This is a genomic window from Trichlorobacter thiogenes (assembly GCF_900167465.1).
GTDB lineage: Bacteria > Desulfobacterota > Desulfuromonadia > Geobacterales > Pseudopelobacteraceae > Trichlorobacter > Trichlorobacter thiogenes.
The window spans coordinates 1-57,671 of record NZ_FUWR01000015.1; the positions used below are offsets into that span (position 1 = coordinate 1).

Sequence of the window (57,671 nt, forward strand, 5' to 3'; positions counted from 1 at the left end):
CCGGTTCTGCGTCCAACATTTCGAGGGGGTCACTTCTGCGGTGACAATTCCGGCAGCACCAACACAGCGTCCAGTATTCCGGGGGTGCCTGTTCTGCGTCGCCTGTTCGCACCTGGCTGATTCTCCGTCCGGTCTGAAGGGTAGCCCCTTTCTCCGTCCGAAAATCAGCCGGGCTTGCTTCTGCGTCCAGGATCGGGACCAGCTCAACACAGCGTCCAGCCCATGGCCGGTCCCGGTTCTGCGTCCAGGTTTTCGAGGTGGTCAACTCAGCGAAGCGCGGACGGCTGGGACCAACACTGCGTCCAGATCCCCCACGAACTATAAAAGCTAATAGTTAATGTTATTATATTGTTCGGGTCCTTCCCGGCATTCCACTCCATGCGGGTAATTCAGCCCTCGACCTTTTCGCGCAATTTGGTTTTTTTAAGTTCCAGAATATCGGAATACAACGGTACTGTGCCAAGTTGTGCCTTGGGTGTAAGTATTGGTCGTGTGTTGTTGCGGAAAAGTCAGTAGATTTTTTATCTTTGCAAACATGGCAAGTTTTGCGGCAAGCAAAAGTTTTTGGGGGCTTTTTAGGGGGCTTTTTTCTGAAAGGCTTTAAAATAAGTAAATGATTTCAGCATTGTGTTGTTCCGGCCTCTGTACCAGCTAACAATCCAGCATCATCCGATGCACCCCTAAAGCCCTTGACAACTCAAGGGCTTTTCTTTTTACTGATTCAACCATTCTATTGTCAGTTCGCTGTATCTGTATATGTGAAGTACCTTGAGGGGCTTGCTTGCATGGAAACCCACTGGACTTTAAATATACAAACATATATATTATCAAATATTTTTTTACGCCTGCTTTTTTCGACTACAGAAATCAGTACCAACAGATAGCTTCTGCTATCTTATTTAACCAAAATTAATCAGTATGTTACGGGTACACCTATATGTCGCCTAAAAAACTGCTGGGAGAAATACTGGTTAATAAAGGCATCCTTTCACCGGTGACGGTTGAGCGCATGAGCAAACTGGCCAGTTCTGAAAAGAAACGTTTTGGCTGGTTCCTTGAGGACAGAGGACTCATTACGGGAAATGAGCTTTCGGAAGCACTGGCTGAACAGTTCAACATTAAACACCTGCCAAATATCGCACAATACAGCTATTCCAAACAGCTTCTTGCCTTGATTACGCCTGAGACAGCACTTGAATTCAACCTGTTTCCGCTACGTCAGGAAGGCAACAACCTTTTAATGGCAGTCACTGACCCCACCGACATGAAGATGGCAAACAATATTGCCAAAAATCAGGGGATGACCATTGTCCCGGCGGTGGTGTCCCGAAAGGAATTTTTTGCCGCATTTTGTAAACATTATCTTGGTCGAGAGGTTCAGCAACCAAAGGAAAAAACCGTCCTCATTGCAGATGATGACAAGCTGACGCGGGAGATGTTAAAGGAGATTTTGACAAGCAACGGTTTTCGGGTACTGCTGGCCGCCGATGGTATGGAGGCATACAAGGAGATCGTTGCCAGCCGCCCTCAAGTTGTGCTTACAGATAAAGTAATGCCCAATTTTGATGGATTCCAATTGATCAAGCTGGTCAAGGCCATTCATGATCTCAGATCAATCCCGATCATACTGATCAGTGATAAAACAACTGACGATGATGAGGCCAGGCTCTTTGAACTTGGATTCTTCGATTTCATGAGTAAACCGATCAAGGCGGTCACCCTGGTATCAAGGGTCAAGCGGGCCATGGGTATATCCGGGGATTCAACAGAATCCACTGTCTAATCCAGAAGCAGGTCCGACACGTTAATTTTTGCTGCAGATCTCGCAGCGGCTGATATCAAGCGTCTGCAGCTCTGCTCCACACACAGCGCAGGCATTCAGCCATTCCGGGTGTCCGGCTGCAACGGCCCGGGCCAGGGCTTCCAGACGCTTCACCTCTGCTTCCATCTCATCGTTGTACTGACATTCAAACATGGCTGGCTATCCTAACTTTGCTTTCACACTGTTGATCTTGTCTTCCATAGTCTGATCACGATCAGTGCGGGTACCCATTTTGATGGTGGTGGTGATACGCGGTGCCCCCATCCCATGCACCACCTCATGGCAACGCTTGATGGCCGCAAAGACCGCATCCCATTCCCCTTCAATGTTGGTGCCGTAGGAATGCAGCGCCGTCTTCAGGCCTGCCTCGGTCAGCACCTTTTCACAGGCAGCAATATAGCTGGAGACGGAAACACCCACCCCCATCGGAACCACGCAGAGATCAACCAAAACCTTCATACTGCCTCCAGACAGGTAAAATAGTTTGCCAAACAGATCTTGTTGATTACTATCAGATCTGATCATCCCATTGCACTGAAAAAATCCCGGCCAGGAGTCTAGCATGCCCCGTTACATAGAACCGGTGTTCCGTCCACCCAGTGAAGCCCGCAGCCTGATCTTCCAGATCACGGTGGGTTGTTCCCAGAACCAGTGCAAATTCTGCGGCATGTACAAGGGCAAGCAGTTTCGCGTTCGCCCTGTGGATGAGATGCTGGCTGAGATTGCCGGAATACCGGCCTCTTACCGGTCGCGGGTTGAGCGGGTTTTTCTGGCTGATGGCGATGCCCTGGTCTACCCATTTGACGGACTGGTCACTATTCTGGATGCCTTGGCCACCGCCTTTCCCGACCTGACACGGATCGGCTCCTATGCCTCACCCAACAGCCTGACCACCAAAACAGTGGAGCAGTTACAGCTACTACGGGAGAAGAAGCTACGGATTCTGTACTTTGGTCTGGAATCCGGTGATGACGAGACCCTGCAACAGATCAACAAGGGCTTTGACAGCAACCGGATGGCTGAACTGGCGTTGATGGCACGCCAGGCCGGCATGAAGCTGTCAGTCACCGCGATCCTCGGTCTGGCCGGGCGAAGCCGCAGCCTGGAACATGCCAGAGCCACGGCTGCCTGGGTCAACCGGGTCAACCCGGAGTATTTCTCGTTGTTAACTCTCTTTCACCGCCACAACGAACCGTTTGTCCGTTCACTTGAACAGTGCAACCACCGTGAACTGTTGCTGGAGGCACGGGAACTGCTCTGTCATCTGGCTCCCCAGCGCACCATCCTGCGCTCCAATCACGTCTCCAACTTTCTGAACCTGGCTGGCAGTTACCCCAAAGACCGGGAGCGGCTGATTGCAGATCTTGACCAAGCAATGATACGGGCTGAGCAGCTGCCGGGCTTTATGGATCTGGTGCCGACCTACGAAGAAGAGTATTACTGATTCCAGCTCAAGGTACTCTCTTCGTTGGCTTGCCTTCGGCTACTTATAGCCTTGAATCAGCCTTTATTTGAAATGAGAAGCTGCCATTACCTGCCAATTTTCTTGAAAAAATATTCATTTTCATATATTTTTACGCATTTGATTTTATTAGCCTATCTACAGGTAGGGAACAGCCCTTGAACCCATTAACCGCACCGCTTGAGGAACAGCTTAGCCGGATTGTGCCAGAACAACTGGGTGACACCAGCTTCTGTCAAGAGCTTGGCATCCGCTACCCGTACCTGGGTGGATCCATGGCCAAGGGGATCAGCTCAGTGCCCCTGGCAATTGCACTTGGCAAGACAGGCATGCTGGGATTCTTTGGCGCTGCCGGACTGCCGCTGGCAGCGGTTGAGGCAGCTGTTGACCAACTGCTGGCTGCCAACATCCCGTTTGGCTGCAATCTGATCCATTCCCCCCAAGAGCCTGATCTTGAGGCAGCTCTGGCAGAACTGTACATCCGCAAAGGGGTGCATCTGGTGGAGGCTTCGGCCTTTCTGGCCCTGACCCTGCCGCTGGTGCGCTACCGTCTGCATGGCATCCATCGCGGTGCTGATGGCAGCATCGTCACCCCCAACCGGATCATTGCCAAGGTCTCCCGCGAGGAGCTGGCTGAAAAATTCTTCTCCCCTGCCCCTGAAAAACTGATCAACAGCCTGCTGCAACAGGGTCAGATCACTGCTGAACAGGCGGAACTGGCCCGTCAGATTCCGATGGCGCAGGATATTACGGCGGAGGCTGATTCCGGCGGCCATACCGATAACCGGCCAGCCCTGACCCTGCTGCCCACCATCCAGTCAGTGGCAGCCCGGATGCAGCAGCAGCACAACTACCCGCTGGCGTTGCGGGTTGGCCTGGGTGGCGGCATCGGCACCCCCCAGTCAGCAGCAGCAGCCTTCAGCATGGGGGCTGCCTGGATTATGGTAGGTTCTGTGCATCAAGCCTGCGTTGAATCCGGCACCTCCGATGCCGTGCGCAGCATGCTGGCTGAGACCCGTCAGGCTGATGTGACCATGGCACCGGCTGCTGATATGTTTGAGATGGGGGTTACGGTACAGGTGTTGAAGCGCGGCACCATGTTTGCCATGCGGGCAGCCAAGCTGTACGAAATTTACCGTAGCCTTGACAGCCTTGAGGCGATCCCGGCTACAGAACGGGAAAAGCTGGAAAAGACCGTCTTTCTTTCACCGCTGGAGCAGATCTGGCAGCAGACCCGCAGCTTCTTTCAGCAGCGTGACCCGCGTCAGGTGGAACGGGCTGAGCGTGAACCGAAACATCGCATGGCGCTGGTGTTCCGCTGGTACCTTGGTCAAGCAGCCCACTGGGCCAAGGATGGCGACCCCAAGCGGACTATTGATTATCAGGTCTGGTGCGGCCCTGCCATGGGGGCCTTTAACGAATGGGTCAAAGGCAGTCCGCTGGAAGCGCCTGCCAACCGCCGGGCAGCCTGTGTGGCCCGCAATATCCTGGAGGGCGCCGCAACCATCAGCCGCGCCAACCTGCATCGCTTTACCGGGAGCAGCAGCAGCTCCCAGATGATGAAACCGGAGATCAAGGAGTTTCTCGCGTGAAACAATCAGAACAGGATCGCACCCTTACCACTGCCGGAGCACCACTGGCCATTATCGGCATCGGTTGCCTCTTTCCCAAATCAGAGGACAAGGCCGCCTACTGGGCCACCATCCGTGAAGGCGTGGATGCCATCACCGAGATCCCTGCATCCCACTGGCGCGTAGATGATCTCTATGATCCCAACCCCAAGACCCCGGACAAGACCTATGGCAAGCGCGGCGGTTTCCTGTCTGAAGTGCCGTTTAACCCGATGGAATACAACATCCCCCCTAACTCCCTTGAGGCGATTGACACCTCGCAGCTGCTGGGTCTGGTTGCTGCCGGTCAGGCGTTGCAGGATGCAGGCTACGGATCAGACAAGCAGTTTGACCGGAGCAAGGTCAGCGTGATTCTGGGAGTCACCGGTGCCCTGGAGATGGTGATTCCGCTGGGTGCCCGCCTGGGCCACCCCCGCTGGCGTGAGGCCTTGCATGATGCCGGTGTAACGCAGGATGTTGCCGAGGATGTAGTACAACGGATCTCCGATTCCTACGTGGGCTGGCAGGAAAACTCCTTCCCCGGCCTGTTGGGCAACGTGGTTGCCGGACGGATCAGCAAACAGTACGACCTGGGCGGCACCAACTGCGTGGTTGATGCTGCCTGCGCTAGCTCCTTCAGTGCCCTGCATCTGGCAGGCATGGAGTTGACCACCGGTGCTGCTGATATGGTGGTAACCGGCGGGGTGGATACCTTTAACGACATCTTCATGTACACCTGTTTCAGCAAGACCCCGGCCCTCTCTGCCTCCGGCAATGCCAAGCCGTTTGATGCCTCGGCTGACGGCACCATCCTGGGCGAAGGTCTGGGGCTGGTGGTATTAAAGCGACTGGCTGATGCAGAACGGGATGGCGACAAGATCTACGCAGTTGTCCGTGGCATCGGCTCTTCCAGTGATGGCAAGGGTGAAGCGATCTATACCCCCAGCGCCTCCGGCCAGAAAAAAGCGATCCTGAACGCCTGCGCCAATGCAGGGGTCACCCTGGACAGCATCGGCCTGCTGGAGGCCCACGGCACCGGCACCAAGGTGGGTGATGCGGTTGAGGTCTCAGCAGCACGGGAGATCTTTGGTGAAGCAGACCACCCCTGGTGCGCCATCAGTTCAGTCAAGTCCCAGATCGGCCATGCCAAGGCAGCGGCCGGATCAGCCGGCCTGATCAAGGCTGCCCTGGCCCTGCACCACCGGGTCATCCCCCCCACCATCAAGGTCACCAAACCACAGGATGAGGTCACTGCTGGCCGCACCCCTTTCTACATCACCACCCGCAAACGGCCCTGGATTACCCGCAACAACAGCCCCCGCCGTGCCGGTGTCAGCGCCTTCGGGTTTGGTGGTTCCAACTTCCACACCATTCTTGAAGAGTACCGCCCCCTGCAGGAGGCTGCAGAATGGGATGGTTCAGTACAGTTGCTGACCTTCAGCGGAGCTGATGCCGCCAGTCTGACCACACAACTTGCCAGCATTTCTGCTGATAGTGCCTGGAACGACCTGCGTGGCAAGGCAGCCGGCCTGCGGGCCGGTTTTGATCCAAAGGCAGCCTGCCGTCTGGCCCTGACTGTTGAACGCAGTGCCAACCTTGGCACCCTGCTGAATACTGCAAAAACCATGCTGGCCAAGCAACCTGCTGCCAACTGGACCACGCCGGATGGTATCTGCTATGCCACCGGCAGTGCTGTTGCTCAACCGGGCCTGTTGTTCCCTGGTCAGGGAGCCCAGTATGTGGGTATGCTGCGGGATCTGGCCTGTGGCTTTCCCCAACTGCTGGACAGCCTCGAGCAGGCAGAAGCCGCAACACCGGGCCTGACCGACCTGATCTACCCTGCTGATCGTTTTGATCAAGGGGCTGCTGAGCAGCAGGAGACTGAACTGCGTGCCACCCAGATCGCCCAGCCAGCCATTGGTGCCGTCAGCCTGGGTGCCCTGCGCCTGCTGGAGGCGTTCGGCCTGAAGGCTGCTGCTGCTGCAGGCCACAGTTATGGTGAGCTGACCGCCTTGTGTGCTGCTGGTCTGCTGGATGAAACCTCCTTCCACAGCCTCTCCCGTTTACGCGGTTCCTTGATGGCTGAGGGGACTGGCGACAAAGGTAGCATGCTGGCAGTTTCAGCACCTCTGGCAGCGGTTGAGCAGATGCTGGCTGAAGAGAAGATCAATCTGGTGATTGCCAACCGCAATGCCCCGACCCAGGCGGTCCTGTCCGGCGCAACCGACCAGATCAAGCTTGCCGAAGCTGCCTGCAAGAGCCGCAAACTAACCTGTAAACAGTTGCCGGTTGCTGCTGCCTTCCACAGCCCGCTGGTGGCAGATGCTGCAGCACCGTTTCTGGCCGGTCTGGCAGATATCCGGTGGGGCAGTGGCAGCATGCCGGTCTATGCCAACAGCAGTGCCGCCCCCTACCCGGCTGACATGGCTGCTGCCAAGGAGCTGCTGGCTGGCCAGCTGGCCCGTCCGGTTGAGTTTGTAGCCCAGATTGAGGCGATGTACGCTGCCGGCATCCGTTGCTTTGTTGAGGTTGGTCCTGGTGCCCGCCTGTCCGGTCTGGTCAAGGCGATCCTAGGGGACAAGGAACATAGCTGCGTGGCCCTAGACAGCTCCAATGGCAAGCGTAACGGACTGGTTGACCTGGGACGCTGCCTTGCGCAACTGAGTGTGCTTGGCCTTGAGATCAACCTGCAGCTCTGGGATGAAGGCTATCACGCCCCTGCAGCGCCTGCCAAAAAGCCACTGCTGGTGGTTCCGCTCTGCGGCGCCAACTATGTCAAATCCAAGCCCAAGCGGCCTGCAGTTGCACCGAAGCCGGTCAGTACTGCACAGCCAGCCGCCAGTAGCATACCGGTTGCACCGGCCCCAATAACTGTTCAGGCAACGGCACCAACTGCATCCCGCGATGCCCTGGCAGAATCGTTGCGGGTGACCCGCGAAGGGATGGCAGTGCTGCAACGGATGCAGGAAGAGACCGCCCAACTGCACCGCCGTTTTCTGGAGGGACAGGAGACCGCCTCCCGCACCATCCAGACCCTGCTTTCCCAGCAGCAACAGGTTCTGCAGGGTGGTATGGCAACCATGCCCACTATGCCGCTTGCACCTGTCACCATCGCTGCGCCGGTCATGTCGGCAGCAGTTGTGCAGCCTCAGCCGGTTCAGCAACAGGTTACCGTCCAACCAGCCCCTGTTGCTGCACAGCCGGTCTCCAATGCAGTCACCGAGACCCTGCTGACAGTGATCAGTGAAAAGACCGGCTACCCGATGGAGATGCTGGAACTGTCCATGAGCATGGATGCTGATCTAGGGATTGACTCCATCAAGCGGGTCGAGATCCTTTCCGCTCTGCAGGAGCGACTTCCCTCTTCACCAGCCATCGGCCCTGACCAACTTGGCGTATTGAACACCCTGGGACAGATTGCTGAGTATCTGGGAGCCGGAGCTGCTGTTGCAACACCAGCTGCAGCGCCTGTGCAGCAGGTATCCAGTGCAGTTACCGAAACCATGCTGGCAGTGGTCAGTGAAAAAACCGGCTATCCCATAGAGATGCTGGAACTTTCCATGAGCATGGATGCGGATCTGGGAATTGACTCCATCAAGCGGGTTGAGATCCTCTCCGCACTGCAGGAACGTCTGCCTTCAGCACCGGTGATCGGCCCTGACCAACTTGGTGTACTGAACACCCTGGGACAGATTGCTGACTATCTGGGGGCTGGTACGGCGGTTGTTGCGCCTGTTGCCGTCAGTGGCAGTCAACCAGCAAGCAGCGCAATTACCGAAACCATGCTGGCCGTGGTCAGTGAAAAGACCGGCTATCCCATAGAGATGCTGGAACTGACCATGAGCATGGATGCTGATCTGGGGATTGACTCCATCAAGCGGGTTGAGATCCTCTCCTGCCTGCAGGAGCGGCTGCCAACAGCACCGGTGATTGGCCCTGATCAGCTGGGTGTGCTGAACACCCTGGGGCAGATTGCAGACTATCTGGGAGCAGGAGCAGCACCTACAGCTGTCAGCACAGTACAACCAGCAGCCTCAAACATTACCGAGACCATGCTGGCGGTGGTCAGCGACAAGACCGGCTATCCCATAGAGATGCTGGAACTGACCATGAGCATGGATGCGGATCTGGGCATAGACTCCATCAAGCGGGTCGAGATCCTTTCCTGCCTGCAGGAGCGGCTGCCAACAGCGCCGGTCATCGGCCCTGACCAGCTTGGTGTGCTGAACACCCTGGGGCAGATTGCCAACTACCTGAGCGCCGGTACCGCACCGGCAGCACCGGCAGCACCGGCTCCATCAGCAACGCCAGTCCAGCCAGCAGCTGCAGCAGCACCCTCTCAAACTGTGCTGAACCGCAGCCGGATTGTGGCAACGCCGGTTGCTGGCGGTTCTGACACCATCTCCCTGGCGCAAAACGGGGTGATCGTGGTGACCGATGATGGTTCCAGCTTCTCTGCTGAGCTGTGCAGTTGTCTGACCAGCCAGGGCCACGGCGTGATCCTGACCAAGGTATTGGACATCCTGGAACTGCTGCCCATGGATCAGGTGGCTGGTCTGGTGCTGATCGCACCGGCAGACGGCACCGACGATGCCTTTCTGAAAAACGGATTCCAGTTACTGAAGCAGATGGCTCCCGGCCTGAAACGGGCCAGCCGCGAAGGTGGCGCCCTGTTTGCCACGGTTTCACGTCTGGATGGCACCTTTGGCTGCGCAGAGGGATCACAACTGATTGACCCGCTCTCAGGCGGTCTGGCAGGCATGAGCAAGACCGCCCGCCATGAATGGCCGGAAGTGGCCTGCAAGGCGATTGATCTGGGGGGATTCCCTGACCAGGCTGGTGCTGCACAGGCAGTTGCCAGCGAGCTGTTCCTGAACGGCCCGATTGAAGTGGGGCTATCAGCAGAGCAACGGATCAGCCTGACACTGCAGGATCTGCCTGAACTGGCAACAGCTGCAACAACACCGGTCCAGCCGGGTGAACTGGTGGTCATCACCGGTGGCGGTCGGGGTGTGACTGCCGGCGCTGCTGTGGCCATGGCAAAGGCCTGGCAACCGCTGCTGGTACTGCTGGGACGCAGCCCCCTGCCGGAACAGGAACCGGACTGGCTGCAGGGCATGACCGATGAAGCCGCTATCAAGCGGGCAATTCTGACCCATTCAAAAGAAAAACTGCATCCCCGTGAAATAGAGGAGCGTTATCAGGCCACAGTTGCCGGTCGTGAACTGCGGGAAACCATGGCACAGATCCAGGCTGTGGGAGGCAGATCGCTCTACTGTTCTGTGGATATCCGTGACAGCCAGGCCGTTACTGACCTGCTGGCCGATCTGCGCAAGGAACATGGCGAGATCCACGGTCTGGTGCATGGCGCCGGTGTGCTGGCTGACCGTCTGATCGTTGATAAGACCAGAGAACAGTTCAACCAGGTCTACAGCACCAAGGTGGCTGGCCTGCGTTCCCTGCTGGATGCCACCCGCAGTGATGACCTGCGCTTTATCGCCCTGTTCGGTTCCACCACCGGCCGTCTGGGACGCTCCGGTCAGGTGGATTATGCCGTGGCCAACGAAGTCTTGAACAAACTGGCCCAGGCCGAAGCGCGTTGTCGGGTAAACTGCCGCTCCATCTGCCTCAACTGGGGTCCCTGGGATGGCGGTATGGTCACCCCGGCCCTGAAAAAGGTCTTTGCTGCTGAAGGGATCGGTCTGATTCCGCTGGAGGCTGGTGCGGATCTGCTGGTGCAGGAGATAGCAGCATCAACAGGACCGGTTGAGGTCACGGTGCTGGCCGGTGTCAAAGGTACAGCCCTGTCCATTGATGCCCCCAAACCTGCTGCACCGCTCAAAGAGGCGCTGCGTCTGACCCTGAACGTGGATGATTTCCCGTTCATCAGCTCCCACGTGATTGACAACAAGGCAGTACTGCCAATGGCCATGATTGTTGAGTGGCTGGCCCACGCTGCCCTGCATGGCAATCCCGGTTTCCGCTTCCACGGCTTCAATGATCTGCGGATCTGCAAAGGGGTCATCATTGACCGCTCCACCCCCTGCAGCCTGCAGTTGATGGCAGGCAAGGCCAAGCGCCAGGATGCCTTCTACACCGTACCGGTGGAACTGATCAGCAGCCTGGGTGAAGGCCGCAGCCAGCTGCATGCCCGAGCAGAGATCGTACTGGCCAACAAACTGCCGGAAGGTATCCGCACCATCAAGGAACTGCCCAGCAGTCCCTACAACCAGAGCAGCGCGGTCTATGACCAGCCCTACCTGTTCCACGGTCCTGACCTGCACGGCATTGAGCAGGTGATCGGCTGTTCTGACAAAGGGATAGCAGCACTGGTCAAGGCAGCGCCCCAGCCTGGCAACTGGATCAAGCAACCGCTGCGCAGTAACTGGCTGACCGATCCGCTGGTGGTTGACAGTGCCTTCCAGATGATGATTCTTTGGAGCTTTGAGCGGTTCGGGGCTGGTTCTCTGCCCTCCTTTGCCGGTCGTTATCGTCAGTTCCATGAGACCTTCCCAAAGGATGGCGCCCAGGTGGTGATCAGGGTCACCTCACAGCAGAGCCACAGTGCAACCGCTGATGTCGAGTTCCTTGAGCGGGCAAACGGCAAGCTGATTGCCCGCCTGGAAGGGTACGAATGCGTGATTGATGCCTCGCTGCAGCAGGCCTTCCAGCGTAATCAGTTGCCACAGGCCGGACAGACGGCTGCCCTGGTAGCAGCCTGATGCAGGATTACAGCAGCACAGTTGCCATAGTCGGGATCGGCGCGCTCTTTCCTGATGCCCCGGATCTTGAACAGTACTGGGAGCTGATCCGCAGCGGCCGCAGTGCTGTCCGTGAGGTACCGCCAGGACGCTGGCAGGTGGCTCCGGAAGAGGTCTTTGATCCGGAGGTGGGCAAGCAGGATCACCTCTACACCACCCGCGGCTGTTTTCTGGACCAGACCCCGCAGCTGCTAGAGCTGGATGGCCTTGATCCCCTGTTTCATGTTCTGGTTAGCGCAGGCAGGAAGGCCTTGAGCGACAGCCAGACCGCTGGCCTTGACCGTTCCAGGGTCGGGGTGATCATCGGCAACCTGGCCCTGCCATCCGAGACTTCTTCTCTGCTGGCCCGCAACTGGCTTGGCCGCAGCTTTGAAGAACAGGTGGTCGGTCAGGCTTCTGATCCAATCCCCACCTCTCCGCTCAACCGCTATCTGGCCGGTCTTCCGGCCGGTATTCTGGCCCAGCAACTGGGTCTGGGCGGCATCACCAACACCCTTGATGCAGCCTGTGCCTCTTCGCTGTATGCCATCAAGCTGGCCATGGATGAGCTGCTTTCAGGACGGGCTGATGCCATGCTGACCGGCGGTCTTTCCCGGCCTGACCCGCTCTACACCCAGATGGGTTTCAGCCAGCTGCGTGCCCTATCAAAGCGCGGGATCTGTTCCCCCTTTGATGCTGCTGGCGATGGCCTCTTAACCGGCGAAGGTGCCGGTATCTTTGTCTTAAAACGGACCAGTGATGCCGTGGCTAGTGGCGACCGGATCTACGGCATCATCCGGGCTGTGGGACTTTCCAATGACGTGGGTGGCAGCCTGCTGGCACCGATGTCAGAAGGGCAGTTGCGAGCCATGCAGGCAGCCTATCAACGGGCTGGCTGGCAACCACAGGATGTTGACCTGATTGAATGCCATGCCACCGGCACCCCGGTTGGTGATGCAGTTGAGGTGGCCAGCCTGAAGGAGCTCTGGCAGGGTAGTGAGACCCGGCAGAGCTGTGTGATCGGCTCGGTCAAGTCCAACATCGGCCATTTGTTGACCGCTGCCGGGGCAGCTGCCCTGACCAAGGTGCTGCTGGCCATGCAGCATACAACCCTGCCCCCCACTGCTAATTTCAGATCCCCGCAACCCGGTATGCAACTGGAGCAAAGCCCGTTCAAGGTGCTGACCCAGGCAGAGCCGTGGCAACGCCGTGGCAACAACATTCCCCGCCGTGCTGCAGTCAGCGCCTTTGGCTTTGGAGGCATCAATGCCCACCTGCTGGTGGAGGAATATATACCTTCTGTAGGGGCGTATGACCATACGCCCCTACAACCACCAACTTCAGAATCAATCGCAATAGTTGGCCTGGATGCCTCCTTTGGTCCCTGGCGGGGGCTGCAGGCAGTGCAGCAACGGTTGCTGGGAGGCAGCAGCAACGCCGTGGCCCCGACCCGTACCAACAAGCGCTGGTGGGGTGTTGAACAACGGACCTGGTTCAAACAACAGGGGCTTGACCAGATACCATTCACCGGCTGGTTCATGGATCAGATCAAGGTCAGCAGCAACCGTTTCCGCATCCCCCCCAAAGAGATGGAAGAGATGCAGCCCCAACAGTTACTGATGCTGCAAACCGCTGCCAATGCCCTGCAGGATGCAGGTCTGGACAAGCAGGACAACCCCAGGACCGGGGTGATGATCGGGATCGCCTTTGACCTGAACAGCACCGGATTTTCCCTGCGCTGGCCCCTGCAACGACAGGCCAAAAGCTGGGCAGTCAAGCTGGAACGGAACCTGACTGAAGTAGAGTTGACAGACTGGACAGCCAGGTTGCGGGACAACATCTCCCCTGCCCTGAACGCCAACCGCACCATGGGCAGCCTGGGCAACATTGTGGCCAGCAGGATTGCGCGTGAATTCAAGATCGGCGGCCCTAGTTTTACCCTTTCCAGTGAAGAGAGTTCCGGCATCCGTGCCCTGGAAACCGCTGTCAGGATGCTGCAGCAGCACGAGCTTGATCAGGCCGTGGTAGGTGCGGTTGATCTGGCCGGTGATCTACGGGCAGTGCTGGGACAACATGCCGTACACCCTTTTTCAGCCACCGGGCAATGTCGCCCCTTTGATCAACAGGCAGATGGCACGGTGATTGGTGAAGGAGCCTGCGCCTTTGTACTGAAACGGCTTTCCGATGCAGAGGCTGATGGTAACCGGATCTATGCCGTGATCCGCGGTATCGGTTCCAGTAACGGTCCCCCCCCCATCCCCCCCCTGAATCAGGGGGGGGCTACCTCTTTATTCTCCCCCACTAATTTAGGGGGGGGGTACGCATCTGCTCTGCAGCGTGCCTACCAGGATAGTGGTATTGCTCCATCAACCGTGAGCCTGCTTGAGGCCGCTGCTGATGCCAGTCCAGAACAGGACCGGCTTGAGGCAGAGGAGCTGACCCGTTTCTTTGCTGACACTGCAGCTGATGCAACCGTGGTCGGCAGTGTTAAAGGGGCCATCGGCCATACCGGTGCTGTATCCGGCCTGGCATCGCTGCTGCGGGGTTGTCTTGCCCTGTATCAAGAGATCATCCCGGCCAGCAGTAGCACTGAAACAGCCTGCCCGGAGCTGACCAATGGACCACTGCAGCTGGTAACCACCCCCCGTTACTGGCTGCGCAATCGGGAAGAGGGGCCACGCCGGGTCGGTGTGTCGGTCTGCGGCATTGATGGTTCCTGCAGCCACGTGGTGCTGGAGGGCTGGGATCAGCAGCCTGCTGCAGATGCTGCCAGACGGCAGGCACCACTGGGGCCATGCCATGAACTGCTGTTCCCGCTGGTTGCCAACAGCTCTGCAGAACTGGCAGCAGAGCTGGACCTGTTGCAGCAGCGCTGCCGCGCCACTGCTGGCAGCAGGCAAGAACTGGCTGGACTGGCATCTGAATATTGCAGCAGAATCACCCTGCAGACTGCACAACCGCAGGGCATGGCACTGGTGGCAGCTGATGCAGAACAGCTTGAGCAGCTGATTGAGCAGGGCAGACAGATCCTGCAACAGGGAACTGACCTTGCAGACCTTCCACCTGCCCTGCGTGACCGGCTGTTCTACAGCAAAGTACCGCTGGCCAGCCAAGGCCGGATCGCCTTTGTCTTCCCCGGCTCCGGCAATCATTACCCTGATATGGCTCGAGATCTGTTCTGCTGCTGGCCCGATATATTACGGCAACAGGACAAGGAAAACCGCTGGCTGAAAGAACAGTTCCAGCCAGAGTTGTTCTGGTCTGGTAACGAGAGTGCCCTGATCAATGACAACCACCGTGCCGTGATTTTTGGTCAGGTGGCAACCGGTTGCGGGGTCAGTGACCTGGTACGCAGTTTCGGCATAAGCCCCGCCAGCGTGATCGGCTACAGCCTGGGTGAGTCAGCCGCCCTGTTCTCCACCCGGACCTGGGTGGATCGTGATCTGATGTACAGCCGGATGCAGGAATCAACCCTGTTTACCCATGACCTGGCTGGCGAATGCCGCGCCGCCCGCATTGCCTGGGGGCTTCCTGATGACCAGCTGGTCAACTGGAGCCTGGGGGTGGTGATGGCCCCGGCCGATCAGGTACGCGCACAGATCAGCGCAATATCGCGGGTCTATCTGCTGATCATCAATACCCCGGATGAATGTGTAGTTGGTGGTGACAGCGCTGCCGTAACCGAGCTGGTCAGCCGTCTGGGCTGCCATTTCTTCCCGCTCTACGGTGTAACCACCGTGCATTGCGAGGTGGCCCAGCCAGTAGCAACCCCGTACCATGACCTGCACCTGTTTACGACCAACCCACCCCAGGGGGTAACCTTCTACAGTGGCGCCAAAGGGGACCGTTTTGAGCCTACCCGTGAAAGCTGTGCTGCAGCAATCCTGGACCAGGCCCTGCACGGGATTGACTATCCAGCCACCATTGAAGCGGCCTACCGCGATGGCGTGCGTCTGTTCCTTGAAATGGGGCCCGGCAACTCCTGTAGTAGGATGATCAGCCGGATTTTGGAGGGACGCCCGCACCTGGCCCGTTCTGCCTGTTACAGTGGTCAGGATCAGGTATTGACCCTGCTGCGTCTGCTGGCCAGCCTGATTGCCGAGCGGGTTCCGCTGGATCTGTCACCACTCTGTATGGCTGAGCCCCTTGCAACTCAGGTCACAAGCAACAGCCCGCAGGTTCAGCTGGTGATTGGCGGCAAGCCGTTTAGAGTGCCGACACTGCCGCCTGCAATAATCCGTGCAGAATCAAACCCCTCTAACCCTCCCCGGCCCTCCCTTGTCAGGGAGGGAGCAAAACCTGTTTCTAGCCCCCCTGACAAGGGGGGATGGGGGGTTGCTTCTTCTAGCCATGACCTGCTGCAGGAGTTCAGTCAGGCCCAGGCAGCCCAGATTGCAGCCCATGAGGCGTTTCTTACCCTCAGCAATAGCCTGACCCAATCCATGGCACAGGCGCTGGCGCTGCAGGCCAACCTGCAACAGGCATTGGGTGATGATACAGAGCCAAATCCACTCCAGCCCACAAACCCCTCCCGACCTCCCCTTGTCAGGGGAGGAGAAAAGCCTTTAAGCCCCCCTGACAAGGGGGGATGGGGGGTTGCCTTTAACCGTGAGATGTGCATGGAGTTTGCCATCGGCTCGGTGGCCAAGATGCTGGGACCGCAATTTGCCGAGGTGGATAGCTTCCCCACCCGGGTACGTCTGCCGGATGAGCCGTTGATGCTGGTGGACCGGATTATCCGGGTTGAGGGTGAGCCGCGCTCCATGACCCATGGCCGGGTAATTACCGAGCATGACATCTTCCCCCATGCTTGGTACCTGGATGGTGGTCGCATTCCCACCTGCATCGCAGTGGAGGCTGGTCAGGCAGACCTGTTCCTGTCCGGCTACCTGGGAATCGACTTCATCACCAAGGGGTTGGCGGTCTATCGCCTGCTGGATGCGGTGGTGACCTTCCACCGTGGCCTGCCCGGCCCTGGTGAGACCATCAACTATGATATCCGGATTGAACGGTTCTTCCGCCAGGGAGACACCTGGCTGTTCCGCTTCTTCTTTGAGGCAACCGTGGCTGGTGAGCCGCTGCTCTCCATGCGGGACGGCTGCGCCGGGTTCTTCTCATCAGCAGCACTTGAGGCTGGCAAAGGGATTGTCAGACCACTGGTTGATCCGCGTCCGACAACCGGCGTGAGGCAGGCTGACTGGCAGGATCTGGTGCCCCTGAAACGGGAAGGGTTCACGGCTGAGCAGCTTGATAAACTGCGCCATGGTGATCTGGCTGGCTGCTTTGGCCCCTTGTTCAGCGGCCTCGGCATCAAGCAGCCCCTGACCATTCCTGGTGGCAGAATGCGCCTGGTACACCGGGTCAATGAGATCATCCCCAGTGGTGGGCGCTACGGCCAGGGGATGATCCGGGCTGAGGCAGACATTCACCCGGATGACTGGTTCATCACCTGCCACTTTGTTGATGACCGGGTCATGCCCGGCACCCTGATGTACGAGTGCTGCATGCATACCCTGCGGATTCTGCTGCTACGGATCGGCTGGGTGGCTGAGGCAAACAGTGCGGTCTGGGAACCGGTACCCGGTGTGGCCAGCAAGCTCTGCTGCCGCGGCCAGGTACTGGAGACAACCAAGGTGGTTACCTATGAGGTTACCATCCGCGAGATCGGCTATCGACCGGAACCGTATGTAATTGTGGATGCCCTGATGTATGCCGATGGCAAGCCGATTGTGGAGATTACCAGCATGTCGGCCCGCCTGACCGGAACCACCAGACAGCAGCTTGAACAGCTCTGGCAGGGGCGCAACAGCAGCCCTGTCAGTTATATCAAGCCAGCTATCTATACGAAGAAACAGATTCTGGCCTACAGCAACGGCAATCCCTCGGAAGGATTCGGCGACCGTTACCAGGTCTTTGATCAGCAGCGCAAGATCGCTCGCCTGCCTGGCCCGCCGTTCCAGTTTATGGACCGGGTAACCTCAGTCACTGGTGAGCCGTGGCAGATGAAGGCCGGAGCCGCAGCCGAGGCCCAGTATGACCTGCCGACCGATGCCTGGTTCTTTGGGGTAGAACGTCAGCCCCTCATGCCGTTCTGCGTGCTTCTGGAGGCAGCCCTGCAGCCCTGCGGCTGGCTGGCAGCCTATGTGGGTTCTGCCCTGACCACCCCCAATGACATCTCGTTCCGCAATCTGGGCGGCAGTGCCATCCAGCACCGCCCCGTAATGCCGGACAGCGGCACCCTGACCTGCAGCGCCACCATGACCAAGGTGGCCACCAGTGGCGGCATGATCATCCAGGAGTTTGATTTCAGCGTAGCTGATAGCGTGGGGCTGATCTACGAAGGCCAGACCATGTTCGGCTTCTTCTCCAAAGAAGCCTTGGCCAACCAGGTCGGTATCCGCGATGCACAGCCCTATCAGCCATCAGAGGCGGAAGCTGCCCGTGGTCGCAGCCTTGCCTATCCAACTGCGGCACCGTTTCCGGACAAACAGTTGCGGATGATCGACCAGATCGAACTGTACGTGCCCGATGGTGGTCCGGCTGGGCTGGGGTATCTGCAGGGGATCAAACAGGTTGATCCTGATGAGTGGTTCTTTAAGGCCCACTTCTATGAAGACCCGGTTACCCCCGGTTCCCTTGGGCTTGAGTCATTCCAGCAGTTGCTCAAGTTTGCAGCTGTTGAACGCTGGGGCTGGCAGGATGGCACGATCATCTCCAGCGTGGCCCTGCAACAGAAGCACCGCTGGCTCTACCGTGGCCAAGTGGTGCCCACAAACCAGCAGGTAACAGTCACTGCCTGGATCACTGCAGTGGATGATCAGCAACAGTTGCTGACTGCCAGCGGCTTCCTGGCCGTGGATGGCAAACTGATTTACCAGATGATTGATTTTACCGTGAGAATGGAACCCATACGATGAAGTATCAGAAGGTTGTGATTGAGGCGTTGGAATACGAACTGGCGCCGGTGGTGGTTTCCAGCAGCGATCTTGAGGCACGACTTGAGCCGCTCTACCGCGAACTGCGGATCGCGCCGGGACAGCTGCAGGCCCTGACCGGTATCCGTGAGCGGCGCTGGTGGGAGCCGGGCTACCCGCTGTCCCATGGCGCCATCATGGCAGCCCGCAAGGCGCTGCTTAGCTCCGGCATTGCTGCCAGCGAGATCGGCGCCCTGGTCTACACCGGTGTCTGCCGCGAACAGTTTGAACCTGCCACCGCCTGCCGGGTGGCCGACGGCCTGGGGATCAGCGGCGATGTGGCGATCTTTGACCTCTCCAACGCCTGTCTGGGGGTCCTGAACGGCATTCTGGATATGGCAAACAGAATAGAACTGGGCCAGATCAAGGCCGGTCTGGTGGTTTCCTGTGAATCAGCCCGCGAGATCAATGAGGTCATGATTGCCAAGATGCTGGAAGAGCGTAACATGCAGCATTTTGCCCATTCCCTGGCCACCCTGACCGGTGGTTCCGGCGCTGTGGCAGTTCTGCTGACCGATGGTTCATTCGGCAGCAGCGCCCCTCACCGCCTGCTGGGCGGCATTACCAAGGCAGCTCCGCAGCACCACAACCTCTGCCTGTGGGGTGTTGGGCCGGACGGCAAGGGTGGTTATCAGCAGTCCATGGCAACCGACGGGGTTAATGTCATGAACCATGGCGTGGAACTGGGCCGTCGCACCTGGGAGGCGTTTCTGCCCCATGTGGGCTGGAAGGCAGAACAGGTTGACCGGGTGATCTGCCACCAGGTTGGTTCAGCCCACCAGAGCATGATCCTGAAAACCCTGGGGGTGCCTGCTGACAAGGACTTTACCACCTATGAATTCCTGGGCAACATGGGCACGGTCTCCCTGCCGCTGACCGCCGCACTGGCGGTTGAACGGGATATCCTGCTAGCGGGGGACAGGGTTGCGTTTCTGGGTATCGGAAGCGGTCTGAACTGCATGATGTTGGGAATCGAGTGGTAATTTAATTCTTTTTCACCACAGAGATCACAGAGGAACACAGAGGAAAAGCCCAAAGGCTATTCAATAAGATTTTGAAGTTTCTCTGAGCCCTCTGAGCCCTCTGTGGTAAATGTTTTTGACTTGTATTTTGAAAGGCTCTGATTCAACTGATGAATCCTGATCTGATAAAACACTACCCCTTTAGCAGCAACTACCTTGACCTGAACGGCCTCAAGTACCACTATCTGGATGAAGGCCAGGGGCCGACCGTGGTAATGCTGCATGGCAACCCATCCTGGTCGTTCTACTATCGTAATCTGGTCAGAGAGCTTTCCAATCGCTTCCGTTGCATTGTGCCGGATCATATCGGCTGCGGCCTTTCTGACAAACCGGGGGACGACCGCTATGACTATACCCTGCCCCAACGGGTGGATGATCTGGAGCAGTTGCTGGATAACCTGCAGCTGAACGAGAAGATCACCTTGGTTGTGCATGACTGGGGCGGCATGATCGGCATGGCCTATGCGGTGCGCCACCCGGAGCGGATCAGCCGCCTAGTGATCCTGAATACCGGTGCCTTTCCGTTGCCCAAGGCCAAGCCATTTCCACTGGGCCTGAGAATCTGCCGTGACACCTGGCTAGGCACCCTGCTGGTGCGAGGCTTCAATGCCTTCAGTCGTGGCGCTGCCTGGGTGGGCTGTAAAGAGCATCCGATGTCAGCGGAGCTGCGGGCGCTTTATGAGCTGCCCTATGACTCCTGGCAGAACCGGATCGCCACCCTGCGCTTTGTGCAGGATATCCCGCTGCAGCCTGGTGACCGTAACTATGACCTGATCTGCGAAGTGGCTGACGGCATCAACCAGTTTGCTGCCCTGCCGATGCTGATCTGCTGGGGTGAGCTTGATTTTGTGTTTGATTGTCACTTCCTGGCAGAATGGAAGCGCCGTTTCCCTGCTGCTGAACTGCATAGCTATCCCAAAGCTGGGCACTATATCCTGGAAGATCGGCAGGATGTGGTGGTGCCGATCATCAGTGAGTTTTTAGACCGAACCGGTCCAGCAACCTGAACAACATGACCATACCCACCTTTGTCAACATCGCCGCCCATCTACCCAGGATGGCGCAGCAACAGCCGGATACCACGGCAATTATATTTCCCAAAGGTAATCAGCGTCTGACCTTTCAGGAGCTAGACCAACTGTCTGACCGGATCTGTCATGGCTTAATCTGCTCCGGCATTACCCGCGGTACCCGTACCGTGCTGATGGTTACCCCTTCTCCGGAGTTTTTTGCCCTGACCTTTGCCCTGTTCAAGGTGGGGGCGATACCGGTGCTGATTGATCCTGGTCTGGGGATCAAAAATCTGAAGTCCTGCCTGGCTGAGGCGCAACCAACCGCCTTTATTGGCATCCCCAAGGCCCAGGTTGCCCGCCTGCTGTTCGGCTGGGCAAAGGACAGCCTTAAAACTATCATCACGGTTGGGCCGCGGCTATTCTGGTGCGGTACAACTCTTGACAATCTGATCAAGCAGAGCCCTGAGCAACCTTTTGAAATAGCAGTTACGGCTGCCGATGATCAGGCAGCCATCCTGTTTACCAGCGGCAGCACCGGCCCTCCCAAAGGTGCAATCTACAGTCATGGCAACTTCAGTGCCCAGATTGCGGCATTAAAACAGGTCTACCTCATTCAGCCCGGCGAGATTGATCTGCCCACCTTTCCGCTGTTTGCCCTATTTGCACCAGCCCTGGGGATGACTGCAGTGATTCCGGAGATGGACTTTACCCGGCCCGGTTCAGTTGATCCGCAAAAGATCATCTCTGCCATCACCACTTATAACGTCACCACCATGTTCGGTTCACCGGCCCTGATCAACCGGGTCAGTCGCTATGGTGCTGAGCAGGGGATCAAACTGCCCACTCTGAAACGGGTAATCTCTGCCGGTGCGCCGGTTCCGGCTGCGGTTCTGGAACGGTTTTCACGGATGCTTGCCGATGGCGTGGAGATCTTTACCCCCTATGGTGCCACCGAGTCTTTGCCGGTCTGCTCCATTGGCAGCCGTGAGATCCTTGGTGAGACGCGCGCTATTACTGAGAACGGCGGCGGGGTCTGCATCGGTAAGCCGGTTGACAGTATCCGGGTTGAGTTGATCAGGATCAGCGATGAACCGATTGCAGCCTGGAGTGATGATCTGCGTGTTGCACCGGGTCAGGTTGGCGAGATTGTGGTGCAGGGTCCACAGGTGACCCGTGGCTATTTCCAACGGCCTGAGGCAGATCAGGTTTCCAAGATCAGCGATCCTGAAGGTGGTTTTTTCCACCGCATGGGCGATCTGGGCAGACAGGATGAGACCGGCAGACTCTGGTTTTGTGGCCGCAAATCCCACCGGGTTGAATCGGCCCTTGGTCCATTGTTCACCATCCCGGTGGAAGCAGTCTTTAATACCCATCCTGCTGTGTTCCGCAGCGCCCTGGTTGGTATCGGCCCCAAAGTCAGCCAGCAACCGGTAATCTGCATTGAACTGGAACAAGGGTTCAGCGCCAGTCAGGAACAGGTACGGTCTGAACTGTTGAGCATTGCCGCCAGCCATCCACATACCAAGGATATCAACACAATCCTGTTCCATCCTGCCTTTCCGGTGGATATCCGCCACAATGCCAAGATCTTCCGTGAGAAACTGGCGGTCTGGGCTGCGGAGCAACTGACATGAAGGCATTAGTTACCGGCGGCGGCGGATTTTTAGGCGGTGTGATCGTTAAAATGCTACGTGAGCGAGGCGATCAGGTGGTCAGCATCTCACGCTCCAGTTACCCTGCACTGACTAGCCTGGGGGTTGCACAGGTGCAGACAGATCTTGCTGACAAAGCCGCAGTGATCAAGGCAGCCGAAGGATGCGACATCATCTTTCACGTGGCAGCCAAGGCCGGTATCTGGGGCAGCTACAACGACTTCTATCAGGCCAATGTAACCGGCACTGAAAACGTACTGGAAGCCTGCAGGCGGCATGGCATTACCAAGCTGGTCTACACCAGCTCCCCCAGCGTGGTGTTTGATGGCACTGATGTCGAGGGTGGCAATGAGTCCCTGCCCTACCCTGACCACTTTGAGGCCTTTTATCCCCAGACCAAGGCACTGGCTGAACAGCTGGTGCTGCAGGCAAACAGCCCACAGCTTGCAACCGTGTCACTACGTCCCCACCTGATCTGGGGGCCGAGTGATAACCATCTGGTACCACGGATCATTGCCAAGGGAAAGAGTGGCAGATTGCGGCGGATCGGCAACCGTCCCTGTCTGGTGGACACTGTCTACGTGGACAATGCCGCCAAGGCGCACCTGCAGGCAGCAGAACAACTTGCACCAGGCAGCCCGGTTGCAGGCAAGGCCTATTTTATCAGTAATGGTGAGCCGCTACCGCTCTGGGAGATGGTTAACCGGATTCTGGCCGCAGGTGGTGTAGCGCCGGTAAAAAGGAGGATCTCACCAAAGGCAGCCTATGCCATTGGAACAATCTGTGAAAAACTTTGGGGATGGTTTAAGTTGGCTGGTGAACCGCCCATGACCCGCTTTGTGGCCAAAGAACTGGCCACGGCCCACTGGTTTGATATCTCGGCAGCAAAAAAAGATTTCGGCTATCAACCAGAGATAACGGTTGATGAAGGGTTAAAACAGTTACAACAATGGCTTGCTACAATCAGACCGTGACATCCTGCGGCTTCTTCTTCCAATTTAACCAGACCAGCAATATACCACCAGCCAGGAAAAGTGGCAGGCTGAGCAGTTGCCCCATTGAGAAGAATCCCCAGTACAGGCCCAACTGGCTATCCGGCTGACGGAACAGTTCAACAATAAACCGGAACAGCCCATACCCACCCAGGAAGGCAGCGATGGCAGTGCCAGGGGCCTGAAAACGACGAGCAAGAAAACGGACCAGAAAGAACAGCACAACCCCTTCCAACAACGCTTCATACAGCTGTGAGGGATGTCGAGGTAATGGCCCTCCATCAGGAAAGATCATCCCCCAGGCTACGGTGGTGGGACGACCGTATAACTCACCATTGATAAAATTGCCGATCCTCCCTAAACCAAGACCAACCGGCGTTGCCAGGGCAACCAGATCAGCCAGCTGTAGGTAGGGCAACTGAAAGCGTCGGGCATACCAGAGGCCTGCTACCGCAACCCCCAGCAGACCACCATGGAAAGACATCCCCCCCTGCCAGATGGCAAAGATCCGTAATGGATTGCTCAGGTAGGAGCCAAGATCGTAGAACAACACGTAGCCCAGACGACCGCCCAGCACTACACCCAAGGCAAGGCAAAAAATAAAGTCAGCCACCGCTTCGTTATCCATGCTCAGTTTTCTGCGTCGGGCTTCATTGCGGATCAGGAAGTAGCTGGCTAAAAAACCGATCACATACATCAGTCCATACCAGCGGAACTGCAACGGACCCAAACGCAGGAAAACAGGATCAATTGCGGGAAAGTGCATATCAAGTTACTCCTAGGCTGTATCTATGAAAGTGTAATAAAAAACGTCCAAAAATTCTGACTGCTATGGTATATAACCAGCTGGAGGGTATCATGAAAGATATTATTTTGTTGCTGATTATTCTGGTTGTCTGGTTTGTGGTGAACAAATACCTGCTCCCAAAAATGGGAGTCCCTACCTGAATGTCAGACAGCTGTACTCCCCCGGTTCGGGAGGAGAAAAAAACCACCGATAACAAGAAGTAGTAATAGAATTCAGCACAGACAAACACAAGGCCGGTTGCTCTCAGCGACCGGCCTTGCTACGTCGTACCGTTGGCTCCTCAAGGGCAATCAGGTAGCCATCAGGATCAAAACACCACATCTCCTTGACGCCATAGGGTTTTTCTTCCAGGTGATAGAGAATCTCCATATCCTCTTCAAGAATGGCATCCCTGATCCCTTCAATATCCTGAACTTCAAAATGCAGTGTCAGGCCAACCCCTTTGGGAAACATACCGAAGCGATGTTCAAGAATCGGGTGAGTCCTGATCACATCCCCCTCCTCGACAAAGATCAGCGAGATCCCTTCCATATCAACAATCAGGTGCTCCGGTGCGCCAGGTGCAGAAAAAGAGCGGCGGATCGGCAGCTCCAGAATACCGGCATAAAAGGCTTCTGTGACCACCAGTTGGGAGACAGCCAGCTGAATTGAATGCTGTGAACGATGCGCCTTGACCATCTTAGTTTTTCATGAACAGCAGATTAACATAACCGGATAATACGGACAGCCAGTTGGTAAAGATCAGGATACCGACAATCATCAGGAAGAATCCGGTAATGATTTCAAAGAGCCGGATATGCTTTTTAAAACGATTAAAGATCGTAATAAAGCGATGCAGGGCAAGCGATGAAAGCAGAAACGGTATCCCCAACCCGATGGAGTAGAGCAGCAACAGCACAATCCCTTGGGCAACCTTTTCCTCGGTTGCTGCAATCATCAGAATCGAGGCCAGGATCGGGCCGATACAGGGGGTCCAACCAGCCGCAAAGGCCAATCCAACCAAGAAGCTGCCCAGAAAACCGGCCGGTTTATGCTTCAGCGAGACCCGTTTTTCTCCCAGTAACCATCTCAGCGGCACCAAACCGGTGACATGAATACCAAAGACAAAAATCAGAATTCCGCCAAGCTTGCGAACCAGCTCCATATGTTGCTGCAGAAAAGAGCCGATATAGGTTGCAGAGGCGCCAAGCAATACAAAAACCACCGTAAAACCAATGACAAAGGCCAGCGAGTGCAGCATGGTCTTTCTGCGCACCACATGGGTTGGATGCTCAGCATCCAGATCACTGAACGAAAGTCCGGTAATATAGGTGATGTACGACGGGATGAGCGGCAGAACACAGGGAGACAGGAAGGAAAGCAGACCTGCCACAAAGGCCCCGATATAGCTTATATGCGGAGTTTCCATAAAATTCCTGACTACTTCATCAATCCTTCAAGAAACGCGATCACTTCTGGGCTGTTCCAATCCAAGCCGCCGATGACCTTCTTCACAATCATGCCGTTTTTATCAATTACAAAGGTCTCTGGCACCCCGGTAATACCGTAGGTCTTGGAAACCTGACCGCTGGGGTCAGTATAGGCAGGCAACGAAAAACCAGAATTTTTGAAGAACTCTTCAATCGCCTTTTTACCACCTTCATCAACCGAGACACAGACCATTTGAAATGGCTTGCCCTTCATAAACGTGTTCAGTTTCATCATGGAAGGGATCTCTTCACGGCAGGGAGGACACCAGGTGGCCCAGAAGTTAAGCAACACAACCTTACCTTTCAGGGATGCAAGGGTCAGCTGTTGATTATCAAGGGAAACAACACTGATCTCGGGTGCCTGGCTTTTTTCAGCCGGGGTTTTACCCGGCGCATTAGACGTGCCCTTGCTGCAACCAGTGGCAAGGGCAACAGCACAGCAGAGCAGTACCAATAACTTTTTCATCTAATAATCCTCCAAAAAATAAAAAGGGATGTAAGCAGAGAGTGATACTAACGGTTTCGTGTTACCACGTACCTGGCCAGATCCAGCAGGGCCTGTTTACAGGTATTGTCAGAAAAACAGGAGAGATGCCGACCACAGTTTTCAACACAGCCACGTGCTTTTTCAACGGTGTACTCAATACCACCATAGGTTTGCACCAGGTCAGAAACAAGGCGGAAGTCTTCAGGGGTCAGCTCATCTTTTTCAATAATAGCTGCTACCGCTTCACGCTCTTGATCATTACAGCCACGCAGGGCATGGATCAGAGGCAGGGTAAGTTTACCTTCTTCAAGATCATGACCGATACTTTTACCAAACTCTTCTTCAGAGGCCGTATAATCAAGGATATCATCCATCAGCTGGAAGGCGATCCCCAGTTCCATACCAAAATCGGCAAGAGCCTGTTCCTGCTCCGCTGAAACGCCACCCAGAATGGCACCGCACTGGCAGGCAGCAGACAGCAGTACTGCTGTCTTGGCACGCACCACTTCAATATACTGCTCTTCTGTCAGCTCAACTTCACCGGTATAGAGTAGTTGCAGCACTTCCCCTTCAGCAATCACTGTGGTGGCACGGGACATAACCCGCAACACATCAAGACTGCCGGCATTAACCATCAGGGAGAAGGATTTTGAAAAAAGGAAGTCACCGATCAGAACAGAGGCTTCATTGCCCCAAAGGGTATTGGCAGAGGCAAGCCCGCGGCGCAGGGTGGCACTGTCAACAACATCATCATGCAGCAGGGTGGCAGTATGGATAAACTCAACCACGCTAGCCAAGGGGATGGCCTGTGTACCTTGATAATCACACAGTCGGGCAGCCAAAAGCAGCATGGCGGGACGGATCCGTTTGCCGCCACTGGCAAGCACATACTCGCCCACCTTACGGATAAGCGGAACATCAGATTCAAGGTCTTTTCTGAACTGTTCCTCTACCTGTTTAAGATCTTCACCAATCAGTTCTAATGCAGCCTGCATGCCGGTCCAATCTGTTACATAAAGTTTTCACATACTACTGAAGCGGTGCTTATTTTGTCAAAGCATTTCTGGCCATATCTGCAGGCACAAACGCGTATAAAGTTGCCTGTATGCACAATCCGGTGTATAGCATTAAAGGTCTCATACCTTACGCTTCAAGATGGAAACAAATCGATGAAATTCAGCGAACTTTCGCTCCCCAATCAAGTATTGCAGGGAATCAACCAGGCAGGCTTCAGTGAGTGCACCCCTATTCAAGCTCAAACTCTGCCTATCTCCTTAGGCGGCAAAGATGTTGCGGGCCAGGCACAGACCGGCACCGGCAAGACTGCAGCCTTCCTGATTACACTCTTTACCAAGTTGCTAGCTTCACAAGAGGAAGCAGCTGACAGCGTCCTGCCACGCCCACGGGCACTGATCCTGGCACCGACCAGAGAGCTGGTGGTGCAGATTGAAAAAGATGCCCAACTGCTTGGCAGCCACTGCGGTTTCAACATTCAGGCCATCTACGGTGGCGTTGATTATATGAAACAGAAAAACGCCCTGAAAGACGGGGCTGACGTCGTTATCGGTACGCCGGGACGCCTGATCGACTATCTGAAGCAGAAAGTCTACTCCCTGAAACATATCGAGATGCTGGTGATTGATGAGGCTGACCGGATGTTTGACATGGGCTTTATCCCTGACCTGCGCTACATCCTGCGTCGTCTACCCCCCTTTGATAAGCGTCAGAACCTGATGTTTTCAGCCACCCTCAACCAACGGGTCATGGAACTCTCCTATGAGTTTATGAACGTGCCTCAGAAGGTCTCGGTGACACCGGAAAAGATGACTGCTGAGCGGGTTGAGCAGTTACTCTACCATGTGTCCAACAAAGAAAAATTTCCCTTGCTGCTGGGCCTTTTACGACGCGAAGGAATGGCCCGTACCATGCTCTTTGTCAATACCAAACGGGAAGCAGAACGGTTGCAGGACCGTCTGAATGCAAATGAATTCCCCTGCCGGGTGATTTCAGGGGATGTTGATCAACGTAAACGGATGAATATTCTTGAACAGTTTAAGCGGGGAGAACTGGCAATTCTGATTGCTACGGATGTTGCCTCACGGGGTCTGCATATTGATGGCGTTTCCCACGTCATCAATTACGACCTACCCCAGGATGCTGAAGACTATGTTCACCGTATCGGCCGGACCGCCCGGGCTGGTGCTGAAGGCAAGGCGATCTCTCTGGCTGATGAGGATGGTGCCTTTTACCTTGAAGCGATCGAAGAGTATATCAAACACAAGGTTCCTGTTGAGTGGGCTGAAGACGAGCTTTTCATACATGATTACAAGCGGCCCAAGCACCGCCCACCCACCCCGCTCGCTTCAACCAAACAACCCCATGGTCAGCGCCACAAACCCAAAGATAGCAAGGCAGCGGCTCAGCAGCCTGTGGCATCAGACCCGGAAAAAAAGAAGCGCCGTCCACGGCGTAGAAAGCCGGACAGCGCCTCAAAAACAGCCAGCACACCTAAAACAGACTAGGTTTTCTGGTAATACCCCTTCTTAATACTGTTCCCTTTGAGGTACTGCAGCAAAAAATACAACGGCACCACCACAAGGGCTGAGACCAGGAGCGCACTCAACAGCTCAACAAGGTAGGCCCACCAGGGTGGAGAGATCGACTTTACGATCCAGACGCCGTACTGTCCCAGCTCATAGACCGGCGCTAACACCAGAGAGGCTGTAACAACCTGTTGCAGCCTCGGCATCCCCCACTCAGCACGCTGCAGAAATCCGAATGCAGCACATAGAACAACCACACCAAAAAGAAACTCTACCCAAGGCAAAAAACCGTATCCCCAAAAAACCTGCCAAGCAGAAACCGGTTCAACGGACTGAGCCGACAACTGAGCCTGAATATCAGTTCCCTGATAGTCCAGCACCCCCCACCCGCCAACAGCAATAAACAACACTGCACATGCAGCTGCCCCCCAACCTACAGCAGCCACAGGATCAAACCCATCAGCAAAAGAGGCCAGATTAATCTTGATTTTTTCAGGTTCAGGTGCTGGTGCTGAAGCTGGATATTTTGAGCCTGTCGGTAACGGTAACGGTTGAGCTGCTGCCGCCTCTGCCCGATAGTTCCGATTCAGAACCTCAAGTTCCCTTTTCCGGGCAGTTTCCTCGCGCTTACGCTCTGCTGCAGTTTTTACATCTGCGCCACAGTGGGGACATTCGTCAAAAACCTCTTCACAGAAGGTACTATACCCACAGGAAGGACAGGTGTTGGTTGCAAAGGCAGAAGTGGCTTTTTTGCGTGGCTTTACCACGCGAAAACTCTCCTGACAACGTGGACAGGCAAGCATCATGCCGTCATCAGGGATCTCCAGATCATTGACATTTCCGCTTGCCTTGCACTTAGGGCATTCAATTCGCACGATTCATTACCCCACTGTTGCTATGATGAAATTACGAACCTGCTCGCTATCAGCGGCCATCCGCACACAGCGGGTTGGCAAGCCTTCCAGTTGCGCAATGGCCGGAGGTACCGGCACAGGTTCGCCGGTTGCTTCCACCACGGCATCCCCAAACTTTGCCGGATGGGCAGTGGCAAGGCATACCACCGGTGTAGTACCTGTTTCCAACTGTTGAGCTGCCCGGACCCCGACCGCTGTATGAGGGTCTAACAGGTAACCGGTCTCTCGCTTAAAGCGCCCAATAGTTGCCAGGGTTTCTTCACGACCTACTGATGCAGAGCAAAAATCCTGACGGACCTGTTGCAACTCTTCGTTGCTGAAGCTGATTTTGCCCTCTGTCTTAAGCTGGGTAAAGGCTGCTGAAACCCGCCCTCCATCCTGATTAAAGAGATAGTAAAGATACCGTTCAAAATTGGAAGCAACCTGAATATCCATTGAAGGCGAGAGGGTTTGTACCACGCTGCCAACCGAGTAATCACCCTGGTTGATAAAACGGGTCAGGATATTATTTTCATTGGTCGCCAGCAGCAGCTTTTCAATCGGCAGCCCCATCTTTTGCGCCATGTAGCCAGCAAAGATATCGCCAAAGTTACCGGTGGGTACCGAGAACAGCACCTTCTGCCCCTTTTCCGCCACCCGCAGCCAGGCATAGATATAGTAGACCACCTGTGCCAACACCCGGGCCCAGTTGATGGAGTTAACAGCCCCAAGGGAGTACTTCTGCTTAAACGCGAGATCTCCCATCAACTCTTTAACAATATCCTGACAGTCATCAAAGGTACCATCAGCAGCAATGTTGTGGACGTTTTCATCCAGCACGGAGGTCATCTGCTGCGCCTGCACCGGTGAGGTCTTGCCATGGGGATGCAGGATAAAGATACTGATACCAGCCTTACCACGCACACCATGAATGGCGGCACTGCCGGTATCGCCGGAGGTAGCCCCTACAATGGTCAACCGTTCATTCCGCTCATGCAGAATATACTCAAACAGGTTGCCAAGGAACTGCAGGGCCACATCCTTAAAGGCCAGGGTTACTCCATGGAACAGCTCCAGAATATAGACCCCGTCCTTCTGCACCACCGGAGTAACCTCAGGGTGATTGAAGGTGGCATAGGAACGCTCAATCAGCGCCTGTAGATCAGCTGCAGGAATATCATCAACAAAACGGGATATAACGTTAAAGGCAAGCTGGGGATAGGTCAGTGTGCGCCATGATTCAAGTTCCTCAGCGGAAAAGGCAGGAATTGACTCAGGTAACAAAAGGCCACCATCGTCGGCCAGCCCCATCATCACCGCATCTTTAAAGCGTACCGGCGCAATGCCGCCACGAGTACTTATATAACGCATGGGAATTCCTTTCAGGTGTAGAGAACAACGCTTTTTTGTAGCAGGTTTGGATAAAAAAAGCTAGAGGCTGACCGGACGCAATTCTCCCGGTGAAAAGAGGAAGAAAACTCTGAAAATGCAATATTTGTAGAACTCTGAAAACAGCAACCTGAAGGTCCCCACGTGGTGCCACCACTCTTCCTTGACATTACTGCTATCGACCGGATAGGGGTACACGGCAACTTCAGGTGGAAGGGCATTCCGAAAAAGAATGGCTGAACGCTTCAGGTGATAGCGAGAAGTAATCAGTAATACTGAGCGGACTTTATGCTCAGCCAGGATATCACGACCGTAAATGGCATTTTCCAACGTATTCCGCGATAGCTTTTCAAGGACAACGTTGTCTGATGATGGATCCCCCTGCTTGGGGCGATACAGATCTGATTTTCTGACGGTGGGATCCACGCCAACCAGAAAAAGCCAGTTTGCACGGCGCTCCTTAAAAAGACGAACCCCCTCTTCGACCCGCCCTTTACCGCCAGCAAGCACCACAATCGCATCAACCTGCACCTGACGAGGGCGCGCAGAAAAGGTTTTGTAGGTAAAATCAATAAAAAGTGCGGTAACAATCAGTACGGCAAGCATAAGTAGCGACAGAAGCGCTTTAAAGATTTTCATAGCGGTATTTTTCCTTGCACCTGAGAACTGATTCTGATAAAAGAATTTGTTCAGTTAGCACGGGAGGTAAGATCCATGTCCAGAAAATGTGAAATTTGCGGTAAAGGCCCCAGCACCGGCAACAACGTGAGCCATGCCAACAACAAGACCCGTACCACTTGGTACCCTAACCTGCAGAAGGTTAAAGCCAAGGCAGCGAACGGCAGCGTATCAACCATCAAGGTTTGTACCCGCTGCATCCGTTCCGGCTCAGTTACCAAGGCTCTCTAGCCTTCCGGTAACACCCCTTTAAACAGCCGTGTGCACTCGTTTGCACACGGCTTGTTTAGTTTTTCAACTCCGCAACTGCCTCAATTTCAACCCGCGCCCCACGGGGCAGTGCAGCAACTGCTACTGTTGCACGTGCAGGTTTGATTGTTGAAAAATACTGACCGTAGACCTGATTCACCGCTGCAAAATCAGCCATATCGGTCAAATAAATAGTTGTCTTCACCAGATGGTCAAAATCAGTACCAGCCGCTTCCAACACACCACGCAGATTCTCCATTACCCGCTCTGTCTCCTGCTCAACCGTACCAACAACCAGCTCACCAGAAACAGGGTCCAGCGGAATCTGACCAGAACAGAATAACAGGCCACCTGCCACAACAGCCTGGGAATACGGCCCGATAGCTGCCGGTGCCTTATCAGTTGCAATACTTTTCATAGAGTACCTCCCTATCAAGGAGTGAGGAATTTTTCGTACAGATTGCGGCACGTAAGGAATGGCACGGAGGCGTACTGATGCAGTACGTCGCACAAGACATTTAGCAGCTTGACGTGATATGTACGGAAAAGGACCACTCCTAGCTTTTTACCCGCTCCACCTTCATAACCCCCTTCACCTTCATCAAGGAGTTTACCACCTTATTCAGGTGGGCCAGGTCAGTTACGTTCAACTCAAAGATATTCTCACCCCGCTTGTCAACGGTACTCTTGATCTGGGCACTGACGATATTTGCTTCAGCATTGGTAATAGCCAGCGTCATGTGAGCCAGGATACCTTTTTCATCCATACAGAACACCCGCAACCTGACCGGCAGTGCAGCGCTCTTGCCCTTGGCCCAGGTCACCTCTATCCGCCGTTCAGGATCGCTTTCAGCAGCAAAAGGACAGTCAGCGGTATGGATAGTCACTCCCTGCCCCCTGGTAATGAAACCGACAATCTCGTCTCCGGGCAACGGGTTGCAGCATTTGGCATAGCGGATCATGATATCTTCCATGCCGCCGACTTCAACGGCGCTGGATGACCGCCCCTTCAACTTATTGATCACACTGGTGATGCGTGATTCCTTCTGTTCCTGGCGAGCCTGTATCCGCTCTTCAGGGATCAGTTTGGCTATTATCTGAGCAGCTGAAATCTTGCCGTAGCCCATGGCTGCCAGCAGATCATCCTCTGTGTTAAAACCATACTCGTTGGCAATCTTCCGCAGCTCTCCACCCTTGATAAGCTTTTGCAGATTAAGCGAATACTTGCGAAACTCCTTTTCGCAGAATTCCCGTCCCAGCACAATACTGCGCTTACGCTCTTCAATCTTGATCCAGGCCCTGATCTTGTTGCGAGCGCGAGAGGAACGGACGATCTTAAGCCAATCCTTGCTGGGAGTATGGTGAGGGGAGGTTATGACTTCTACAATGTCGCCATTTTGCAGCTCATGCTTAAGGGGCACAAGTTTACCGTTGACCTTACCACCCACACAACGATGCCCCACATCGGTATGTACGGCATAGGCAAAATCAATCGGGGTCGATCCCTTAGGGAATCCCTTCACATCCCCTTTAGGGGTGAAGACGTAGACCTCTTCAGGAAACAGTTCAACCTTGACCGAATCCATAAACTCACGAGAGTCCTGCAACTCCTGCTGCCATTCCAGCAACTGACGCAGCCAGGCAAAGCGTTTGACCTCTTTCTCGTCATAGCCCTTGCCTTCTTTATACTTCCAATGGGCCGCAATACCGGCCTCGGCAACCCGGTGCATCTCATGGGTGCGGATCTGCACCTCCATCCGGTCACCGTGGGGACCGATCACCGTGGTATGCAGTGACTGGTACATATTCCCCTTGGGCATGGCGATATAATCTTTAAAGCGTCCTGGAATAGGCCGCCAGGAGGAGTGAATCAGCCCCAGCACCTCGTAACAGGACTTGATATCATCCACCAGAATCCGCAGGGCGGTCAGGTCATAGATCTCCTCAAAATCAACCTTGCGCTTTTCCATCTTGCGGTAAATTGAATAGAGGTGCTTGCTGCGGCCGGAGACCTCGCCCACAATCTGGTGTTCAACCAGCTTCTGGCGGATCGCGTCCTGGATATCATAGATAAAGGATTCCCGTTCCTGCTTCTTGCGCTGGATCTTGGTTGCCAGATCAAAATAGACATCCGGCTGCAGATAGCGGAACGATAGATCTTCAAGTTCGGTCTTGATCCAGGATATCCCCAACCGGTGGGCGATTGGGGCGTAGATATCCATGGTTTCGCGGGAGATGGAACGCTGCTTGGTGTCAGGCTGAAACTGCAGCGTCCGCATATTATGCAGCCGGTCAGCCAGCTTCACCAGAATCACCCTGATGTCATTGGCCATGGCGATCAGCATCTTGCGGAAGTTCTCAGCCTGATTCTCTTCTTTGGTCTTGAAGTGAATCTTGCTGATCTTGGTTACCCCGTCAACCAGTTCCGCAACCTCTTTACCAAACATTTCAGCCAGTTCTTCCGAGGTGGTCAGGGTATCTTCAATGGTATCATGCAGGAAGCCGGTCACAATGCTGGCCACATCCAGTTTCAGACCAGCCAGAAGACCCGCAACTTCAAGGGGATGGATAATATACGGCTCACCGGAAAGGCGGGTCTGGCCCTGATGCACCTTGGCACAGTAGACATAGGCCTTCCTGATCAGATTAAGATCAGCAGAGGGGTTGTAGATAACAACCGTATCAAGGATATCGTTAAGGCGTATCATACAGGAGCAGGTGATATTAAGTGGTCAGTAAAAACAGACATCGGGGGCAGACACAAAAATGGAGGCGCTACCAATTGGCAGGCCTCCAGAGATGATCCGATCATGCAGAACGTTTGCTGGTCAACTCGGCTGACAGTTTACCGGCAGCGATTTCACGCAGAGAGGTAACCACAAAACGGTTATTTTTGGGGTCAATCAGGGGCTTAGCCCCCTTGTATAGCTGCTTGACCCGCTTGGAGGCCAGCATAACCAGCATGAAGCGGTTATCTACTTTTTCAAGGCAATCTTCAACAGTCACACGTGCCATCGTCTCTATCTCCTTTTTCCATACGCTCAAGCAATGGGAGGCTGATTATACCTATACCAGCTCAAATATCAAACATTTTCGACACCTGACCCAACATGCGCCCGGTTGTCTGACGAGCCGCCGTCACAATCGAGGACAACGCCTCATGGGCCTCATCAAGTCGATCATTCACCACAATATAATCATACCAGCGTGCTTCGCGGATCTCCTCGGTTGCCCGCGCAATCCGGCGTTCAATCACCTCTTTTGCATCGGACGAGCGGGATTCCAGCCGACGACGCAGCTCCGTCATGCTGGGAGGCAGCACAAAGACAAACAGTCCGTTAATACCGCGATCTTTCAGGATGCGCGCCCCCTGGCAGTCAATATCCAGCAGGATATCAATGCCGTCAATCCTGGCCTGCTCCAGGGTTGCAATGGCGGTTCCATAGAAATTACCATGCACCTCTGCCCACTCGGCAAAACCGTCTTCAGCAACCATCTGCTTAAAGCGGTCCACAGAGACAAAATGGTAGTCAACCCCGTCCTGCTCCCCCTGCCTGGGCTGCCGGGTCGTATAGCTGATTGATTCTTTCAAGGCCGGAAAGCGACTGACCAGAGCATTGCACAGTGTTGTCTTGCCAGCTCCGGACGGCGCTGAAATAACGATTAAGAGACCTTCTTGTTGCATACACCCTCCATCAGTATCAGGAACGATGATTTTTTCGTTCTGGGTGCGGCAGTTAAAAAATGGCGCGAAGGCGTACCATCAGTACGTTGACAAGCTATTTTGAAAACTGACGTGCTCAGAACGGAAAAAGATCGTTTCTACTCAATGTTCTGGACCTGCTCCCGCATTTTCTCCAACTCCGCCTTCATCTGCACCACCAACGAGGTGATGGTTGCATCATTTGCCTTGGAACCGATGGTATTTACCTCACGGTTGATCTCCTGCATCAGGAAATCAAGCTTGCGACCTACCGGCTCCTTCAGCAGCAGGGTTTCATCAAACTGGATAAAGTGGCTCTCCAGACGCACCAGCTCTTCTGTAATATCACAACGGTCAGCCAGCAGGGCAACTTCCTGAGCCAGACGCTGGGGATCAAGCTCGGTTCCGCCCAGTAGCTTTTCCAACCGCTGTTGCAGTTTCTGCTGATACTCGTCAACCACCTGAGGAGCGCGCTCCCGGACCTGAGCAACCAGGGCAGCCAGATCAGTACGTCGCCCCTTCAGATCAGCCTGCAGTGCTTCACCTTCACGCAGCCGCATCCCGTCCAAACCATCAAGGGCCTGTCCCACTGCCTGCAGCACCAGCGGCAACAGATCTCCCTGTTCTTCACTGGCAGATTCCTGCAGCACATTTCGTTGTGCCAGTATCAATGACAGCGGAATCTCTGCCGAGACATGCAGTTCATGGGCCAGATCCAAAAAGGCCTGATGGTATCCCCTGGCCACAGCATGATTCAATGGCGGCACCACCACCTCACCTGTTGCTGCCTCCCACTGCACAAACAGATCTGCCTTACCTCGTTTAACACGCCCTCCAACCGCCTTACGCACCTCATGCTCATAGGCCAGAAAACTGCGTGGCATCTTGACCGACACCTCACCATAGCGGTTATTTACCGTCTTTACCTCAACGACACAGCGCCCCTGAATATCTGCTGCCTCGCCCTTGCCATATCCGGTCATACTCTTAATCATGCCTGCCTCCTCATATTCATCTCTATTCATATACTGCAGCTGACCTGCTGCTGTCCAGACCGAGAAAACAATAACTGACCTATTGACAACACAGTGGATCAGTGTTCAAAGTTTGTCAGCAAGCGAAGTAACGCCCTGAATAACCATAATATTTTCTAACATTATCAGGACTCACATACCTATGAGCAGCCATTCAAACATACGCCATCAGATACTTATCCCTTTGACGCTTACCTTTCTGGTACTGCTATGCTGCTTTCTGCTGGCCCTGTTTGCCATTCGTAATGATGGCATTTCCAACACACTGAACAGAGAACACGGAGAATCTATAGCGGTCTTCAAGGCCTTGCTTGTATCAAAGACCGAGTTAATGAGTGCCGAAGCCAATACTATTATCAACGATCCAAAACTGAAACAGGCAATGCGTCGCAAAGATCGCACCGCACTCTATTCAGAAGCCCATCCTTATTTACGAAAGCTATCTAAAAGCAAAATTACTCATCTCTATTTCCATGACCCAACCGGCAAAAATTTTTTAAGGGTTCATCAACCGGATCAGCATAGTGACCATATAAACAGAAGCAGCCTGAATCAGGCACTGGAAACCGGTACCCCGAGTCATGGTCTGGAACTGGGACCATTTGGCACACTCACCCTGCGCCTGGTGATCCCCTGGAAATCCCAGGCCGAGTTACTGGGGTACATCGAACTGGGAACTGACGTCAACGACATCCTGACTGATCTCTCAGTTATAAACAATATTGATTATCTTCTGGTAATCGATAAGGCCTTATTAGGCAAGAACACCGCTCCCATTGGATATTCATGGGTAAACAGGCATCTCAATTGGGATCAATTTCCGGACAAGCTCATTGTTTCAAAATCCCTGGATCAAATCCCTCCTGTGTTGCAGCACCGGTTAACCAGCAGAGACCCAAACCAGCTGCAGGATAGAAGCTGGAATACCGCCCATCTTGGTAGCAAGCATTTTGCATTCAAGGCATTTCCCTTTAAAGAGAGCAGTGGGCGTGAAATTGGCAATTTTATTCTATTGTATGACATGACGCTTCAGGCCAGGCAGTTTCAGCACTTTATTGTACTGGCAGTGCTTGGCAGCAGCGTTCTCTGCCTGATCCTGTTTGCCTTTACCTGGCGGATACTTGGCCAGATCAATCAAACCATAGAGACAACACAGCAAAAGCTGTCAGAAGAGATCAGAAAGACTTCTGAGGCAAACAACCTGCTTGAGGCTGAGATTGGTGAGCGCCAGAAGGCTGAAGAGGCCCTTGTTTACCTGAATACGAGCCTTGAAGATCGTATTCGCGATCGGACACGGCACCTTGAAACCGCAACCGTAGAGCTTGAACAGAGACGAAGCGAACTTGATCGGGCGCATTTAGAATTGCAATCCCGTCAGGCAATGATCCTGCATCAGGATAAAATGGCCAGCATCGGCCTGCTGGCTGCCGGAGTTGCCCATGACATCAATAACCCGATTGGCTTTGTAACCAACAACCTGGAAGAGCTCCAGATCTACCTATCCCGCTTACAAACCTTTATCGAAGTCCAACAGAAAGAACTTCAGGCAACAGCTTCACCGGAGTCGCTGCAGACACTCCATAAAAAATGGGATGAGCTGGGAATTGATTACATTTTTGAAGATTTTGGCACGTTGATTGCGGAATCATTAGAGGGTGCCGGCAGGGTTGGCGATATCGTCAAAAACCTGCGCAGCTTTTCCCGGGTTGATGATCAGGAATACAAGCAGGCTGATATCAATGAGTGCCTGGAAAGCGCAATCAGGATTACGCACCACGAACTACGCCACAAGGCAGTGGTACACCGGAAATTTGGCGTTATCCCCACGCTACACTGTCAGGCTCAACAGTTAAATCAGGTCTTTATGAACCTTCTGGTTAACGCAGCCCATGCTCTGGATAAACGGGGAGAGATTACGGTAAGCACCTGGTCAGATACAAAAAACATCTCTATCAGCATTGCCGACACCGGCTGCGGTATTCCAGAGGAATTACAGCAACGGATTTTCGAACCATTCTTTACCACCAAGGAAACCAACAAAGGAACCGGGCTGGGGCTGAGCATCGTCGCTGATATTATCCAACAGCACCATGGCACAATCAGCGTACAAAGCCACCAGGGGCAGGGAACAACCTTTATAATCACGCTGCCGATCAAGGCCGGGGTGGATGATGTCTGAGACACTACACATACTCTGCGTTGATGACGAAGAACATATCCTGAAAACCCTTGAGCGGTTCTGCCACAATGAAGACATTCCGATGCTGGCTGCCTCATCAGCTGCTGAGGCGCTGAAGCTATTGGAAAACAAGCAGGTTAACATCATTATTTCAGACTATCAGATGCCGGAAACAGACGGCCTGGTATTTCTGAATGAAGTCAGCTGCAGGTGGCCTGAAATTATCAGGATCATACTTTCAGGATTCATCGAAACAACAGCTGTGACTCAGGCATTGCAAGAGGGCAAAGTTTTTGGTTTTTTACCCAAGCCTTGGCAACGCAGTGAATTAAAAAGTATGATCCAGGCTGCTGCAGCCCAGTATCAGACCAACATCCGTACAAAGGGAACGCCGTCATGAGCGCAACCACCCGCATTCTTTTTGTTGATGATGAGCCAGCCTACTGCCGCATTTTCCGTACACGTATTGGTGCAGACCCACAGTTCCAGATTGAAACTGCCAATAGTGGCGACGAGGCGCTTACACGCCTGCAAACGTTTCCTGCCGATATCGTCTTCGCCGACATGAATATGCCGCTCATGGATGGGATAGAGCTGCTAACTGAGATTAAAAACCGATATCCCCAGATTTTTGTGATTATGCTGACCGGTGATGATGCAACCTCTCAAGTCGTCAAGGCGATGAAGGCAGGTGCCTACGACTACCTGCTGAAACCGATGGATCTTGAGATGGTTAAACGTTCTATCCAGACCATCCTGGATCACAAGGCAGCCGTACAGTCAGGCAGATCAGAAAGATGCAGCCAGGGAGAAAACTTCTGCTTTGAAAACATCATCGGCCAGGACCGAAAAATGTTTGAGATCTATGAGCAGATTAACCAGGTTGCTCAGAGTATGGCCACTGTTCTGATTACCGGCGAAAGCGGTACCGGCAAAGAATTGATAGCAGCCGCCATACATGCCAAAAGCCCCCGTAAGAACAAACCATTTATCCAGATCAACTGCGCAGCATTGGCCGAAGGCCTGATCAGCAGCGAGCTGTTTGGCCATGAAAAAGGCGCCTTTACCGGTGCCATCACCCGTAAAAAAGGTTTTTTTGAACAGGCCACCGGTGGCACCCTCTTTCTGGATGAAATTGGCGATATCTCCCCCACAACACAGGTTTCTCTCCTGCGTATCCTGGAACTGGGAACCTTTCAGCGGGTCGGTGGATCAGAAACCATCAAGGCAGATGTACGCTTAATCTGCGCCACAAACCGGGATCTGGCGGCAGCAACCAGGGAAAAACTGTTTCGTGAAGACCTCTATTACCGCCTGAATGTTGTTTCCTTGCAAGCCCCACCACTGCGAGACCGCAAGTCAGATATCCCACTGCTGGCCAACTACTTTCTGGAGCGTTTCAGCACCATTAATAGCAAACAGATTGAAGGCATTTCCCGTGATGCAATGGATCTGCTCTGCGCCTATGACTGGCCCGGTAACTGCCGTGAATTGGCCAATATCATTGAACATGCCGTTGTCTTCTGCCGTGAAAAAAGCCTTACCAGAGAACTCCTGCCAGCCCAGTTTAAAACGACAGAACCATCTGTTGTTCCGGTGAACAACATTACAACACCAACGCTTGCTGAGGCCGAACATGCACTGATTAAAAAGGCCCTTGAAGCATCAAACTGGAACCTAAAAATGGCTGCAGAGGCACTGGATATTGCCCGTGGCACCCTCTATAGCAAGATTGAAAAATACCATCTGCATAAACCAGACTGACTGTATGCATTTTCCATAGACCGTCTTGTCAGCTATCTCGCCTGACCCTACCCGCCCCTGTTCCTTAGCCCCAACCCTGCTGCCGGATTTTGAACACTCCCCACTACATGTACAATATGCTGTTTTCACTTTATTTACACATAAAACAAACAGATCAACGTCACTAACCGCCGGATCTTGAACAGCCATTTTTGCCAAAACCAGCCCTTTTACGTTCAATTTAATGAAATAGGGCCATATCATCAAAACCTACTGTTGTATTTTGAACACAGCCCCCTGCACACCCCCACACAACTTCTTAACAAACCTGCCTAACCAGTCACCACAAATAAAATTACACAATAAAATAAGAGCCTTAGATCGCACACAGCACAATGGCACATCCATTGCTAAACACCATTAGAATTCTAATTATTCAATAGCCGTAAAATTAACGGCAACCAATACCACTAAACATCTGAAGGAGGATAATTACTGTTTGAACGGAAGCACCTGAAGCAAAGAAGTTCACCCATTTTTTTGTAGAACGATCACCACAGGAGGAAAACGTATGCCACGAATGTTCGTAAGACTCTCAATGCTAGCTGCAAGTGCGCTCCTGCTGTTCGCAGGCTCAGCCCTTGCCAACGAAAAGTGCGCTACCTGCCATGCAGACATCGCAGCCAAGCACAAGACTACGCTGCACGGCAAAGCAGGTAAAGATTGCCTCTCATGCCACGGTGGTGGAGATGCCCACATTGCCAATCCATCTAAGAACAACATTGTCAGATTCAGCAAAGGTGCAGCAGTTAAGGACCAGAATGCCCAGTGCCAGCAGTGCCACGCCAAGAATCAGAAGCTGATGTTCTGGGACAACTCAAAGCATAAGCAGGAAGACATTGCCTGTGTTGCCTGCCATACCGTCCACAAGGCATCTAAGCCTTATGCAAAACAGCCTGAAAAATGCTTTGAATGCCATAAGAACGTGAAGGCTGAAGCCAACAAGTTCTCGCATCATCCAATTGTTGAAGGCAAGATCAGCTGCTCAGACTGCCACAATCCTCACGGCACATTATCCAAAAACATGATTAAGGCCGAAAACGTCAATCAGCTTTGCTACACCTGCCATGCTGATAAACGTGGTCCTTACATCAACCAGCACCCACCAGTTGAAGAAGATTGCATGATCTGTCACGCCCCCCATGGAACAAAGGCTTACAAACTGACTCGTGAAAAGATGCCAAATTTGTGTAACAGCTGTCACGCTGGCACACACGGAACCGGTTTCTGGACTGGATCAAACTCTTTCAGTGGTCCTGGCACCAAGAGTGGCCGTTTCTTTGCCCAGTCATGCATAAACTGCCACAGCAACATTCACGGATCAAATGCACCAACCGGCACTAGCGGCCGTCACGGTCAGCGTTTTGAGCGATAGGGAGGATACTACAGATGAAAAAAACGATTCTTACTACCTTAGCGATCGTATCTGCTTGTGCAGCCTCAGCTACCGCAGCAGACCTTGATGGATCTGTAAGCGTTGGTGGCAGTCTTTCAAGCATTCATGGCCAAAAAGCCAAAGCAAACGAATACCGTGCTTTGGGTGATGGGGCAGCCGGAGGTTTTGACCTTAATTACCGGACACCAAGCTCATTCCTGGACGTTGATGCCAATGTTTCCGTTACCGAAGGCAAGCAGCCGACTCAAGACCTTGCAACCGACAATAATTTCAAAATCAAGGGGGGAATGACTGATCTTTTCAAGCTGTCACTATTTTACAACGAGATCCCACACAATCTAACTTTTGGCGCGTCAACCTTCATGAACGGCGTGGGCACAAATGTACTGACATCCCCCTTGACACCGGCAACAACAGTACCAACTGTGGCCAACACTGCGGGCCTCTGGAAAAGTTTTGATTACTCTTTATTCCGTCGTAACTTTGGTGCAGATGCAGAAGTTTCACTCAAAACTCCATTTTTCTTTAGCGCCCGTGTTGACAGGCAGGAAACCAGCGGTCTGCAACCTTACAATTGGACAACACAACTTCGAGAGCTACCTGCTCCTGTCGACTACACAACTGATACTCTATTCCTACAAACCGGCTATCGCAGTAAATCATTGATTGCAACTATTGAAGGAACAATCAGTAACTTCCAGAATGCCAATAATACAATTTATATTGGACAACTTGGCAATACCGCTGCCACTGCAGCTGGCTATGGTTATCTTCCTCCGGACAACAGGCTTTACAAGGTTGCCGGTTCCATTATGTACAAGTTACCACTTTGGTCTACCACACTCATGGCGCGTGGCAGCCATGCAATGCAGGAAAGCAACCCATTATTGTTTGAGGCCCCTGCAGCTGGTTTAACCTGGAACGGCTTAATCACAACAGACAACGGTAGCGTTGTGATTACATCATCACCATTACCAAAGCTTGATACACGTATTCACTTTAACTATCTGATCACTAAAAATAAAAGTGACAACATAAATTACTCAACAAGCGCAACAGCAACGTCATACAACCAAGTTGCAGCTAAATATGATTACAATAAAAAAGTGGGTGGCATTGACCTAAGCTACAAACTTCCTGCTGAGACAAAGGTATTAGCAGGATATGAGTATAGCGATGTCCATCGTGCAACATGGGCGGCTGATCCAGTATTAACAGTTGCTGGAGCACCGCACGCTACTAAGACAACTGATCATACGGTGTATATGCAGGTCAAAAACAACCTGCTTGACTGGGTGAGTGGCAAACTGCGCTATGAACACCAGTTCAGATCAAGCGAATATCCTACACTTGGCCTCTATGCTGCAACTAACCGTATGGGTTATTTCCGGGCATTTGAAGCAGCTGATAAAGACATGGATGCCATCAAAACCGAACTTGAGTTTGAACCACTGCACGGCTTGAGTATCGGACTACAGTACGCACTTAAGCTGAATAAGTACACCAACTCACCGCTTGGTATGCAAGACGATACCCGCCATGAATTCTATGCAGACGCAACCTATGTAGCAGGAATTGCAAAAGTAAATGTGTATGGAGAACTAGAAACAGTTGAGACCAATGGGAAATTTTATGCGGGCACTTATGGATCAGCTGCAACAGCTACCAACAACTTCTTTTGGACAACCAAGCGCAAAGACTTGAACTATGCGTTCGGCAGCACAGTTGATGTAAGTATCATTAAAGACCTTCTGTCTGCCTATGCTGGTTATCGTTACGAAAAAGCAAATGGTTCTAATGATTTCACCGTATCGAACGCATCAATCATGACCACACCATACTCGAATGTAAACTCTTTGGATGACTATACCAAGCATTCGTTGAATGCAAAATTGACCTACCAAGCATCTAAAGCTGTGAGCATAGACCTTGGTTATCTGTACGAAAATCTAAAGTATTCTGATGATGCCTATGCTAACTACACCAACATTGTTGGAACCAACTTTTTGACTGGTGCCTACGCCAATCCCAACTACGATGCCAGCGTGGTCTATACCAAGCTGACCTACAAATTCTAACCCCTTCCACAAAAAGGCGGCCCGCAACGGGCCGCCAGCAGTACAGCAAAATCCTTCATGTGGTGGATGTACTGTTAGGGTACTTCCAACACTTTGCCTCCCCGCCTTCTCCCGGGGAGGCTTTTTTATTATTCCCCAAATTCCCGCTGCCAGGCCTCAAAAATGGCAACCTTGTCGTCATCAAACTTAGCCAGACTTTTTCTGATTTTCTCTACCGACTTTTCCTTTTCAAGCCGATCCGGATTCTTTGAGAAGAAGAGATCAGCATAGCAGATGATCCGCTCTGCAAGGGTTTCCGGGGTCATATCCCGCTGCGGCAGCGGCAGATTCTGGCTGCTTATGTCGTTTATCGTAAGCCCTACCCCGGTATGACGTTCACAGATCAGGGCATGTAGCGGCAATCCCTCTGCATCAAGCAGCTCTCTACCCAACACGCCGTGCCGGATATACGGTTCTTGGCCATGGCAGGCAATATCCGGCGCATCCACCTTGCAGACACCGATATCATGCAGATAGGCAGCCTCTATAACCAGGCGGCGGGTTTCTGAATCTGCATTGACTGCTGCACAGGCAGAAAGCGCCTTACCAGCCACCATCTTGCCATGGATCATCAGGATCTCCGCTGTTTCGGGACTGCAATAGCGTTTCAATAGCTCTTCAACCGCTAACATGGGCTACCCCTTTCCAAAGAAATCCCTCAGTCGCTTCAGGTAATCCACCGGGCTGCGTTCACCTGCGCTCGATTCCACCTGTTGTTCCTGCTGTTGCTGGTTGCTGGCTGTGTGCCGTGATAGCGCCTCACCAAGCCGCTCCATCAGTTTATCATTGCTATCCAGCAACTCAGCTATGGCTGATTTGGAAAGCTCTGCCAGAATTGCCTCAGTGCATGCCCGTACCGTTGCCTTACGAGGCTCACCAGTTAAGAGTGACATCTCACCAAACATCCTGCCCTGCCCCAGGCGGGCAACTCCATTCCCGTCAACCTCAACCGCCATCTCGCCACGCAGCACAAAAAAGAGCGAGCTGCCTGCATCCCCCTGCCTGACTGCAGCTTCGCCCGGCGCAAAGCTACGCAGCTTCGCACTGTCCGCAAAGTGGGCTACTTCATCAGCAGTCAAAACATCAAACAGATGGGATTGACGCACCCCTGCCAGTATTTCATCCCGCTGGTTGGGAAATGATTCTTTAAGGGGGACCGTAACCAGTTGACGATGGGGAAAGGGAAAGCTCCAACCGGCCCGATGCACCGCATACCAGGCCTTGGTCTGAAGTTCAGAGAGAGCCAGATTACGTTGTGCCGGATCTGCCAGCCAGAATTTAAGCAGATAGACAATGCTGCTGTCATTCATGGTCTGGAGACGGACTGCCGGTTGTGGTTCGTTCAGCACCAGTGTTTCTTCCAGCAAAACCTGCAACAGAAGTGCTTTTGCCTGTTCAGGAGGTAGTTCATAGGGTAGGCCAATGGTCAGGGTCAGCGCTGCCCGTTCCTGGGCTGTTTCTCTGATGGAACCATGGGTGGTGACCACGCTCTGAACCACAACCGTATTGGGAACCAGCACCTGGTTGTTGTCCAGGGTACGCAGGGTGATATAGCGAAAACCGACATTGACGATCTCACCAAACAGATTTTTTTCAGGGATTGTTATCCAGCTGCCCCGGGTCATCAATGGATCAATCTGGACCGTAAAGCCGTAAAAGGCGTTGGAAAGTGTGGTCTGCATGGCAAAGGCAATGGCAGCAGTAAGTACCGTGGTGGTAGTAATAACGGCAGACAGATCCACCTGAAAGACCAACCGCAAAGATACGATACCTGCAGCCAGATAGACTGCCAGACGGATCGCATCACGCAGCAGCATCGGCACATCTCCATGCCGCCGCAGACTAAGCATCATATCCACCAGCACGTAGATCACCAGCTTAGCCAGACAGATCAGGACGATCACACTTTGCAGCCGTGCAAGGATAAGACTATAGTTTGGATACCCGGTCAGCGTGGCCTCAAAATAGAGTAGCACCAAACCCAGCAAAGAGAGCTTGAGCGCCGTCGGAGCCTGAGAAGAAAGCGACTTGCCCTGCACCCGGCGAACCACGGTAACCGTGACAAAGAACACAATCACCACCAACAGCACAACCAGCTTGTTGACCAGAATAAAATTCAGGTCCACCAGTGAGAGCATCCCCTGATTAAGCTGCTGTGCTGCTGAATTTGCCATTCTACCCCTCCAAAGCGCCGATCAGACTTTTAATATCAGCAATGCCCCGCGCCGCCAGCCACTGTTCCATCCCTTCAGCAATCTCCTGGGCTGCGCCAGGGTTGACAAAGCTGGCCGTACCCACCTGCACTGCGGTTGCACCAGCCAGGATGAACTCAAGGGCATCGGTTGCCGACATGATACCGCCAATACCGATCACCGGTACCTTAACCGCCCTGGCCACCTGCCAGACCATCCGCAGGGCAACCGGTTTGATGGCAGGGCCCGACAGTCCACCGGTAATATTGGCCAGCACCGGTCTGCGGCGTTCCAGATCAATGGCCATACCGGTCAGGGTGTTGATCACGGACAGTGCATCTGCCCCTGCCCCTTCGCAGGCCTGGGCCATTTCTACAATATCGGTCACATTGGGCGAGAGCTTAACGATCAGAGTCTTTTTTGTGGCAGCACGACAGGCAGCAACGACGCTGGCAGCACAGTTTGGATCAGTGCCGAACACAATCCCGCCCTGCTTGACGTTGGGACAGGAGATATTCACCTCAAGGGCTGCAACCTCAGGGATGTCATCCAGACGGCTAGCCAACTCGGCATACTCATCCGGGGTATACCCAAAAAAGTTGGCAATGGCCGGGGTGTTGACCGAACGCAGGAACGGCACCTTCTTCTGGATAAAGGCGTCAATCCCCACGTTCTGCAGGCCGATGGCGTTCAGCATACCGCCCGGCGTCTCCACAATCCGAGGGGTGGGGTTACCGGCACGGGGCTTTAAGGACAACCCCTTGGTGACAAAGGCGCCAATCTTTTCCAGATCAACATACTGGCTGAACTCCTCACCATAGCCAAAGGTACCGGAGGCGGTCATGACCGGGTTACGCAGCTTGAGGCTGCCGATCTCAACTGACATATCAGGTTTCATATCAGTTCCCCTCCCACTTTAGTACAGCAGCCTCAAAGACCGGACCTTCAGTACAGACACAACGATAGTCAGGGTTTTCAGCACTGTGTTCAGCACCTTGGCAGACGCAGCCCAGACAGGCCCCCATGCCGCAAGCCATATACCCTTCCAGCGAGACCTGGGTTTTCACGCTCCGCTTGGCTCCAATGGCTGCCACCGCCTTCAGCATGCCGTGGGGGCCGCAGGCACAGATCTGCCCCTTGTTTCCGGTAGCATCCAGGCGACCCTCCAGCACCTTGGTAACCAGACCGCACTCACCCAGCGAGCCATCCTCGGTTGCGGTGTAGCACTCCACACCCAGACGCTCAAACTCGGTGATACAGAGCACGTCATCCTTGCTGCGACCACCGGCAAACAGGCGCACCGGAGAATCCTTGACCAGTTCCTTTGCCAGCAGATAGAGCGGAGCCAGGCCAACACCACCGCCAACGATCAACTTCTCCTCACCAGCCGGACCGTTGTCAAACCCGCTGCCCAACGGCCCGAGAACATCCAGAATATCATTTTCATGCAGATCAGAAAGCATACCGGTCCCCTTACCCACCACCCGGTACAGGATCTCCAGGTACGGCTGGGCAACCGCGCCGGTGTAGGCTGGCTGGTGCATCCCCACATCAAAGACACCAAAGGGGCGACGGATCAACGGGTCGATTGATGGATTGACCCGCACCATCACAAACTGGCCCGGCTTGGCTGCAAGCATCTCAGCCGGTGCGGTCATCCGCATCCGCCAGTAGCCGGGTGACACCTCGGCATTGTCAAGAATCATGGCCTTAAACTGCATCAACATCCTCCTCAATGAGGTTTTTATCCATCAACAGGGCATCAATACCCTGTTCGTAATATGCCTTCCTCAAACCGCTTCTGACAAAACCAAACCGTTCGTACAGGGTGATAGCCGGAATACTGGTGGCCCGCACCTCCAACCGCAGCAACGCAGCCCCTTGCCGGAGCGCCTCGGCACAGGCCCACTGCATCAGCTGTACGCCGATCCCCCTGCCCTGTAAGGCTGGATCAACCGCTACATCCAGAATCTCTGCCTCATCCAGCAGCACGCTTAAACAAAGATACCCAGCCACCTGGCCATTAAACTCGGCCACTACCGGTGTGCCACGTTCCGAGCCGATCTCTGCCAAAAAGTGTTCTCTGGTCCATGCACGGGGAAAACAGGCCTGTTCAATGCGTAGCACCGCAGCAAGATCAGCCTCAATCATTGGTCTAAGAGTCATCATCGGTCGGCAGAATACCGTTATTAGTGGTGTGAGGCAAACGAAAAAAGCACCTACGGTATAACCGTAAGTGCTTAATTTCTATGGCAGGGGTGCCAGGATTCGAACCTAGGAATGCCGGAATCAAAATCCGGTGCCTTACCGCTTGGCGACACCCCTAAAAAAGAGAAAAGTTAAATACCAAATTATCGACTACGAGTCAAGCTTTTCGTGCAGAAAAAACTGCAGCAGCCCCTGCCTCAATCGCCTTGATGTTGGCAGGAATCAACCTATGGTTACGTTCCGGCAGGGCATCCTTAAGCGCTTTCTGCAGCGATTCCAGGGCAAGCGCGCCGGTTGCAGCAGCATAGGCGCCGCAGGCCACCATGTTCACCATCCGCACATCACCCAGCTCAATGGCAATCTGGTTCATCGGAACAGCAAGCAGTTCACGCCCTTCAAGGGCAACTCCGGCACGTTCAACCAGCGAGCTGTTAACCAGACAGATGCCCCCCTGCTTAACCTTTGCAGCATATTTATCAAAGGAGAGCTGGTTCAGGATCACCGAGACAGAGGGTTCGCCAACCACCGGTGAACCGGTCTCACCATCGGCAAACACCACGGTACACATGGCTGCCCCACCCCGTTTTTCCACGCCGTAGGCCGGAAAAAAAGAGACGTTTTTGCCTTCACGAATGGCTGCATAGGAAAGCAGGTTACCGGCAAGCAGCACACCCTGGCCGCCGTATCCTGCAAAAAAGAGATCATAACGCATAGATATATACTCCAGTTACAGGTTTTCGTTGTTTTTAAAGACACCCAGAGGGAAGTAGGGGATCATTTCACTGCCCACCCGCTCATTGGCTGCCAGCGGATTCATACCCCAGTTGGTGGGACAGGCTGCCAGCGCCTCAATAAAGGCAAAGCCCTTCCCTTCCACCTGATATTGGAAGGCATTTTTGATGATCTTCTTGGCCTGCAGCACATTCCTGGGACTGTTCAGAGCCACCCTGGCCGAATAGGCCACTCCATCCAGATTGGACAGCAGCTCTGCCATCTTGAACGGCTTGCCGTCGTTGGCTACATCCCGGCCATTGGGTGAGGTGGAGGTTTTCTGGCCCGGCATGGTGGTGGGGGCCATCTGTCCGCCGGTCATACCATAGGTGGTGTTGTTGACAAAGATCACGGTGATCTTCTCGCCACGGTTGGCAGCATGGATAATCTCGGAAGTACCGATGGCAGCTAGGTCGCCGTCCCCCTGATAGGTGAAGACGATCCGGTCCGGCCGGGCCCGCTTGACACCGGTGGCCACCGCCGGAGCGCGACCATGGGGAGATTCCACCACATCGATGTTGAAATAGCCATATAGAAACACTGAGCAGCCCACTGAGGCGCAGCCGATGGTCTTATCGGCAATACCGAAGCTGTCCATGGCCTCAGCCACCAGACGATGGATTGAACCATGGTGACAGCCAGGGCAAAAATGGGTCTGCACATCTTTCAAACTAACCGGTTTGGAAAATACCTGCTTCATATAGATGCGTCCTTAACAGAATTTCTTGATCTGGGTAAACAGCTCTTCGGGAGTTGGAAGAGATCCGGCCCCTGGCGGGCGGCCATAGAACTCCACCTCTGCATCCCGTGCCACAGCCAGACGGACATCATCCACCATCTGACCGGTTGAAAGCTCTATGGTCAGCCATTTCTTGCAACGGCTCGACAGATCAGCATAGGCCTTTTTCGGGAACGGGAACAGGGTAATCGGCCGCATCAGGCCAACCTTGATCCCTTCTGCACGGGCCATTTCAATGGCAGTGCGGGCAATACGGGAAGTACAGCCAAAGGCGGTCACAATCAGCTCTGCATCATCCGTTGCAAACGTTTCCCAACGGGACTCTTTGTCTGCCAGTTCCTGATAGCGGGCATGCATCTTCCAGTGAAACTTCTCCATCTCGCCATCACCAAGGTAGAGCGACTTGACCACGTTCTGCTGGCCGCCGCCAGTACCGCGCACTGCCCAGTCCTTGGCAGGCAGATCGACCTTAGGCCGTGGATTAGGAACAATCGATTCCTTCATCTGACCCAGCACCGAATCAGCCAGCACCATGGCCGGCATCCGGTATTGGTCTGACAGATCAAAGGCCAACATGGTCAGGTCGTACATCTCCTGTCCGGAGTTGGGAGCCAGCACAATAATTCGGTAACCACCATGTCCGCCCCCTTTGGTGGCCTGATGGTAGTCTGCCTGGGAGGCGTCAATGCCGCCCAGCCCCGGGCCGGAGCGCATGATATCAACAATCACGCCGGGCAGTTCAGAACCGGCCATGTAGGAGATCCCTTCCTGCTTGAGCGAGATACCAGGGCCGGATGAGGAGGTCATGGCCCGCACGCCACAGGCCGAGGCTCCCAGCACCATATTGATGGCGCCGATCTCACTCTCCACCTGAATAAAGGTGCCACCTGTTTTAGGAAGCTCGCGGGAAAGATATTCCGGGATATCGCTCTGGGGAGTGATCGGGTAGCCGAAATAACACTGCACCCCTGCCTCAATGGCAGCCATGGCAACCGCTTCATTACCTTTGACAAACTTTCGTTTCAGCGCAGTCATCTAGTTATCTTCCTTGAACACAGTAATGGCAACATCCGGGCACATCTCGGCACAGAGACTACAACCGGTACAGTTTTCTGGATTGTTGAATACTGCCAGAGTGTAGCCAAGTGCATTGGGCTGGCTGCTTAAACTCACCAGTTTTTTGGGGCAGGCAATGGTACACAAGCCGCAGCCTTTGCAGCGGTCTTCTTCAATCACAATATACGGCATACTCAATCACCTCAGGCAAAGTCAGCAGATAAAGATTTTAAGTACCAGAAGGATATTGGCATGGTCAAACTTTTTTTAGGCATATTGCGGCAGTTTCATAAGAAACAGCTTGATTTACCAATTGTATACTGTTAGAGGGAAGCAGCTTTTAAATACAACATCTCATATATGGAGGAAGTATGTCATCAATACTGGTTGAATTAACCGCTAACATTGTATCTTCACACGCTGCAACAGTTGAAATGAGTTCTGATGAACTATTACAAGAGATTCAAAAAGTCTATGCAGCGTTAAAAAATCTTGATTCTGATATAGCTGCCGGTGAAGAAGCTGTTGTTAAAGAAGCTGCTCCGGCCATCTCTCCCAAAAAATCAATTCAAAAAGATCAGATCATCTGTCTGATCTGTGGTAAAGGCGGTTTTAAGACCCTTTCCCGCCACCTGAAGCAGGCCCATGGACTGAAGGCCAGCGAATATCGTAAACAGTTTGGCATTGCCAGCGGCACCCCTCTGGCTGCTAAAAACTACTCGGAAGCCAGACGTCAGTCGGCTATCGACAACAACCTTGGTGAAAAGCTGGCAAAAGGTCGGGCAACCCGCATGGCTAATCTGGAAGCAAAGAAAGCGGTACCGGAAAAGGCACCAAAGGCGGCTCCGGTAAAGGCTCAAAAGCCAGTGACGCCAAAAGTTCCAAAGGCGGCTCCGGCAAAAGCTCCTAAAGCTCCTGCTGCAAAAGCTCCAAAGGCTGCAGCTCCCCGCGCTAAGAAGAAATAACCCAATCTGCTCCATTGACCCAAAGCCGCCGCTGAAAAGCAGGCGGCTTTTTTTATAGCCCAAGCAGCATCGAAAGGGTTCGTGACAACAGGGCAAACTCTTCAATAGCAAGGGTCTCACCGCGGCGCTTGCCATCAATGGAGCAGGACAACAGCACCCGTTCAAGCTGCTCCGGCTCTGCAAGACCACCACTTTTAAGACAGTTCCAGAGTGTCTTGCGCCGCATGCCAAAGGCTGCCTTTACCAGCCGATCAAACAGAGCCTGATTCCCCACCTCAACCCGTGAAGCAGCCAGTGGTGTCAGACTGATCACCACAGAATCCACCTTGGGTGGCGGAAAGAAACAGCCGGGCGGCACCAGAAACTCCCGCTTTACCTCAAACCACTGGCGGAACAGCACCGTCAGAATGCCATAATCGCTGCAGTCCGGCTGCGCTGCCAGACGCTCACCCACCTCTTTCTGCAGCATGACCACCAGTCGGGAAAAACGCTGACGTTCTTCAAGAAACCTGAACAGCACCGGGGTTGAGATATTGTACGGCAGGTTAGCCACCACCTTGCAGGTGTGACTGCCCAGCAGTTGTTCAAAATCAACCTTCAGAATATCCTGCTCATGGATCATCACCTGCTGTTGTCCTGCAAAGCGCTCACGCAGCAACGCAGCCAGATCACGATCAAACTCCACTGCCACCAGATGCCCGGCTTGTGCAGCCAGCAGTTCTGTTAATGCCCCCCTGCCCGGCCCAACCTCAAGCACATGGTCAGTTGGCTGCAGATGCGCTGCAGTCAGGATCTTTCTGATAATGTTATGGTCACTAAGAAAGTTTTGGCCCAGGGACTTGCGGGGACGTGGAAAAGACTGGTTCATGGCAGTTGCTCCCAACGTGCCACCTGATCAAGGGGCCAGGTGGCAATTGCATCCATGGCAAGGTCATCCAGACACCCGGCTGTGAGGTAGGCATCACCGGCCACAGCCAGCATGGCAGCATTGTCACCGCACAACACAGGCGGGGGGATCTGCAGCTCAATCTTGAGGCGGGTTGCCAGCTGCTGCATGGCATGGCGCAGACCACTGTTACAGGCCACACCACCGCCCACCACCAGGCGCTGCAGCCCTTCCTGCTTCAAGGCTGCCTCGGTCTTTTTTACCAGCACCTCACAGACTGCAGCCTGAAACGAGGCGCAGAGATCATGCAGCTCTGCACCTTCAGGAGTATGAGATTGTTTCTTCAAGTGAGTCAGCACAGCTGTTTTAAGTCCGCTAAAGCTGAAATTAAGGGTTTTATCATGCAGCAGCGGACGGGGAAACTTTACTGCTGTCGGGCTGCCTTGTTGTGCCAGCTTGTCAATCAAGGCGCCCCCTGGATAACCAAGCCCCAGCAGGGTTGCGGTCTTGTCATAGGCCTCACCAACCGCATCATCAATGGTGCGTCCCAGAATACGATAGCGGCCAATACCGTCCACCCGATAGAGATGAGTATGGCCACCGGAAACCACCAGGGCCAAAAAGGGAAACAGTACCGGCTGTTCCAGAAAACCGGCCAGCAGGTGACCTTCAATATGATGTACTCCCACCAGCGGAATCCTGCAGGCCAGGGCCAGAGATTTAGCCATTGAGACACCCACCAGCAAGGCCCCCAACAGGCCAGGGCCACGGGTTACCGCAATCCCTTCAATCTCTGCCAGCATAACGCCAGCCTCATCCAGGGCCTGCCGGACAACCGGTGTAATCATCTCCAGATGCTTACGGGAGGCGATCTCAGGCACCACACCGCCATACTCGGCATGGGTTGCCACCTGGGAGGAGATCACGCTGGACAGGACCAAACGGCCGTCGCGAACTACTGCGGCGGCCGTTTCATCACAGGATGTTTCAATGGTAAGAATCAGCATTAGAGGAGGTTGGCCGCCAGCTCTGCCAGCTCAGACCGCTCACCGCGGGTAAGCGTTACGTGGGCTGAGATCCGCTCGTTCTTGAACCGCTCCACCAGATAGGACAGACCGTTACTGGAGGAGTCCACATAGGGATTGTCAATCTGGTACGGGTCACCGGTCAGGACGATCTTGGTCCCCTCCCCTGCCCGGGTCACAATGGTCTTGATCTCATGGGGGGTCAGGTTCTGGGCCTCATCCACAATCAGGTACTGGTTGGGGATGGAACGGCCACGGATGTAGGTCAACGGTTCAATATCCAGCAGCCCCATGGCCATCAATTCCTTGTAGCCTTTGTTGCTGTGACGTTTATCGGTCTCATGTCCTGAAATCAGCAGTTCAACGTTGTCAAAGATCGGCTGCATCCAGGGGGTCAGTTTTTCCTCAATATCACCGGGCAGAAAACCCAGATCCTTGCCCATCGGAAAGACCGGACGGGAGACCAGCAGGCGGTTGTAGACATTCTCCTCTGCCACCTTTTGCAGGCCTGCTGCAATGGCCATCAGGGTCTTACCGGTACCGGCCTTACCCACCAGACTGACTAGTTTAACGTTGTCATCCACCAGGGCATCCAGGGCAAACTGCTGTTCACGGTTACGGGCATGGATGCTCCAGACCCCTTCCTTGGGCACCTTGCGTACCGGCACTACCTTACCGGTGGCTGCATCAAAACGACTAAGTGCAGTATGGGATGGATTACTGGTGTCGATCAGGGTGGCATACTCATTGGGCAGCAGCCCTTCAGGAGCCTCAAGCCAGCCCTGACCATAGAAACGATCTATTGAATCAGGCCCCATATCAATAGTGCGGGCCCCGGCATACAGTTCCTGAATATCAACCTTGTCAGACTCGTAATCCTCTGCCACCAGGCCGATGGCATCGGCCTTGATCCGCAGGTTGGTATCCTTGGTAACAAAGATAACAGTCTCATCGGGAAAACGCTCATGGGTCACCTGGGCCACTGCCAGAATCCGGTTATCGCCCTTGTCATCCCGCAGATCCTTGGGCATCCGGTTCAGGGCCTGTTCTTCACACAGTTCCACCCGCAGAATGCCGCCACCGGGCAGACTGACGCCGCTGGAAAGCGACCCCTTTTCACGTAGCATATCCAGAACCCGCGAAATAGAGCGGGCATTACGACCAGTTTCATTCATATCTTTTTTGAAGCGATCAATCTCTTCAATCACCGTAATCGGTATGATGATGGTGTTATCTTCAAACTTAAACAGGGCCTGTGGGTCGTGGAGCAGTACGTTGGTGTCCAGCACAAAAAATTTCATGGATGACCTTTCTGGGTAATGGAGATCAGAGCATCACAGCACGTTTCAACATCAGCAAGGGTATTAAACCAGCCCGGGCTTATACGCAGGGTTCCGGTTGGGTAACTTCCAATGGTACGGTGGGCACGGGGGGCGCAGTGCAGACCTGCCCGAACCGCAATACCATACTCACGGTCAAGGTAAAAGGCCAAAATTGAGGGGTCCCACCCTTCGATGGCCAGGGAAACCACGCCGGATCGCTGTTCGGGGGTTACCGGTCCAAACAGCCTGCAACCAGCCATCCCTTCCAGCCGTTGCCGGGCATGTTCAGCCAATTGCTGTTCATGCTGTCCGATCCTGGCAATACCGGTTTCAAGCAGAAAGGACAGCCCGGCCCCCAAACCGGCAATACCGGACAGGTTATGGGTGCCAGCCTCAAACCCTTCAGGAAAGGTATCAGGCTGATGGTCCTGATCTGAGCTGCTGCCGGTTCCTCCGGCTATGATCGGTTTTAATGGCACTCCGGGAGCAACCGCCAGAAAACCGGTACCCTGTGGTCCCATCAGCCCCTTGTGGCCGGGGGCTGCCAGCAGATCAATCCCCAGTGCCTGCATATCAAGGGGGAGAGTCCCGGCAGACTGTGCTGCATCAAGCAGCATCAGGACACCAGCCGCTTGGGCAATACCTGCTATCTGCCGGATATCCTGAATCCCGCCGGTGACATTGGAAACATGGGCCACGGCAATCATCCTGGTGTTTTTACGCAACGCCTGCCTGATCTGATCAGGATCAACCAGCCCCTGTGAATCAGCAGGCACCACTGTCAGCTCAACACCTGTTTTTTCAAGCATGAACAGCGGCCGCAAAAGGGAATTATGCTCCATGGAACTGGTAATTACATGATCCCCCGGCTGCAGGGTTCCCATGGTGGCCAGATTCAGGGCCATGGTGGCATTGCTGGTAAAGACGATCCGGGATGAATCAGCACAATTAACAAGCTGTGCAGCAGCCTCACGGGTATCCAACATCACACGGGAGGCATCCAGTGCCCGGCCATAGCCGCCTCTGCCGGGTGACCCGCCAATCTGCTGCATCGCCTGCAGGGCTGCCTGATAAACCTGGTCTGGTTTGGGAAAACTGGTGGCTGCGTTATCAAGATAGATGGACATAAATATAAAAACGGACTAGGGCGCCGTGACCGGACGTTCTTTCAAAAAAGGAGCAAACAGAATTAACGCAGTATCATTCTTCCGTTCTGGATCATGAATACCGGCCAGTATCTGCTTTTCATCAGCACTGCCCCACCAGTTAAGCAGCGCAGCAAAAGGTTCACTGCCACGATTCTGCAGATTGCCTGCCCTGTTATCACTGAAAACAGAGCCGACAACACTGCCCCGTGCGTTTTCCAGCAGAATACCAACACCGCTGTTCTGAATGAATGATGAATTGCTAATTCTGACCCGCACCCCCACCAGTTCAGCACCGCTTTCACGGTTTTGGGAGAAACGGCAGAGAAACAGCTGGCCATCGCCACCGGTTAACCTGAGTCCGCTCCGGTTCTCCACGAACTGGCTGCTGGTCAGGCGGAAACGGCACTGGTCTGCCGCAACCCCTTCCTGAGAATTATTCAGTACCTTGACACTGGATAACGTAAACGAGGAGCGCTGCGCATCTATTCCCTGGCGGTTCTCTTGCAGCGTACTGTCACGCAGATCAAGTTCGCTGTCAGCGAGCCTACCCCCCCTGTCACAACGGCTGATGCTGCAGCCCTGCAAGCCGGCTTCTGAATCATACAGGGCAATACCGGTCCGGGATTTCGTCACCATCACACCGCGCCCGCTAAAACGTGAAAAATGGGCCTCAATACCGGTCTGGGCTCCTTCAATACGACAATGGTCAAAGCTGTTCTTCTTCTCACTGTTTAACAGCACCACACCACCCCAGTCACCGGCAAGGGGCTGGTTCAAGGCAGGTGCAAACAGAATCGGTTGCTGCAGCGTACCGTTGGCAACAATCCGCCCCTGTACCACCAGGCGAGAAAGCTCTGCAGAGCCGGGAGCAGAAGCGAACAGAATCCGGGTACCGGGATCAATCCGCAAGGTTGCCTGAGGAGCAACCACCAGCGCCCCTTTGATCAAGACGGTGCCACGCAGCACCATATCTTCAGCAACCGTCTTATTGACCAGCACAGTACCGGCCTTATCAATCACAGCCCGGGCCGGTTTTGATTGACTCGTTGCTGGAACATCCACCTGATTTCTGATTGCCAGAGGATCGGTATGCAGTGATGTCTCAGTTGGCAGCAGACGGCTGTCAAGGGGGCTCTGGGGGTTTTTCTGCGGCACCGGCTGCTCAGATCCCTGCTGCAGCGGCTTTGCTGCTGGCGGTGGCGGCTGAGGAACCGTCATGGAAACCGTTACGGTCTGTCCCTTTAACGGAGCGTCCTGGGCATGAAACAGCTGTTGACAGCCGGCCTGAGTCAGAATCAGGCAGCCAAGAAGCAGGCAGCGGGCC

46 protein-coding genes and 1 tRNA gene (1 of these 47 running past the window's edge) are annotated in these 57,671 nt (G+C 54.0%); 17 read left to right on the forward strand and 30 right to left on the reverse strand.

What is annotated here, in order from left to right; translation table 11 throughout:
- Positions 1 to 937 precede the first annotated feature (937 nt).
- Positions 938 to 1,783, forward strand: a complete 846-nt coding sequence (locus B5D39_RS12355; RefSeq protein ID WP_078790780.1) for a response regulator — start codon at positions 938 to 940, stop codon at positions 1,781 to 1,783.
- 21 nt (positions 1,784 to 1,804) lie between these two features.
- Here the strand turns inward: B5D39_RS12355 and B5D39_RS17130 are convergent, their stop codons facing one another.
- Both B5D39_RS17130 and B5D39_RS12360 read right to left on the reverse strand, forming a co-directional pair.
- On the reverse strand, positions 1,805 to 1,975 hold the full coding sequence (locus B5D39_RS17130; RefSeq protein WP_167370393.1) for a hypothetical protein: 171 nt from the start codon (positions 1,973 to 1,975) through the stop codon (positions 1,805 to 1,807).
- A gap of 6 nt (positions 1,976 to 1,981) precedes the next feature.
- Positions 1,982 to 2,281, reverse strand: a complete 300-nt coding sequence (locus tag B5D39_RS12360) for an MTH1187 family thiamine-binding protein (RefSeq protein WP_078790851.1) — start codon at positions 2,279 to 2,281, stop codon at positions 1,982 to 1,984.
- 103 nt (positions 2,282 to 2,384) lie between these two features.
- Between B5D39_RS12360 and B5D39_RS12365 the strand changes: the two genes are divergently transcribed.
- From B5D39_RS12365 to B5D39_RS12400, 8 genes are all read left to right on the forward strand, one after another.
- Complete coding sequence (locus B5D39_RS12365) at positions 2,385 to 3,266, forward strand: radical SAM protein (RefSeq protein ID WP_078790781.1); 882 nt, start codon at positions 2,385 to 2,387, stop codon at positions 3,264 to 3,266.
- A gap of 176 nt (positions 3,267 to 3,442) precedes the next feature.
- Entirely contained in the window at positions 3,443 to 4,876 is a 1,434-nt protein-coding gene (locus B5D39_RS12370; protein ID WP_078790782.1) for a PfaD family polyunsaturated fatty acid/polyketide biosynthesis protein, read from the forward strand.
- Complete coding sequence (locus B5D39_RS12375; RefSeq protein ID WP_078790783.1) at positions 4,873 to 11,616, forward strand: type I polyketide synthase; 6,744 nt, start codon at positions 4,873 to 4,875, stop codon at positions 11,614 to 11,616. Before B5D39_RS12370 ends, B5D39_RS12375 begins: the two co-directional genes overlap by 4 nt.
- Positions 11,616 to 18,551 carry a beta-ketoacyl synthase N-terminal-like domain-containing protein gene (locus B5D39_RS12380; protein WP_078790784.1) on the forward strand — a complete coding sequence of 2,312 codons (6,936 nt, stop codon included), beginning with the start codon at positions 11,616 to 11,618 and terminating at the stop codon, positions 18,549 to 18,551. The genes B5D39_RS12375 and B5D39_RS12380 overlap by 1 nt, the downstream gene beginning before the upstream one ends.
- Positions 18,548 to 19,591, forward strand: a complete 1,044-nt coding sequence (locus tag B5D39_RS12385) for a 3-oxoacyl-ACP synthase III (protein ID WP_078790785.1) — start codon at positions 18,548 to 18,550, stop codon at positions 19,589 to 19,591. The genes B5D39_RS12380 and B5D39_RS12385 overlap by 4 nt, the downstream gene beginning before the upstream one ends.
- Positions 19,592 to 19,740: 149 nt before the next feature.
- The gene (locus B5D39_RS12390) at positions 19,741 to 20,637 is read left to right on the forward strand and encodes an alpha/beta fold hydrolase (RefSeq protein ID WP_139366766.1); all 897 of its coding nucleotides are present in this window, start codon (positions 19,741 to 19,743) and stop codon (positions 20,635 to 20,637) included.
- Between the two features lie 5 nt (positions 20,638 to 20,642).
- On the forward strand, positions 20,643 to 22,277 hold the full coding sequence (locus B5D39_RS12395) for a fatty acid CoA ligase family protein (protein ID WP_078790786.1): 1,635 nt from the start codon (positions 20,643 to 20,645) through the stop codon (positions 22,275 to 22,277).
- Positions 22,274 to 23,269, forward strand: coding sequence for an NAD-dependent epimerase/dehydratase family protein (locus B5D39_RS12400; RefSeq protein WP_078790787.1), 996 nt, complete (start codon positions 22,274 to 22,276; stop codon positions 23,267 to 23,269). Before B5D39_RS12395 ends, B5D39_RS12400 begins: the two co-directional genes overlap by 4 nt.
- Here B5D39_RS12400 and lgt read toward each other — a convergent pair.
- The 5 genes from lgt to B5D39_RS12425 all read right to left on the reverse strand — a co-directional run bounded on the left by lgt (position 23,259) and on the right by B5D39_RS12425 (position 27,046).
- On the reverse strand, positions 23,259 to 24,053 hold the full coding sequence (lgt, locus tag B5D39_RS12405) for a prolipoprotein diacylglyceryl transferase (protein WP_078790788.1): 795 nt from the start codon (positions 24,051 to 24,053) through the stop codon (positions 23,259 to 23,261). The two genes, B5D39_RS12400 and lgt, sit on opposite strands and share 11 nt — an antisense overlap.
- Positions 24,054 to 24,338: 285 nt before the next feature.
- The gene (locus tag B5D39_RS12410) at positions 24,339 to 24,773 is read right to left on the reverse strand and encodes a VOC family protein (RefSeq protein ID WP_078790789.1); all 435 of its coding nucleotides are present in this window, start codon (positions 24,771 to 24,773) and stop codon (positions 24,339 to 24,341) included.
- A gap of 1 nt (position 24,774) precedes the next feature.
- The gene (locus B5D39_RS12415; RefSeq protein WP_078790790.1) at positions 24,775 to 25,503 is read right to left on the reverse strand and encodes a cytochrome c biogenesis CcdA family protein; all 729 of its coding nucleotides are present in this window, start codon (positions 25,501 to 25,503) and stop codon (positions 24,775 to 24,777) included.
- Between the two features lie 11 nt (positions 25,504 to 25,514).
- Complete coding sequence (locus B5D39_RS12420; protein ID WP_078790791.1) at positions 25,515 to 26,030, reverse strand: TlpA disulfide reductase family protein; 516 nt, start codon at positions 26,028 to 26,030, stop codon at positions 25,515 to 25,517.
- A 47-nt stretch (positions 26,031 to 26,077) separates the two neighbouring features.
- Positions 26,078 to 27,046, reverse strand: a complete 969-nt coding sequence (locus B5D39_RS12425; protein WP_078790792.1) for a polyprenyl synthetase family protein — start codon at positions 27,044 to 27,046, stop codon at positions 26,078 to 26,080.
- A 174-nt stretch (positions 27,047 to 27,220) separates the two neighbouring features.
- On the opposite strand from B5D39_RS12425, the gene B5D39_RS12430 reads away from it, so the two are divergent.
- On the forward strand, positions 27,221 to 28,573 hold the full coding sequence (locus tag B5D39_RS12430) for a DEAD/DEAH box helicase (protein WP_078790793.1): 1,353 nt from the start codon (positions 27,221 to 27,223) through the stop codon (positions 28,571 to 28,573).
- Here B5D39_RS12430 and B5D39_RS12435 read toward each other — a convergent pair.
- The 3 genes from B5D39_RS12435 to B5D39_RS12445 are packed head-to-tail and all read right to left on the reverse strand — an operon-like array spanning position 28,570 to position 31,515.
- Positions 28,570 to 29,469: a zinc-ribbon domain-containing protein gene (locus tag B5D39_RS12435; protein ID WP_161947495.1), complete on the reverse strand. Its 900-nt coding sequence runs from the start codon at positions 29,467 to 29,469 to the stop codon at positions 28,570 to 28,572. The genes B5D39_RS12430 and B5D39_RS12435 overlap by 4 nt on opposite strands.
- A gap of 6 nt (positions 29,470 to 29,475) precedes the next feature.
- Positions 29,476 to 30,858: a threonine synthase gene (gene thrC, locus B5D39_RS12440; RefSeq protein ID WP_078790795.1), complete on the reverse strand. Its 1,383-nt coding sequence runs from the start codon at positions 30,856 to 30,858 to the stop codon at positions 29,476 to 29,478.
- Positions 30,859 to 30,918: 60 nt separating this feature from the next.
- Positions 30,919 to 31,515, reverse strand: a complete 597-nt coding sequence (locus B5D39_RS12445; RefSeq protein ID WP_078790796.1) for a YdcF family protein — start codon at positions 31,513 to 31,515, stop codon at positions 30,919 to 30,921.
- A 75-nt stretch (positions 31,516 to 31,590) separates the two neighbouring features.
- Between B5D39_RS12445 and rpmB the strand changes: the two genes are divergently transcribed.
- Positions 31,591 to 31,785, forward strand: a complete 195-nt coding sequence (rpmB, locus tag B5D39_RS12450; protein WP_012470332.1) for a 50S ribosomal protein L28 — start codon at positions 31,591 to 31,593, stop codon at positions 31,783 to 31,785.
- Positions 31,786 to 31,840: 55 nt separating this feature from the next.
- Here the strand turns inward: rpmB and B5D39_RS12455 are convergent, their stop codons facing one another.
- From B5D39_RS12455 to B5D39_RS12475, 5 genes are all read right to left on the reverse strand, one after another.
- Complete coding sequence (locus tag B5D39_RS12455; RefSeq protein WP_078790797.1) at positions 31,841 to 32,221, reverse strand: RidA family protein; 381 nt, start codon at positions 32,219 to 32,221, stop codon at positions 31,841 to 31,843.
- Between the two features lie 139 nt (positions 32,222 to 32,360).
- Complete coding sequence (locus B5D39_RS12460; RefSeq protein ID WP_078790798.1) at positions 32,361 to 34,511, reverse strand: RelA/SpoT family protein; 2,151 nt, start codon at positions 34,509 to 34,511, stop codon at positions 32,361 to 32,363.
- Between the two features lie 100 nt (positions 34,512 to 34,611).
- Complete coding sequence (rpoZ, locus tag B5D39_RS12465; protein WP_078790799.1) at positions 34,612 to 34,818, reverse strand: DNA-directed RNA polymerase subunit omega; 207 nt, start codon at positions 34,816 to 34,818, stop codon at positions 34,612 to 34,614.
- A gap of 61 nt (positions 34,819 to 34,879) precedes the next feature.
- The gene (gene gmk, locus B5D39_RS12470) at positions 34,880 to 35,488 is read right to left on the reverse strand and encodes a guanylate kinase (protein WP_078790800.1); all 609 of its coding nucleotides are present in this window, start codon (positions 35,486 to 35,488) and stop codon (positions 34,880 to 34,882) included.
- A gap of 137 nt (positions 35,489 to 35,625) precedes the next feature.
- Complete coding sequence (locus B5D39_RS12475) at positions 35,626 to 36,501, reverse strand: YicC/YloC family endoribonuclease (RefSeq protein WP_078790801.1); 876 nt, start codon at positions 36,499 to 36,501, stop codon at positions 35,626 to 35,628.
- Between the two features lie 181 nt (positions 36,502 to 36,682).
- Here B5D39_RS12475 and B5D39_RS12480 point away from each other — a divergent pair, with 181 nt between their 5' ends.
- From B5D39_RS12480 to B5D39_RS12500, 5 genes are all read left to right on the forward strand, one after another.
- Positions 36,683 to 38,719, forward strand: coding sequence for an ATP-binding protein (locus B5D39_RS12480; protein WP_078790802.1), 2,037 nt, complete (start codon positions 36,683 to 36,685; stop codon positions 38,717 to 38,719).
- Complete coding sequence (locus tag B5D39_RS12485) at positions 38,712 to 39,119, forward strand: response regulator (RefSeq protein WP_161947496.1); 408 nt, start codon at positions 38,712 to 38,714, stop codon at positions 39,117 to 39,119. The genes B5D39_RS12480 and B5D39_RS12485 overlap by 8 nt, the downstream gene beginning before the upstream one ends.
- Positions 39,116 to 40,483, forward strand: a complete 1,368-nt coding sequence (locus B5D39_RS12490; RefSeq protein ID WP_078790804.1) for a sigma-54-dependent transcriptional regulator — start codon at positions 39,116 to 39,118, stop codon at positions 40,481 to 40,483. Before B5D39_RS12485 ends, B5D39_RS12490 begins: the two co-directional genes overlap by 4 nt.
- 550 nt (positions 40,484 to 41,033) lie before the next feature.
- A complete protein-coding gene (locus B5D39_RS12495) occupies positions 41,034 to 41,897 on the forward strand; it encodes a DmsE family decaheme c-type cytochrome (protein WP_078790805.1) in 864 nt (287 codons plus the stop codon).
- Positions 41,898 to 41,911: 14 nt separating this feature from the next.
- Complete coding sequence (locus B5D39_RS12500; RefSeq protein ID WP_078790806.1) at positions 41,912 to 43,996, forward strand: MtrB/PioB family outer membrane beta-barrel protein; 2,085 nt, start codon at positions 41,912 to 41,914, stop codon at positions 43,994 to 43,996.
- 128 nt (positions 43,997 to 44,124) lie between these two features.
- Here the strand turns inward: B5D39_RS12500 and B5D39_RS12505 are convergent, their stop codons facing one another.
- From B5D39_RS12505 to B5D39_RS12550, 10 genes are all read right to left on the reverse strand, one after another.
- Positions 44,125 to 44,667, reverse strand: coding sequence for an HD domain-containing protein (locus B5D39_RS12505; protein WP_078790807.1), 543 nt, complete (start codon positions 44,665 to 44,667; stop codon positions 44,125 to 44,127).
- A 3-nt stretch (positions 44,668 to 44,670) separates the two neighbouring features.
- Positions 44,671 to 46,209: a mechanosensitive ion channel family protein gene (locus tag B5D39_RS12510; protein ID WP_078790808.1), complete on the reverse strand. Its 1,539-nt coding sequence runs from the start codon at positions 46,207 to 46,209 to the stop codon at positions 44,671 to 44,673.
- A gap of 1 nt (position 46,210) precedes the next feature.
- Positions 46,211 to 47,125 carry a dihydroorotate dehydrogenase gene (locus B5D39_RS12515; protein ID WP_078790809.1) on the reverse strand — a complete coding sequence of 305 codons (915 nt, stop codon included), beginning with the start codon at positions 47,123 to 47,125 and terminating at the stop codon, positions 46,211 to 46,213.
- Between the two features lies 1 nt (position 47,126).
- Positions 47,127 to 47,948 carry a dihydroorotate dehydrogenase electron transfer subunit gene (locus B5D39_RS12520; RefSeq protein ID WP_078790810.1) on the reverse strand — a complete coding sequence of 274 codons (822 nt, stop codon included), beginning with the start codon at positions 47,946 to 47,948 and terminating at the stop codon, positions 47,127 to 47,129.
- Positions 47,938 to 48,396 (reverse strand): ribosomal protein S18-alanine N-acetyltransferase, encoded by a 459-nt coding sequence (gene rimI, locus B5D39_RS12525; RefSeq protein ID WP_244161406.1) that lies wholly within the window; start codon positions 48,394 to 48,396, stop codon positions 47,938 to 47,940. Before rimI ends, B5D39_RS12520 begins: the two co-directional genes overlap by 11 nt.
- A gap of 81 nt (positions 48,397 to 48,477) precedes the next feature.
- Positions 48,478 to 48,552 (reverse strand) — tRNA-Gln (locus B5D39_RS12530).
- A 40-nt stretch (positions 48,553 to 48,592) separates the two neighbouring features.
- A complete protein-coding gene (locus tag B5D39_RS12535) occupies positions 48,593 to 49,147 on the reverse strand; it encodes a 2-oxoacid:acceptor oxidoreductase family protein (RefSeq protein WP_078790812.1) in 555 nt (184 codons plus the stop codon).
- Between the two features lie 15 nt (positions 49,148 to 49,162).
- Positions 49,163 to 49,906 (reverse strand): thiamine pyrophosphate-dependent enzyme, encoded by a 744-nt coding sequence (locus B5D39_RS12540; protein WP_078790813.1) that lies wholly within the window; start codon positions 49,904 to 49,906, stop codon positions 49,163 to 49,165.
- A gap of 12 nt (positions 49,907 to 49,918) precedes the next feature.
- Positions 49,919 to 50,980 (reverse strand): 3-methyl-2-oxobutanoate dehydrogenase subunit VorB, encoded by a 1,062-nt coding sequence (locus B5D39_RS12545; protein ID WP_078790814.1) that lies wholly within the window; start codon positions 50,978 to 50,980, stop codon positions 49,919 to 49,921.
- Complete coding sequence (locus B5D39_RS12550; RefSeq protein ID WP_012470360.1) at positions 50,981 to 51,193, reverse strand: indolepyruvate ferredoxin oxidoreductase subunit alpha; 213 nt, start codon at positions 51,191 to 51,193, stop codon at positions 50,981 to 50,983.
- 179 nt (positions 51,194 to 51,372) lie between these two features.
- Between B5D39_RS12550 and B5D39_RS12555 the strand changes: the two genes are divergently transcribed.
- A complete protein-coding gene (locus B5D39_RS12555) occupies positions 51,373 to 51,966 on the forward strand; it encodes a Ros/MucR family transcriptional regulator (RefSeq protein ID WP_078790815.1) in 594 nt (197 codons plus the stop codon).
- 52 nt (positions 51,967 to 52,018) lie between these two features.
- Here B5D39_RS12555 and rsmA read toward each other — a convergent pair whose 3' ends face one another.
- The 5 genes in view from rsmA to B5D39_RS12580 are tightly spaced (at most 15 nt apart) and all read right to left on the reverse strand, a layout consistent with a single transcriptional unit that may run on beyond the window.
- Entirely contained in the window at positions 52,019 to 52,834 is an 816-nt protein-coding gene (gene rsmA / locus B5D39_RS12560; protein WP_078790816.1) for a 16S rRNA (adenine(1518)-N(6)/adenine(1519)-N(6))-dimethyltransferase RsmA, read from the reverse strand.
- On the reverse strand, positions 52,831 to 53,859 hold the full coding sequence (gene tsaD / locus B5D39_RS12565; protein WP_078790817.1) for a tRNA (adenosine(37)-N6)-threonylcarbamoyltransferase complex transferase subunit TsaD: 1,029 nt from the start codon (positions 53,857 to 53,859) through the stop codon (positions 52,831 to 52,833). The genes rsmA and tsaD overlap by 4 nt, the downstream gene beginning before the upstream one ends.
- Positions 53,859 to 55,178, reverse strand: a complete 1,320-nt coding sequence (locus B5D39_RS12570) for a PhoH family protein (RefSeq protein ID WP_078790818.1) — start codon at positions 55,176 to 55,178, stop codon at positions 53,859 to 53,861. Before B5D39_RS12570 ends, tsaD begins: the two co-directional genes overlap by 1 nt.
- A complete protein-coding gene (locus B5D39_RS12575; protein ID WP_078790819.1) occupies positions 55,175 to 56,326 on the reverse strand; it encodes an aminotransferase class V-fold PLP-dependent enzyme in 1,152 nt (383 codons plus the stop codon). The genes B5D39_RS12570 and B5D39_RS12575 overlap by 4 nt, the downstream gene beginning before the upstream one ends.
- A 15-nt stretch (positions 56,327 to 56,341) precedes the next feature.
- Positions 56,342 to 57,671: the 3' portion of a right-handed parallel beta-helix repeat-containing protein gene (locus B5D39_RS12580; RefSeq protein WP_161947497.1), read on the reverse strand. The gene runs 32 nt beyond the window's last position; the window shows 1,330 of its 1,362 coding nt (coding positions 33-1,362); its start codon lies beyond the right edge, outside the window — the gene reads right to left on this strand; the stop codon is at positions 56,342 to 56,344.

Excerpts from the sequence above, each read along its gene's own strand:
- B5D39_RS12515 (WP_078790809.1), bottom strand. The coding sequence starts at position 47,125 with ATGAAACCTGATATGTCAGTTGAGATCGGCAGCCTCAAGCTGCGTAAC.
- rimI (WP_244161406.1), bottom strand. The coding sequence starts at position 48,396 with ATGATGACTCTTAGACCAATGATTGAGGCTGATCTTGCTGCGGTGCTA.
- B5D39_RS12425 (WP_078790792.1), bottom strand. The coding sequence starts at position 27,046 with ATGCAGGCTGCATTAGAACTGATTGGTGAAGATCTTAAACAGGTAGAG.
- rpmB (WP_012470332.1), top strand. The coding sequence starts at position 31,591 with ATGTCCAGAAAATGTGAAATTTGCGGTAAAGGCCCCAGCACCGGCAAC.
- B5D39_RS12500 (WP_078790806.1), top strand. The coding sequence starts at position 41,912 with ATGAAAAAAACGATTCTTACTACCTTAGCGATCGTATCTGCTTGTGCA.
- B5D39_RS12490 (WP_078790804.1), top strand. The coding sequence starts at position 39,116 with ATGAGCGCAACCACCCGCATTCTTTTTGTTGATGATGAGCCAGCCTAC.
- B5D39_RS12390 (WP_139366766.1), top strand. The coding sequence starts at position 19,741 with ATGAATCCTGATCTGATAAAACACTACCCCTTTAGCAGCAACTACCTT.
- B5D39_RS12475 (WP_078790801.1), bottom strand. The coding sequence starts at position 36,501 with ATGATTAAGAGTATGACCGGATATGGCAAGGGCGAGGCAGCAGATATT.
- thrC (WP_078790795.1), bottom strand. The coding sequence starts at position 30,858 with ATGCGTTATATAAGTACTCGTGGCGGCATTGCGCCGGTACGCTTTAAA.
- gmk (WP_078790800.1), bottom strand. The coding sequence starts at position 35,488 with ATGCAACAAGAAGGTCTCTTAATCGTTATTTCAGCGCCGTCCGGAGCT.
- B5D39_RS12360 (WP_078790851.1), bottom strand. The coding sequence starts at position 2,281 with ATGAAGGTTTTGGTTGATCTCTGCGTGGTTCCGATGGGGGTGGGTGTT.
- B5D39_RS12480 (WP_078790802.1), top strand. The coding sequence starts at position 36,683 with ATGAGCAGCCATTCAAACATACGCCATCAGATACTTATCCCTTTGACG.
- B5D39_RS12570 (WP_078790818.1), bottom strand. The coding sequence starts at position 55,178 with ATGAAATTTTTTGTGCTGGACACCAACGTACTGCTCCACGACCCACAG.
- B5D39_RS12555 (WP_078790815.1), top strand. The coding sequence starts at position 51,373 with ATGTCATCAATACTGGTTGAATTAACCGCTAACATTGTATCTTCACAC.
- rsmA (WP_078790816.1), bottom strand. The coding sequence starts at position 52,834 with ATGAACCAGTCTTTTCCACGTCCCCGCAAGTCCCTGGGCCAAAACTTT.
- B5D39_RS12540 (WP_078790813.1), bottom strand. The coding sequence starts at position 49,906 with ATGAAGCAGGTATTTTCCAAACCGGTTAGTTTGAAAGATGTGCAGACC.
- B5D39_RS12385 (WP_078790785.1), top strand. The coding sequence starts at position 18,548 with ATGAAGTATCAGAAGGTTGTGATTGAGGCGTTGGAATACGAACTGGCG.
- B5D39_RS12365 (WP_078790781.1), top strand. The coding sequence starts at position 2,385 with ATGCCCCGTTACATAGAACCGGTGTTCCGTCCACCCAGTGAAGCCCGC.
- B5D39_RS12520 (WP_078790810.1), bottom strand. The coding sequence starts at position 47,948 with ATGCAGTTTAAGGCCATGATTCTTGACAATGCCGAGGTGTCACCCGGC.
- B5D39_RS12410 (WP_078790789.1), bottom strand. The coding sequence starts at position 24,773 with ATGGTCAAGGCGCATCGTTCACAGCATTCAATTCAGCTGGCTGTCTCC.
- B5D39_RS12400 (WP_078790787.1), top strand. The coding sequence starts at position 22,274 with ATGAAGGCATTAGTTACCGGCGGCGGCGGATTTTTAGGCGGTGTGATC.
- B5D39_RS12510 (WP_078790808.1), bottom strand. The coding sequence starts at position 46,209 with ATGGCAAATTCAGCAGCACAGCAGCTTAATCAGGGGATGCTCTCACTG.
- B5D39_RS12415 (WP_078790790.1), bottom strand. The coding sequence starts at position 25,503 with ATGGAAACTCCGCATATAAGCTATATCGGGGCCTTTGTGGCAGGTCTG.
- rpoZ (WP_078790799.1), bottom strand. The coding sequence starts at position 34,818 with ATGGCACGTGTGACTGTTGAAGATTGCCTTGAAAAAGTAGATAACCGC.
- B5D39_RS12455 (WP_078790797.1), bottom strand. The coding sequence starts at position 32,221 with ATGAAAAGTATTGCAACTGATAAGGCACCGGCAGCTATCGGGCCGTAT.
- B5D39_RS12505 (WP_078790807.1), bottom strand. The coding sequence starts at position 44,667 with ATGTTAGCGGTTGAAGAGCTATTGAAACGCTATTGCAGTCCCGAAACA.
- B5D39_RS12460 (WP_078790798.1), bottom strand. The coding sequence starts at position 34,511 with ATGATACGCCTTAACGATATCCTTGATACGGTTGTTATCTACAACCCC.
- B5D39_RS12380 (WP_078790784.1), top strand. The coding sequence starts at position 11,616 with ATGCAGGATTACAGCAGCACAGTTGCCATAGTCGGGATCGGCGCGCTC.
- B5D39_RS12575 (WP_078790819.1), bottom strand. The coding sequence starts at position 56,326 with ATGTCCATCTATCTTGATAACGCAGCCACCAGTTTTCCCAAACCAGAC.
- B5D39_RS12445 (WP_078790796.1), bottom strand. The coding sequence starts at position 31,515 with ATGAAAATCTTTAAAGCGCTTCTGTCGCTACTTATGCTTGCCGTACTG.
- B5D39_RS12550 (WP_012470360.1), bottom strand. The coding sequence starts at position 51,193 with ATGCCGTATATTGTGATTGAAGAAGACCGCTGCAAAGGCTGCGGCTTG.
- B5D39_RS17130 (WP_167370393.1), bottom strand. The coding sequence starts at position 1,975 with ATGTTTGAATGTCAGTACAACGATGAGATGGAAGCAGAGGTGAAGCGT.
- lgt (WP_078790788.1), bottom strand. The coding sequence starts at position 24,053 with ATGCACTTTCCCGCAATTGATCCTGTTTTCCTGCGTTTGGGTCCGTTG.
- B5D39_RS12495 (WP_078790805.1), top strand. The coding sequence starts at position 41,034 with ATGCCACGAATGTTCGTAAGACTCTCAATGCTAGCTGCAAGTGCGCTC.
- tsaD (WP_078790817.1), bottom strand. The coding sequence starts at position 53,859 with ATGCTGATTCTTACCATTGAAACATCCTGTGATGAAACGGCCGCCGCA.
- B5D39_RS12395 (WP_078790786.1), top strand. The coding sequence starts at position 20,643 with ATGACCATACCCACCTTTGTCAACATCGCCGCCCATCTACCCAGGATG.
- B5D39_RS12420 (WP_078790791.1), bottom strand. The coding sequence starts at position 26,030 with ATGAAAAAGTTATTGGTACTGCTCTGCTGTGCTGTTGCCCTTGCCACT.
- B5D39_RS12430 (WP_078790793.1), top strand. The coding sequence starts at position 27,221 with ATGAAATTCAGCGAACTTTCGCTCCCCAATCAAGTATTGCAGGGAATC.
- B5D39_RS12485 (WP_161947496.1), top strand. The coding sequence starts at position 38,712 with ATGTCTGAGACACTACACATACTCTGCGTTGATGACGAAGAACATATC.
- B5D39_RS12545 (WP_078790814.1), bottom strand. The coding sequence starts at position 50,980 with ATGACTGCGCTGAAACGAAAGTTTGTCAAAGGTAATGAAGCGGTTGCC.
- B5D39_RS12535 (WP_078790812.1), bottom strand. The coding sequence starts at position 49,147 with ATGCGTTATGATCTCTTTTTTGCAGGATACGGCGGCCAGGGTGTGCTG.
- B5D39_RS12355 (WP_078790780.1), top strand. The coding sequence starts at position 938 with ATGTCGCCTAAAAAACTGCTGGGAGAAATACTGGTTAATAAAGGCATC.